The organism is Polynucleobacter parvulilacunae, assembly GCF_018881715.1.
Classification (GTDB): domain Bacteria; phylum Pseudomonadota; class Gammaproteobacteria; order Burkholderiales; family Burkholderiaceae; genus Polynucleobacter; species Polynucleobacter parvulilacunae.
In genome coordinates, this window is the sequence record NZ_JACVPW010000001.1 from 566,072 (window position 1) to 620,219 (window position 54,148).

A 54,148-nucleotide genomic window follows, 5' to 3' on the forward strand; every position below is an offset into this window, starting at 1 on the left:
GCGACACATTGGGTCGTGGTGCAGAAGCTCAAGTTTCTGCACAAGCTGCCGAACCAGCTGCCGAAGAAAAGAAAACTCGTCGTGCTCCAAGCAAGACAGCTGCTCGTAAACCAGCTGCTGGCACAGACAAGCCATTAGTTGCTGCTAAACCAGCAGTAAAGCGTGTGCGTAAGGTTGAAACACCAGCCGCAGATACGCAGAAGTCAGGAGAGTAAGCATGCTACAACCAAAGCGTCGCAAGTATCGTAAGGAACAAAAAGGCCGTAACACTGGCGTGGCAACACGTGGTAGTTCTGTAGCCTTTGGTGACTTTGGATTGAAGGCCGTTGGCCGTGGTCGTTTGACTGCGCGTCAAATTGAGTCTGCACGTCGTGCAATGACTCGTCACATTAAACGTGGTGGCCGTATTTGGATTCGCATTTTCCCAGATAAGCCAATTTCACAAAAACCTGCTGAAGTACGTATGGGTAACGGTAAAGGTAATCCAGAGTACTACGTAGCTGAAATTCAACCAGGCAAGGTGCTCTACGAGATGGACGGTGTTGACGAGCAATTGGCGCGCGAAGCTTTCAAGCTTGCTGCTGCTAAGTTGCCTTTACAGACCACTTTCGTGATTCGCCACTTAGGTTGATCGGGATAGAGATTATGAAAAATACAGAATTAGCTTCAAAAGATCTGAATGCTTTAAATGCAGAGTTAACCGAGTTGCTTAAGACCGGTTTCAAGCTTCGCATGCAAAAAGGCACTCAGCAACTCACAAATACCAGCCAATTGGGTAAAAATAAGCGCGACATCGCTCGTGTGAAGACTTTTATCGCCCAAAAGACTGCACAGAAATAAGGAAAAAGGGATATGACAGAATTATCTAAACCCTTGCGCCGTACCCTTGTGGGACGCGTTGTTAGCGACAAAATGCAAAAAACTGTGACGGTTTTGGTTGAGCGTCAAGTTAAGCATCCAGTGATTGGTAAGTACGTTGGCCAATCCAAAAAGTACCATGCTCATGACGAAGCTGGCACATACAAGATGGGTGATACCGTTGAAATTGCTGAATCTAAGCCAATTTCACGTACTAAATCTTGGGTTGTGACCCGTTTAGTTGAAGCTTCAAAGGGTATTTAAAGAAATATTAGGGATTTTGGCGAAATTTCTTGCCAAATCCCTGTTTTACGTAGTAGAATAGAAGGCTTCTCTGGTTTTATTAGAGAAGCAGTGTTTTTCATTAATTCCGGGTTTTAACTTTCGTTAAAGCCCATAGACGGAACCAAGACTGTTTGCCTTTGGCCAATAAGTTGGGGATTAGAAATGATACAAACCGAAAGTAGATTACAGGTTGCCGATAACACAGGCGCCAGTGAAGTATTGTGCATCAAGGTATTGGGCGGGTCTAAGCGTCGTTACGCCAGTATCGGTGATGTCATTAAAGTGACTGTAAAGTCCGCTGCTCCACGTGGCCGTGTAAAAAAAGGTGATATTTATAACGCCGTAGTAGTGAGAACTGCTAAGGGTGTTCGCCGTCCAGATGGTTCATTGATTAAGTTCGATGGCAACGCTGCGGTATTGCTCAACGCTAAGTTAGAGCCAATTGGCACACGCATCTTCGGACCAGTTACACGCGAATTGCGTACTGAGAAGTTCATGAAGATCGTTTCTCTCGCCCCCGAAGTTATTTAAGAGGCTGATATGAAAAAGATTCGTAAAGGTGATTCCGTAGTTCTGTTGACTGGCCGCGATAAGGGCAAGCAAGGAACTGTTACAGCCGTTCTCGAGAACAAATTAGTAATCGAAGGCGTAAATATTTATAAAAAGAGCGTTAAGCCAAATCCTGCAGCCGGTGTTACTGGCGGCATGATTGACAAGACGATGCCTGTTCACATTTCTAATGTGGCTGTGGTTGACGGTAACGGCAAACCATCACGTGTTGGTATCAAACTCGTGGACGGTAAAAAGCAACGTTTCCTCAAAACCACTGGCGCAACTTTAAGCGCATAAGGGGCACGGAGAAATTATGAGCACACGTTTTCAAGAACACTATCAAGCTAAAGTTGTTGCTGATTTGATCGCCAAATTTGGTTACAAGTCAGTAATGGAAGTTCCACGCATCACTAAGGTAACCCTGAACATGGGCTTGGGCGATGCAGTCAACGACAAGAAAATTATCGAAAATGCAGTTGGCGATTTAACTAAAGTTGCAGGCCAAAAGCCAGTTGTAACTAAAGCTAAAAAAGCGATTGCAGGTTTCAAGATTCGTCAAGGCTACCCAATCGGTGCCATGGTGACATTGCGTGGTGCACGCATGTACGAATTCTTGGATCGTTTCGTTACTGTTGCATTGCCACGCGTACGTGACTTCCGCGGTATTTCTGGGAAAGCATTTGACGGCCGTGGTAACTACAACATCGGCGTTAAAGAACAGATCATTTTCCCTGAAATCGAATACGACAAAATTGATGCCCTCCGCGGTCTCAATATCAGTATTACGACGACTGCTAAAACCGACGAAGAAGCAAAAGCTTTGTTGGCAGCATTCAAATTCCCTTTCCGCAATTAAGAGGCTAACGTGGCAAAACTATCCCTAATTGAGCGCGAGAATAAGCGCGCAAAAACTGTAGAGAAGTACGCTGCCAAGCGTGCTGAACTCAAAGCGATCATTGCTGATCAATCACGCAGCGATGAAGAGCGCTATGAAGCTCGCTTGAAGCTACAGGCACTTCCACGTAACGCAAGCCCGATTCGTCAAAGAAATCGTTGTTCATTAACCGGTCGCCCACGTGGCACATTCCGTAAATTCGGTTTGGCTCGTAGCAAGATTCGTGAAATCGCCTTCCGTGGCGAAATCCCCGGTTTAACCAAGGCCAGCTGGTAAGCGGCGAAAGAATTAGGAGAACTCATGAGTATCAGCGATCCAATCGCCGACATGTTGACAAGGATCCGCAATGCGCAAGCAGTGCAGAAACCCGTAGTCTTGATGCCGTCGTCAAAAGTTAAAGTAGCCATCGCAAAAGTTTTGCAAGATGAAGGCTATATCGAAAGTTTCGAAATCAAAGGTGAAGCAGCTAAGCCAGTGCTCCACATAGATCTCAAATACTATGCAGGCCGTCCTGTTATTGAGCGTATTGACCGTGTATCTACACCAAGTCTGCGTATCTATAAAGGCCGTCATGACATTCCAGAAGTAATGAATGGCTTGGGCATTGCAATTATTTCAACCCCTCAAGGCGTAATGACAGACCGTAAAGCACGTGCAACAGGCGTGGGCGGCGAAGTTATTTGCTACGTAGCTTAAGGAGCGAAATATGTCCCGCGTAGGTAAATCACCAATTACAGTTCCTAAAGGCGCTGAAATCAGCATCAATGGTGCAAACATTACTGTTAAAGGCCCACTGGGCACCTTGACACATAACTTGCATCCGTCTGTTGGTTTGAAACAAGAAGATGGCGTATTGACAGTTGTTTTAAATAACGACTCACCAGAAGCTGGTGCACAGTCAGGTACAGCACGTGCTTTAGTTAACAACATGGTTGTTGGCGTAACTGCTGGCTTTGAGCGCAAGCTCAGCTTGGTAGGCGTTGGTTACCGTGCTGCTGCCCAAGGCGAAACATTGAAATTACAGTTGGGTTTCTCACACGACATTATTTACAACCTGCCAAAGGGTGTAAAGGCTGAGACTCCGACTCAAACTGAAATCATTATCAAAGGTTCCAACAAGCAGCAAGTTGGCCAGGTCGCTGCTGAAGTTCGCGCATACCGTTCACCAGAGCCATATAAAGGCAAGGGTGTTCGCTACGTGGATGAGGTTGTGCATCTGAAAGAAACTAAGAAGAAGTAAGCGAGATTAGAAAATGAATAAAGACGAATCCAGACAAAGACGCGCTAGGCAGACTCGTATTCGCATTGCCGAAGCTTTGGCAAATCGCTTAACAGTTATCCGTAGCAATACTCATATTTCTGCTCAGGTTTATAGCCCATGCGGAACCAAAGTTGTAGCAGCTGCTTCAACAATGGAAAAAGATTTGCGCCAAGCGATCAAAAACGGCGGCAACGCTGAAGCGGCAAAACAAATCGGCAAATTAGTTGCTGAGCGTGCTGTTAAGGCAGGCGTTGTTGATGTTGCGTTTGATCGTTCCGGTCATCGTTACCACGGCCGTATTAAGGCCTTAGCTGAAGCTGCGCGTGAAGCCGGCCTGAAGTTCTAATAGGGTTTAGGAAAAAACATGGCAAAAATGCAAACTAAGATGCAAAACGAAGAGCGTGATGATGGTCTTCGCGAGAAGATGATCGCTGTTAATCGTGTAACTAAAGTGGTTAAGGGTGGTCGTATTCTCGGCTTCGCTGCACTCACTGTAGTTGGCGATGGCGATGGCCGCATCGGCATGGGTAAAGGCAAATCAAAAGAAGTTCCAGTTGCTGTTCAAAAAGCAATGGACGAAGCTCGTCGCAAGATGATCAAAGTAACTTTGCGTAAAGGTACTTTGCAGCACACTGTTACTGGTCAACATGGCGCGTCACGCGTTTTGATTTCTCCAGCTAAAGACGGTACTGGAATTATTGCTGGCGGCCCAATGCGCGCAATTTTCGACGTAATGGGTGTAACTAACGTGGTTGCTAAGTCACTTGGCTCTACAAACCCGTACAACTTGGTTCGTGCAACCATTGATGGTTTGAGCAAGATGAGTACTCCTGCTGAGATTGCTGCTAAGCGCGGTAAGTCAGTTGAAGAGATTCTCGGCTAAGACCAAAAGATTAGGAATCTACAAATGACAACATCTAACTCCAAAGTCAAACTGCAATTAGTACGCAGCTTGATCGGTACACGCGAAAGCCACCGTGCAACTGTACGAGGCTTAGGCCTTCGTCGCATCAATTCAGTATCTGAATTGGAAGACACTCCAGCTGTTCGCGGCATGATTAATAAAGTTTCTTATCTAGTTAAAGTCGTTGGCTAATAACTAGCAAGTAAATAGGCGAAGAATATGCAACTCAACACAATTAAACCTGCAGAAGGCTCCAAGAAAAACCGTCGTCGCGTTGGTCGCGGTATTGGTTCTGGTCTTGGTAAAACTGCTGGCCGTGGTCACAAAGGTCAAAAATCCCGTTCTGGTGGTTTCCATAAGGTCGGATTTGAAGGCGGTCAGATGCCTATGTATCGTCGTTTGCCAAAACGCGGTTTCGTGTCTTTGACGCGTCGTCACGTTGGTCAAATTACTTTGAACGACTTAGCAAAAATCAATTTGCCAGAAGTAGACTTATTGGTATTGAGAGCTCATGGCTTTGCTGGTGAGCAAATCAATGCAGTTAAGGTTATCAAGACTGGTGAACTCAAGATTGCTGTAACCCTCAAGGGCATCACAGCAACTGCTGGCGCTAAAGCAGCTATTGAAGCTGCTGGCGGCAAATTGGTTGAATTGGTTTAATAGGTCTTTTAGTAGATATGGCATTAGCACCTACCAATAACGCAAACACTGCAGCATCAGGCGGCAAGTTTGGCGAACTACGCCAACGCTTAGTCTTCCTGGTGTTGGCTTTGCTCGTGTTCCGTTTAGGTGCTCATATTCCAGTTCCTGGAATTGATCCAGACCAATTGGCAAAGTTATTTTCTGGCCAAAAAGACGGTATCTTGGGAATGTTTAACTTGTTCTCAGGTGGCGCCCTATCTCGCTTCACTGTATTTGCTTTAGGCATCATGCCTTACATCTCTGCGTCGATCATCATGCAGTTGATGACGATTGTTGTTCCTTCTTTGGAGTCTTTGAAAAAAGAAGGTCAAGCTGGTCAACGTAAGATTACTCAGTACACACGCTATGGTACTGTGCTCTTGGCAACATTCCAAGCATTGGGTATTTCTGTTGCCTTGCAGGCTCAGCCAGGTTTGGTTATCAACCCAGGTTTGATGTTTGAATTGAACACTGTAGTAACTTTGGTTACCGGCACGATGTTCTTGATGTGGCTTGGCGAGCAAATTACTGAGCGTGGTCTTGGTAACGGTATTTCGATCATTATTTTCGGTGGCATTGTTTCTGGCTTACCAAATGCATTGGCTAGCTTGTTAGAGTTAGTTCGTACTGGCTCAATGAATATTATTTCTGCGCTTTTGATTGTTGTGATCGTTGCAGCAGTAACTTATTTTGTGGTGTTTGTAGAGCGCGGTCAGCGCCGTATCTTGGTGAACTACGCTAAGCGTCAAGTTGGCAACAAGATTTACGGTGGTCAGTCCTCTTACTTCCCATTGAAGTTGAACATGGCAGGCGTTATTCCTCCAATTTTTGCTTCTTCAATTATTTTGTTCCCTGCAACGATTGCTGGCTGGTTTACATCAGGCGAGCCAACCAATATGTTCAGCAGAATTATTAAAGACTTGGCAGCTACTTTGGCTCCAGGCCAGCCTGTGTATACAATTTTGTACGCAGCAGCGATTATTTTCTTCTGTTTCTTCTATACCGCTTTGGTATTTAACAGCCGTGAGACTGCTGAGAACTTGAAGAAGAGCGGCGCCTTTGTTCCTGGTATTCGTCCAGGTGATCAAACAGCGCGTTACATCGATAAGATTTTGGTGCGCTTAACTTTGGCTGGTGCAATTTATATGGTTCTGGTTTGCTTGTTGCCAGAATTCTTGGTGCTGAAGTACAACGTGCCGTTCTATTTCGGCGGTACTTCATTATTAATTATTGTTGTTGTTGCAATGGATTTCATGGCTCAAGTTCAGTCATTCGTCATGCAACAGCAGTACGGCTCTTTAATGAAGAAAGCCAACTTTAAGATGGGCGCTTAACTGAATGTCTAAAGACGATGTAATTCAGATGGCGGGAGAAGTAGTGGAGAATTTGCCGAACGCGATGTTTCGCGTGAAGCTAGAAAACGGACATGTGGTTCTAGGGCACATTTCCGGAAAAATGCGGATGCACTATATCCGTATTTTGCCGGGAGATAAGGTGACGGTGGAGATGACTCCTTACGACCTGACGCGCGCAAGAATCATTTTCCGCGCGAAGTAAAGATTAAGTAGTACCTATTTTTAAGAGGTGAGTTATGAAAGTTTTAGCATCCGTTAAGTGTATTTGCAGAAATTGCAAGATCATTAAGCGCAAACGCGTTGTGCGCGTGATCTGTTCTTCAGACGCACGTCATAAGCAGCGTCAAGGCTGATCTGGTTAATTAAGAGGAAATCTCATGGCACGTATCGCTGGGGTAAATATCCCAAATCATCAACATACTGTTATCGGTTTAACAGCAATTTTTGGCATTGGCACAACTCGTGCACGCAAAATTTGTGAAACCACAGGTGTTGCAATCGACAAAAAAGTTAAAGACCTTACTGACGGTGACTTGGAAAAGTTGCGTGATGAAGTAGGTAAATTCATTACTGAAGGTGACCTTCGTCGTGAAGTAACTATGAGCATCAAGCGTTTGATGGACTTAGGTTGCTACCGCGGTGTGCGTCATCGTAAGGGCTTGCCTGTACGTGGTCAACGTACTAAGACTAACGCGCGTACCCGTAAGGGCCCACGTAAGTCTGGCGTGCAACTGAAGAAATAATCAAGAAAGTTTATTGACATGGCAAAACAACAATCCGCTTCCGCCGCTTCACAGCGCGCTCGTAAGAAGGTTAAAAAGAACGTTGCTGACGGTATTGCGCACGTTCACGCTTCTTTTAACAACACCATTATTACGATCACTGATCGTCAAGGAAATGCGCTTTCATGGGCAACTTCTGGCGGACAGGGCTTCAAAGGCTCACGTAAATCAACACCTTTTGCTGCTCAGGTAGCTGCAGAAGTTGCTGGTAAGACTGCCATTGAATGCGGTATCAAGAACTTAGAAGTTCAGATCAAAGGCCCAGGCCCAGGTCGTGAATCAGCAGTTCGTGCATTGAACTCATTGGGCATCAAGATTACTGAGATTCAAGACGTAACTCCAGTTCCACACAATGGTTGCCGTCCTCCTAAGCGTCGTCGTATCTAAGCTTGGAAGTTGGCAGTACAACAGTTTCAGTAGTTTTTTATTAAAGCCCACTGTTCGCCTGATTTAAAGGGCGAACTCACCGCCGGTCGTAAGACTGCGGCAAAGAAAGGAAAGCATCGTGGCACGTTACTTAGGGCCTAAGGCCAAATTAGCACGTCGGGAAGGTACCGACTTATTTTTAAAGAGCGCACGTCGCGCCCTGTCAGACAAGTGCAAGTTAGATACTAAGCCTGGTCAACATGGCCGTACATCTGGCTCAAGAACATCTGATTACGGTAATCAATTGCGTGAAAAGCAAAAGGTTAAGCGTATCTATGGCGTATTAGAGCGTCAATTCCGTCGTTACTTCGCAGAAGCTGAGCGTCGTAAGGGCAACACTGGTGAAACATTGCTCCAGTTGCTTGAGTCACGTTTAGATAACGTGGTTTATCGCATGGGCTTTGGTTCAACACGCGCTGAAGCACGTCAGTTGGTTTCTCATTGCGCAATTTTGCTCAATGGTAGCCCTGTAAATATTCCATCAATTCAGGTTAAGCCTGGTGATGTAGTTGCAATTCGTGAAAAAGCGAAGAAGCAAGCGCGTATTACAGAATCACTCAATTTGGTTGGGCAAATGGCAGCTGTTACTTGGGTTTCAGTTGACGCAGCCAAGCTCGAGGGAACATTTAAGCAAGTGCCTGACCGTGAAGACATTAGCGGTGAAATTAATGAAAGTTTGATCGTTGAATTGTATTCACGCTAATTAGGCACTCTCAAGGAAAAAATATGCAAACAAATTTGCTCAAGCCAAAGATTATTTCTGTTGAAGCGCTTACCGCCAACCAAGCTAAGGTTGTTATGGAGCCGTTCGAGCGTGGCTATGGCCACACACTCGGAAATGCATTACGTCGTGTACTGTTGTCCTCGATGGTTGGTTATGCGCCAACTGAAGTAGCTATTGCTGGTGTTGTTCATGAGTACTCCACATTGGATGGAGTTCAAGAGGATGTAGTAAACCTCTTGTTGAACCTCAAAGGTATCGTATTTAAATTGCAGTCACGTGACGAAGTTACTATCAATTTGCGTAAAGAAGGCCCAGGCGTTGTTACAGCAAAAGATATCGACTTGCCACATGATGTAGAAATCATGAACCCTGATCATGTGATCGCTCACTTGTCAGCTGGTGGTAAGTTGGACATGCAGATCAAGGTTGAAAAAGGCCGTGGTTATGTACCAGGTAACGTTCGTCAGTACAGCGACGAAACTACTAAGATCATTGGCCGTATCGTTTTAGATGCATCATTTAGCCCGGTTAGCCGTGTTAGCTATGCTGTTGAGTCTGCTCGTGTTGAGCAACGTACCGACCTCGATCGTTTAGTGATGACTATCGAAACTAACGGTGTGTTGTCTCCTGAAGAAGCAATTCGTCAAGCAGCTAGCATCTTGGTTGATCAGTTAGTTGTATTCGCAGCCCTCGAAAGCAGCGAAGTTTCTGGTGATTTGGCACCAAGCCGCTCTTCAATGGTTGATCCAATGTTGATGCGTCCGGTTGATGATCTCGAGCTCACAGTTCGCTCTGCAAACTGCTTGAAGGCTGAGAACATTTACTACATCGGTGACTTGATTCAACGTACAGAGAATGAATTGTTGAAGACGCCTAATCTAGGTCGCAAATCTTTGAATGAAATTAAAGATGTTTTGGCGGCTCGTGGCTTAAGTCTTGGCATGAAACTCGAAAGCTGGCCTCCAGCTAACCTCGAGAAATAATTAGAAAGGAAGCATCATGCGTCACGGAAACGGCTTACGCAAACTAAACAGAACATCATCACATCGCCTAGCGATGCTGCGCAACATGTCCAATTCACTTTTGGAGCACGAAGTCATTAAAACGACTTTGCCAAAAGCAAAAGAATTGCGCATGGTTGTTGAGCCTTTAATTACCTTAGGTAAAAAAGACAACTTAGCAAACCGTCGCTTAGCATTCAATCGCACACGTGATCGCGATATCGTAACCAAGCTCTTTACAGAGCTCGGCCCACGCTACGCAACACGTCCAGGTGGCTACCTTCGTATTTTGAAGTTTGGCTTCCGTCATGGCGACAATGCACCAATGGCTTTGGTTGAGTTGGTAGATCGCCCAGAAGTTGAAGAAACAGCAGTAGTAGCTGAAGAGGCTTAAGTCTCCCGGTTACGGTAAAAAGCCAGGCTTCGGTCTGGCTTTTTTCATTTAACAGGTTATAAATACAGAATGTCTGAAAACCTCCAGGTCAATCCCATAAAGCTTTTGGTGGTGCTCACTAGCCTTCCTGATATGGAGGCCGCCAAGGGCTTAGCAAGGTCCTTGGTTGAGCAGAATTTAGCTGCTTGTGTGCAAATTACTGAAGGAGTTCACTCAATATATCGTTGGGAGGGTAAGGTTCGTGAAGAACGCGAAGTTTTGCTTTCAGCGAAGACAACTAATGCAAAGTGGCTTGTGATCTCCACCTTTATTAAAAATGCACATCCATACGATCTTCCCGAGATATTGGCTTTTTCTCCTGAGCAATATGAAGAGCAATACGGCAAGTGGGTAGAGTCTGAGGTAAATTCGAAGTCATGAAATTACATTCTTTCATCGTGAGAATTTTTGCGCTCTTGTTGCTTTTCTCTGCGCAAGTATTTGCTGCGCAAGATTTCCTGCCGCCAGAAAAAGCATTTCGTGTGGAAGCTACCTGGGTGGAGAATTCGAATCAAATTGAGTTGGAATTTCTACCTGCTAAAGGCTATTACATCTACCAGGAATCTCTTAAATTTCAAGCAGGGAATCAGGCCGGGAACCTAGGTAATATAAGGCCCTCATTGCCATCTGGCGTAGTGAAGTTTGATGAAACTTTTCAGAAAAAACTGCAGGTATATAAAGAGCCATTCCTAGTTTTATTGGATACAAAACCAGTTGCTGGTAAACCACTCCACCTTGAAGTAACGCTTCAAGGTTGCGCGGAGGCGGGTATTTGCTATCCACCGATGACTCTCAAATTTTTACTTGCAGCACCTGGCGTGAAGGCGGCTCCGATTCCAGATATTTTGGATGGCGCCACCGCAGTGAATACTCAAGCAAGTGGAGAAAGTGGTCAATTCAGCTTGGCGGATTTATGGCGTGAACGCGATGACGTGAATGCCATTGGTCGTTTTTTAGAAAGCACTTCTACTGCTTATTTATTTTTAGCCTTCTTTGTCTTAGGTCTTGCTTTGGCATTTACGCCTTGCGTACTACCGATGCTTCCTATTTTGTCGAGTGTCATCTTTGGTACTCAGGGTGGCAAAGCTATCTCTAAAGGCCGTGCCAGCGTTCTAGCGCTTGCCTATGTCTTGGGTATGGCTTTGGTATATGCCTTTGCTGGCGTGCTCATGGCAGCCCTTGGTGGGAGTGTGCAACGTGCCCTGCAAAGCCCATTTGCTCTCGCTACTTTTGCTTTGTTGCTCTTAGTGCTCTCAGGCAGCTTATTTGGCTTATATGACCTACGTCTGCCCTCGTCTTGGCATCACCATGTGGACAAGCTGGCAGGTCGCCAAAAGGGCGGCAGTGTATTTGGGGCTTTTGCTTTGGGGGGTATTTCAACGCTGGTAGCTAGTCCCTGTATTACCGCTCCTTTAGCGGGTGTTCTAGCCTTTATTGCGCAAACGGGGTCAATGAGTCTGGGCGCAGGTTTGCTTTTTGTCATGGCCCTTGGCATGGGCTTGCCGCTGCTATTTATCGCCATTGAAGCTCGTATTTTGATTCCGTCTACTGGTATTTGGATGGTTTATTTACAGCGCACATTGGGCGTTCTTCTGGTGGCTACAGCTGCCTGGATTGCCTCACCATTACTGCAAAAAAATGATGTTGCGGGAAGCGCAAAAATAGTCAATGGCCAGAACATTCATCAGGTCGGTGATTTAGTTTTTGTGGTGATTCATTCACCTGCAGAACTAGATACGCAGTTAAGTAAAGCCAAAGGAGAAAAGAAATTAGTTCTTTTGGATTTTTATGCTGATTGGTGCATTAGTTGTAAAGAGATGGAAGTGAATACCTTTACCAATCCGGAAGTGAGTAAAGAGCTCAAGCAAATGGTTTTATTACAAGCAGATGTGACTGCAAATAGCCCTGAGAACCAGGCATTACTTAAGCGTTTTGGATTATTTGGCCCGCCAGGAATTTTGATCTTTAATCAAAACTCGGAAGAGCTAAAAGATCAACGCGTGATTGGCTATATGCCGCCGCAACGCTTTATTGAGCGCTTAAAGCAGGCAATCGGTCAAAAGTAATTTGGGTTTATTTGCCGATTGCGTTTGCTTTGAGTAAGCGCGCAGCTTCAAGTGCGAAGTAGGTTAGAACTCCATCTGCACCAGCACGCTTAAATGCAAGCAATGATTCCATCATGACGGCATCATGATCGAGCCAACCATTTTGTGCAGCGGCTTTAAGCATAGCGTATTCACCGCTCACTTGGTATACATATGTTGGGTAATCAAACGCTTCTCTTACGCGACGCACAATATCTAAATAGGGCATGCCAGGCTTGACCATCACCATATCGGCACCTTCACTGATATCGAGTGCAACCTCCCGCAAAGCCTCGTCGCCATTGGCACAATCCATTTGGTAAGTCTTTTTATCAGCCTTACCAAGGTTTTTTGCAGAGCCGACCGCGTCTCTAAATGGACCATAAAAAGCGGAGGCGTATTTTGCTGAATAAGCCATGATGCGCGTATGAATCAATTGCTTTTGTTCAAGTGCGGCGCGAATTTTTCCGATACGACCATCCATCATGTCTGAAGGTGCAACGATATCAACACCTGCTTCTGCTTGGGCAATAGCTTGTTGTACCAAGATTGCAGTAGTTTCATCATTGAGAATGCGACCTTGTTCATCGAGCACGCCATCTTGGCCATGACTTGTGTAAGGATCAAGTGCGACATCGGTCATGATGCCTAAATTAGGGAAGCGTTTTTTAAGTTCGCGAACCGCTGAAGGGATGAGACCCTTTGGATTAAAGGCTTCTTTGCCATCGGGTGTCTTTAGCGCCGAATCAATTACCGGAAAGAGCGCTAGAACCGGAATGCCCAAATCAACGCACTCTTGCGCAACTGGAATGAGTAGATCCAAAGACATGCGATTGACACCAGGCATCGAGGCAACTGCTTCGGATTTGCCCTGGCCGTCAAGCAAAAAGACTGGGTAGATCAGGTCATTTGCAGAAACATTATTTTCTTGCATGAGGCGACGTGACCAATCATCGCGACGCATACGACGAGGACGATGTCCTGGAAAGTTAAGCAATGATTTAGCTGGTGATCTCATCTTCTTTTGTCTCTACTTCAAATAACCATTTAATAACAATATTGTCTGCTTCTTCAAGACCTATACGTTTGGTGCTTGAAAATAATTGTGCCGTAAGTTGTTTGGACTCGCCATTGCCATCGGGTAGGGCGGGGTCATATTGTTGCAGTTGTTTGCGCACCGCTTCCAGGACATGCTTGCATTCGCTATTGTTCAGTTTGTCGCATTTGCTGAGCAAAACATGAATTGGCTTACCAGTAGGCACAAACCACTGAATCATTTGCTCATCTAGCTCGGTGATACCGCGCCTGGAGTCCACGATAAGGATCATGCCTACCAGCTGCTCTCGCTCCTGTAGATAGTCGCTTAGGAGGGCATTCCAGTGGTATTTGGTCTCATGATTAACGGCAGCATAGCCATAGCCGGGCAAATCCACCAAATAGCCCAATAAGTCATCTTTTGCAAAAATCCCAAAATAGTTGATATGTTGGGTGCGCCCAGGGGTTTTACTTGCAAAAGCGAGCCTTTTTTGGTTGCAAAGGACGTTAAGGGCGCTAGATTTACCCGCATTTGAGCGCCCAGCAAAGGCCACCTCACGTAGGGGTGTGGCAGGCAGGCAATGGGTGTCATTGACTGTGGTGGCGAATCGGGCTTGAAAGAGTTTAGACATGTCCAGAAGCTATTGTAAAATCACGCAAAATCATGAAATATCTCATGGTGTTGGGTAAAAGGTTATAAATGCAGGGCCCAAACACTTTTAGGAATTTTTGCCAAGGTAAACATAATGCGTCAAACCTCCCAAATCTCCAAATTAACTAGCTTACGTGCTGGTTTTGCGGCTTTCTCTATTTTCACTCTGATCGGCATTTCTGGTGCAGCTTTTGCATCTGATGCTGCTCCTATGGCTCCAGCTGCAGAAGCTAAGGCTGCTGTTCCAGGCAAGCCAAAGGTTGATGCTGCCGCTGGTGAAACTCTGTATTCAAATGGCGATGCATCACGTGGTGTAACAGCCTGTATCACTTGCCATGGCCCTAAAGGCCAAAGTGCAGTAGGCACATGGCCTAAGTTATCCGCTCAGCATGCAGCTTACCTTGCTAAGCAATTGAAAAACTTTAAAGAAGGCACTCGCGCCAATCCTGTCATGATGGGTATGGCGGCTACTTTGACTGAACAAGATATGCAGAACATTTCCGCATTCTTGGCTAAGCAGCCAATCTCTCAAGGTGTTGCGCAAGACAAAAACACTATTGAATTAGGTCAAAGCATCTATCGCGGTGGTATTGCAGCTAAGGGCGTTCCAGCTTGCGCCGCATGTCACAGCCCAACTGGCGCTGGCATTCCTGCGCAGTACCCTTTGTTAGGTGGTCAGTGGGCTGACTATACAAACGCTCAATTGCTCGCGTTCCGTGAAGGTATCCGTAAAAATAGTAGCCAGATGACTGCGATTGCTACTAAGCTTTCTGATCAAGAAATGAAAGCAGTTTCTGATTACATCGCTGGCTTGCATTAATTAGTAAAAGAAATAAAAGAAAACCCCGCTCATGCAGCGGGGTTTTTTATTACCTAAAACTTAAAAGACTTCACTCAGTTTTTGAAAAAATTATTTTGGCAAAACAGTTTCACCTGCAAATAAGTCTGCAGTTTTTTCACGGGCGCGAATGACGTAAGCATTTTTGCCGTCAACCATAATCTCCGCGGGTTTTGGGCGTGTGTTGTAGTTAGATGCCATTACAAAACCATAAGCACCAGCAGACAGAATAGCGAGAAGATCCCCCTCTTCAACCGCAAGATCGCGATCTCGGCCTAGCCAGTCACCAGATTCACAGACGGGGCCAACGACATCGTAGGTAAGGGATTTTGCTGCCTTCTTTTGTGCTGGCACTATGCCGTGATGTGCTTCATATAAGGCTGGGCGCATCAGTTCAGTCATGGCTGCATCAACGATACAGAAGTTCTTTTCGGCGCCAGGCTTTAAATATTCAATAGTGGTTAGCAAGACGCCAGCATTACCTACAAGTGATCTGCCTGGCTCAAGAACAATATCCAAATGACCAAAGCCACGCTCAGCAACTCGATTTAAGAGGGTATTCGTAAACTCGGTAATGTCTGGAGGTGTTTCATCGCTGTAAGAGATTCCGAGTCCGCCGCCCAGATCTAGGTGATGAATCACAATGCCTTCTTTTTTCAGTTGTGCGACGAGATCCAATACTTTATCTAAGGCATCCAAATAAGGTGCAGTAGTAGTAATCTGCGAACCAATATGGCAATCAATGCCCACAACATCGATTTGAGAAAGTTGTGATGCTTCACGATAAGTTTTTAAAACCTCGTGGTATGCGATACCAAATTTATTGCCTTTTAAGCCAGTAGAAATATACGGGTGGGTTTGTGCATCTACGTCCGGGTTAACGCGCAAGGAAATTGGGGCGCGGCAGTTGAGCTTAGTTGCAACGCGATTGATCTGATGTAGCTCCGCAATGGATTCAACGTTGATGCATTTAACGCCGGCTTGCAAGGCAGTGGCGATCTCAGTAGCAGATTTACCTACGCCAGCAAACACTAAACTTTTTGGGTCAGCTCCAATTGCTAATGCACGAGCCAACTCACCACCGCTGACCAAATCAAAGCCAGCACCAAGATTTTTGAAGCAATCAATCACCGCTAAATTGCTATTGGCTTTCATTGCATAGTGCACACGTGCACGACGTTTACCTTGCGAGTCAACACAAGCTTTGTCATATGCTTGATAAGCCTCGGTGAGCGCCTTTTTGCTATAGATATACAGCGGCGTACCAAATTCTTTTGCTAAATCTGCGAGTGGAATATCTTCGGCATACCAATTGCCGTTGCGATCGGTAAATCCGGATAACTTAGGAAGGGGAATTGCTTTGCTTGTCATTACTTGGCCGATGAAGAATTGCTTGGGCTAGCAGGAGTTTGTGGTGGGTACAGCTTGCCTTTGGGTTCTGGCTCTGTAGGGGCAGGCGGAACAGGTGGCACATTTGGCAAATATAGCGGACCCCTTACCCCACACCCTGCAAGGGATATTAAAAGGCTAAGGTAGAGGGCTTTATTAAGAGTCGCTATCATGAATGTCTCTAAAACGAATGATTGAATATAGCATGCAGGACTCCAGTATGAATCCAAACAACTCAGGCGTAGAAAGCATAGATGACAAGCAGTTTTATCAACTGGGAAGTAATTTATTGCAATCTATCGAAGTGGCATTAGAGTCTGCTGATGATGAGCTTGATCTCGATTTAGACGTTGAGCGTCAAGGTGGAAATGTCATCAATATTCGTTTTAAGGATAAAAGCGTTATTGTGGTGAATACTCAGCCACCCTTACATGAGATTTGGGTTGCCGCCAAGTCTGGCGGATATCACTATCGTTGGGCTGGCACGATGGCAAAGCCACTGTGGCTGGATACCAAAACAGGAAAAGAGCTATTGAGCGATCTCACTGAGTTTGCGAGTGCTCAGGCCGGTCAAACCGTCAAGATTGGTTTGATTTAAGCGGCGCCAGTAGCGCTTAAAGTTTCGATCACTTGGGCATCGGGCACGCTTTTAATCTGAGCTTTGCCAATCTTTTCTAAAACGACGTAGCGGATTTGTCCGCCCTCAGTTTTTTTATCCACCTGCATCAGTTCCATATAGCGATCAGCTCCAAACTTCGGTGGTGTGATCGGTAAATTCATGGATTGGATGATTTTGGTAAGACGCTGAACATCGGCTTCGCTAATGTAGTTGAGGCGACGTGAAAGATCTGCCCCTAGCACCATGCCACAACCAACGGCCTCACCATGCAGCCATTCACCATAGCCCATGCCAGCCTCAATAGCGTGACCAAAGGTGTGACCAAAGTTTAGGGTTGCGCGAATGCCGCCTTCTCTTTCGTCCGCAGAAACCACAGCAGATTTAATTTCACATGAGCGTAGAACAGCGTGGCCCATAGCTTCTGTATTGCAAGCTAGTAGGGCTGTTGCATTAGCTTCGATCCAATCTAAAAATTGAGCATCAGCAATGGCGCCGTGTTTGACCACTTCTGCAAGTCCAGCAGAAAGCTCTCTTGGAGGGAGAGTCTTTAAAGTGTTGAGATCGGCAATGACGGCAGCTGGTTGATGAAAGGCGCCGATCATGTTTTTGCCGAGCGGGTGATTGATGCCGGTCTTACCACCAACCGATGAGTCGACTTGAGCAAGCAATGTAGTAGGCACCTGAATAAACCGAATGCCACGCATAAAGCTAGCCGCAGCAAATCCAGTCATATCGCCAATAACCCCACCACCCAAGGCAACAAGCATGGTTTGGCGATCAGCACCAAACTTTAAAAGATCATCAAAAATTAACTGAAGATTTTTCCAGTCCTTATAAGACTCACCATCAGGCAGAACGATTGTTCTAACGGGTTTGCCAAAGGTATTCAGTGTTTTGGTTAGGCGCTCGGCATACAGCGGGGCAACTGTAGTATTGCTAACGATGTAGATGGAGGTGGCTTTTTCACAGGCACTAAATAGGCTTGCTTGCTCAATCAAATCGGTGCCAATGTAAATTGGATAACTGCGATTACCGAGATCAACTTCAAGTATTTTCATCATATTGCCAATGTATTTAAGCAGAAAGTTCAAGCTGCATGATTAAGGTGTTGACCAATTGATTGACGCTGGGCTTTCCAGTCTCAATCACATGGTCTGCGATTTCACGATAGAGCGGATCGCGAATCGCGTACAAATTTTCTAAAATCTTTTTTGCGTCACCGTTCTTAAGAAGAGGTCTGCCCTCTCCACCTTTAGTGCGATGCCAAAGCTCAATAGGATTTGCATGCAAATAAATAACGGTGCCATGTTCAGTTAATGCCTGGCGATTTTCTGGCAACAAAATAGCGCCCCCGCCGGTCGCCAAAATAATATCTTGCTCAGCAGTGATTTCACGAATGGCTTGTGCCTCTCTTTTGCGAAAACCTTCTTCACCTTCCATCTCAAAGATGACGGGAATTTTTACGCCGCAACGCTCTTCGATTACATGGTCAGCATCTAGAAAACGACGCCCCAATTTTTTTGCTAAGACTTTTCCGACGGTCGACTTCCCGGCGCCCATTAGGCCGATTAGAAAGATATTGTTTGTCGGAGAGTTCACCCTTCGATTTTATTAGGGTTTGTCGAGAACGGTCGGGGTTAAGAAGACCAATAGCTCAGTTTTGTCCTGCAACTTCGATTTATGGCGAAAAAAATGGCCAATGAGGGGTATGTCCCCCAATAAAGGAATTTTGACTTCGTCCTCACGTTCAGTTGTTTGGAATATGCCCCCAATGATGGCTGTTCCGCCGTTTTCAACAGTCACCTCTGAACTTAGGCTTTTGGTATCAATTGCATAACCTTGCTCCGTTTTCATGCCTACAGTGTCTTTGTTGATGCCGACTAGCATTGAAATCTTTCCATCTGGATGAATTTTTGGAAGAACCTCAAGGCGCAGGTTTGCCTTCCTAAATTGCAATTTGCTGCCATTTTGATTCGAGGTCTGATATGGCAGCTCTGTTCCCTGCTCAATCGTGGCCTTGACTTGGTCGCCAGTCATGATTCGAGGATTTGAAAGAATTTTTCCCTGACCTTCGGATTCAAGTGCAGAAAGTTCTGCCTGAAGGATCCGGCTAGCATTTTTAGAGACTAGGGTTGCAGCCATGGACGCCGGATTAAACCCGCTTAATCCAGCGCCGCCCAAATCGATATTCCCGATCAGTTTTTGATCTGCATTACCGCCAATGCCATTGGCCTGATAGCCCAGCTTGACACCGAGCTCGCGGGCAAAGCGCTCATCTGCTTCGACAATGCGTGCCTCTATCAGAATTTGTCTTGGGCTATTTATGTGATCCCCGCCAAAAGGCAGGGCAGCATCCTCGCGCCTGAATTTTTGAAAGGCCAAAATCTCTGCATGCGGTCCAATCCAGTAGATTTCGCCATTGCGGACGAGTCGCAATCCACGACTTGCCAGGATGGAGTGAAGGGCGGTTTGCCATGGGGTATTTCTAAGATCAATTGAAACTCTCCCCTTAATTGACTCGCTTAATAAAAAATTGGTATTACCCAATTTCGCCATGGCTTCTAAAAGTTCGGTTATTTCAATATCAGTAAATTGCAGGCTAATAGGGTTCAGAAAATGATTTTGTGAGGTTGGATTTCCTGCTGCATTGCTGGTCGACAAAAGCATCAGCATTGCCAACCAAATCCAGAATGGTTTTAAGTATTTTTGGATGTATTTTGCGATAAGCTTCATTCGCTTTTGGATGCTTTCAGGACAAGAGATTTGCCATGGGGGTGGGTGAAGGTGGCGAGCCCCTTTTCGATATTGCTTAGGCGCCAATCTCCCAGAACCTGCGCCCCCTTTTCAAAGACAAGATGGTTTTTGCCAGAATGGAAATAGGCTTTGTGAGAGGAGCCCATTTGAGATGTTCCTAGGTAGCGCCAGCGGCGCAACTCAGATTCATGATTGGGCGCTTGCGGCTTGTTAAATGCGCGGATTTCGGGCTTTTTATCCTTTAAAGAGTGAATACTCACTTCTATTTCATCTATTGCCAAATATAGGGCATCTTGATCTTGATAAATTTCATCGCGCATAACAGCTATTTCCTTTTTCAGCTCAGAAATCTGTTTTTGAGATGTCTCGAGCGCGGTTTTAGATTCGTTGAGTAGGGTGTTATGGGCAATGAAAAAAGCAATGGCTGCGCCAATACAGACCACAATAAGGATGAGCGGTGCTACAAATCCTTGTAGGGAATTTTTGATTTGGATGTGGCTAAAGGGCTCAGCAAAGGGCTTGCCTTTGTTGGGAATTGGGGGTGTAGGCGAGGCGCCATGTTGGGGAGGTGGCTTACGAATTCCATGAGGATCGGGGATGGCGGGATCATCGCCCAGGTCGCTCAAAATTTCATCAAAGGATTGGCTGGAAATGTGGCGTGCAGGCATGCCCCCATTCTTCCGTTTTGAGAGGTGAAAATCCATCAGCCTAAATTGAAGCCTGTGTCAGAAATAGCGATCGCACTAGCCGTAAAACAAGGGTTTTTATCTTTTGGGAAAATTACTTAAAGAGACTACTAAGCACCCTATAATTTGGACATATGGCCTTACCTCCAAAAGACAAGCCGCCGCTCAATCAGCGTCCCATTCGCCCTTCCGATAGACGCCCTCGGCAGACACGGGCCCAGCCTGGCTTGCCACGCAAGAATTCAAGCAATCCATTAGTCAAAGCTTTGCTAATTATTGGCGTTGTTTTTGCATTGGTGATTACTTTGTTAATGGGCTATGCATTTTTAGTAGCAAAGCCTAACCTTCCTAAGATCTCCGCTTTAACGGATTACAACCCAAAGACTCCGTTAAGAATTTACACGGCAGATAAGGTTTTGATTGGCGAGTTTGGTGAAGAGCGCCGCAAGGTAATCCCTCTAAATGAAATTCCGCAAAGCATGCGTAATGCTGTTTTAGCAATTGAGGATGACCGCTTCTACTCTCACGGTGGCGTTGACTACGTCGGCATATTGCGTGCAGCGGTAACCAATTTACGCGGCCACTTGTCACAGGGCGCCTCTACTATCACGATGCAGGTGGCGCGCAACTTCTTCCTTAGCAATGAGAAAACCTTTAGTAGAAAAATTTATGAAGTACTGCTTGCATGGGAAATTGAATCTCAATTAACTAAAGATAAGATTCTGGAAATCTACATGAACCAGATTTTCTTGGGACAGCGGGCTTATGGCTTTTCAAGCGCGGCCCAGATTTACTTTGGCATTGAATTAAAGGATATCAGCATTGCCCAGTCTGCAATGCTGGCCGGTCTACCAAAGGCACCGTCAGCCTATAACCCAGTTAGTAATTTCCGTCGCGCCAAGATTCGCCAAGAGTATATTCTTCAACGAATGCGCGATCTGGGCTACATCACGCCAGAGGAGTACCAAAAGGCGATGATTGAAGAATTGCATATTCGCGGCTTAGGCAATGAGTTTGCTGTTCGAGCCGACTTCCCGGCCGAGATGGTTCGTCAATTGCTCTTTACTCAATATGGCGAGGCTATTTATTCTCAGGGTATCGATGTTTACACCACCATCTTGAAGGCTGATCAAGACGCTGCATATAAAGCAGTCCGCCGTGGAATTTTTGAATACGACTTACGTCATGCTTATCGTGGCCCAGAAGGCTTTATTGACCTTCCAGAAGACTCTGTGAAGCGCCAGCGCGCGATTGACGAGGCCTTACTTGCTTACCCACAGTTAGATGATCTGCAGTCCGGTGTTGTTCTTGATGTAAAGCCAAAAGAAATGCAGGTCATGATTTCCACTGGTGACACTATCACTATTAAAGGTGATGGTATGAAGTTGGCGGCCGCATCTATTACTGATAGCACTCAACCTAAGAAGCGCTTGCGTCCTGGCGCAGTTGTGCGTTTGTTATCAGACGGAGGTGTTTGGAAGCTTGCTCAGTTGCCACAAGTTGAGGCTGCCTTTGTGTCCATGAACGCAGAGACGGGTGCAATCCTATCTCTAGTAGGCGGCTTTGATTTCCGTCGCAATCAATTCAACCACGTCACACAAGCTTTGCGTCAACCAGGCTCCTCGTTTAAGCCATTCATTTATGCGGCAGCTATTGAAAAAGGCTTTACACCGAGCACGATGGTGAACGATGCTCCTTTATCCATTGGTAGCATGGAAACAGGAAGCCAAGCTTGGGAGCCAAAAAACTACGATGGTAAATATGACGGCATGATGCGTTTGCGTAATGCATTAGCAAAATCTAAGAACTTAGTTTCTGTTCGGATCATTCGCGCCATCGGCCCTTCATATGCACAAGAATATATTCAGCGTTTTGGCTTTGAGCCTGAGAAACATCCTCCTTACTTAACAATGGCACTGGGTGCAGGCTCTGTAACCCCACTACAGATGGCTTCTGCATATAGCGTATTTGCAAATGGCGGCTATCGTGTAGATCCATTCTTAATTGACAAGATGGTTGACTCTAAAGGTACCGTGATGTTTGAGGCGAAGCCAACTCGTGTAGGCGAGGATGCGCCTCGCGTATTGGATGCTCGCACTGCATTTGTAATGGACAGTATGTTGCAAGAAGTTACCAAGACCGGTACCGCAGCCTCAGCGCGAGCTAAGTTGGGGCGCAGTGACATTGCGGGTAAAACGGGTACCACTAACGATTCTCACGATGCTTGGTTTGCGGGCTACAACCCCAAAGTAGTTGCGATTGCGTGGATTGGTTTTGATAAACCTGCCAGCTTGGGTGATCGCGAGACTGGCGGCGGACTTGCTTTACCCATGTGGATTTCTTATATGTCGACTGCATTAAAAGATAGTCCACAGATCTCGCGTGAAGTACCAAGCGGCGTAACCCAAGTCGATGGCGACTGGTTTATTCCAGACTTCTCAAATAATGGCGGTGTGCGCGAACTGCAATAGTTCGTTTTTAGCATGGCACGGCAAGCGCGCACAGTAATACCTGGTCAAGCAATGCATGTGATGGTTCGTGGCAATAATCGCGAAACCATTTTTTTTACCGATGAAGATCGCCGTACTTATTTAGAGTGGTTGCGTGAGGCAGCAAGGCAGTTTGGTTGTGCGGTTCACGCATTTGCGCTCATGCCCAATCATGTGCATTTATTGCTAACCCCCCAAAATGAAGATTCGCTTGCTAAAACTATGCAGTCTCTTGGACGTCGTTATGCGCAATATTTCAATCAGCAGCAACGTCGTTCTGGAACCATTTGGGAAGGCAGATACCGCTCGTCACTCATTGATCCTGATTATTTTCTGCGTTGCCAACGTTATATAGAACTCAATCCAGTCAGGGCTGGATATGAATCTAACCCCCAAAGCTCGACTTGGACTAGTTTTGCAACACATATTGGCGGCAATGCTGAGCCTTGGTTGGTAGACCACCAGCACTTTTGGAAGTTAGGTAATACCCCTTTTGAAAGGCAGATGAGCTGGTCTAACTTTGTAAAAGAGGGCGCCCCTCACTGGGAGGATCGCCAAATTACAGAATCCCTCATACGATCCAAGCCCTGGGTCAGCGATATTTATGCCAAAAAGCTCTTTAAGGATGCTCCTGAGTTAGCGCTTATTCGTCACCGCGGCCGCCCTAGAAAAATAAATACAGTAAATTCAAGAACTTAGATAGATTTAAGCTCCCCTGAAGTTTAAAAGGGGTATTGAATCTAGCGACTCTGTCCCCATATATAGAATTCATATTGGTGCGACATCTAAATAAATGGGACAGACTCATTTTATTTCTATTGCATCGGTGTGGGTATTCACCTATATTGGATCCTCCAAAAGTAATCAGGCCTTTGTCGCCCCTCGGAAATACTATGACTACACAATTAAATTCAAATCTTCGCCCAATCGCTCAAGGTTTATATGACCCTAGTAATGAGCATGACGCTTGCGGCGTTGGATTCGTTGCACATATCAAGGGTAAGAAATCCCACGAGATCGTTTCTCAGGGTTTACAGATTCTGGAGAACCTAGATCACCGGGGAGCAGTTGGTGCTGATCCGTTAATGGGTGATGGCGCTGGTATTTTGATTCAGATTCCAGATACTTTGTATCGCGAAGAAATGGCTAAGCAAGGCGTAACTTTGCCACCATTAGGTGAGTATGGCGTTGGTATGATTTTCTTACCAAAAGAACATGCTTCCCGATTGGCATGCGAACAAGAATTAGAGCGCACTGTACGTTTAGAAGGGCAAGTTGTTTTAGGTTGGAGAGATGTTCCGGTAGATGTGAAATTACCGATGTCGCCAACTGTGCAACTGACTGAGCCATTCATACGTCAAATTTTTATTGGTCGTGGTCGCGACATCATGACAACCGATGCACTTGAGCGTAAGTTGTATGTCATTCGCAAGACAGCTAGTCATGCAATTCAAGATTTGCATCTTAAGCATGGTAAAGAATATTTCGTTACTTCGATGTCTGCTAGAACCATTGTTTATAAGGGTTTGCTGTTGGCTAACCAAGTGGGCGCGTACTATCAAGACTTGCAAGACAAGCGTACTGTTTCTGCATTGGCTTTAGTGCATCAGCGCTTCTCCACCAATACTTTCCCGGCATGGGAATTAGCACATCCGTATCGCATGATTGCGCACAACGGTGAAATCAATACCGTTAAAGGAAACGTCAATTGGGTTAATGCACGCGAGGGCGCGATTAGCTCCCCGGTACTTGGCGATGACTTACAAAAACTCTGGCCACTAATTTATCCAGGTCAATCAGACACAGCTTGCTTTGATAACTGTCTAGAGTTGTTGGTAATGTCAGGTTATCCATTGGCTCAAGCCATGATGATGATGATTCCTGAGGCATGGGAACAGCATGCATTGATGGATGACAATCGCCGCGCTTTCTATGAATACCATGCTGCAATGATGGAGCCATGGGATGGTCCTGCAGCAATGGCGTTTACCGATGGTCGTCAAATAGGCGCAACTTTAGATCGCAATGGTTTGCGTCCAGCACGTTATTACGTAACTGACGATGATTTAGTCATCATGGGTTCTGAGGCTGGTGTATTACCGATTCCTGAGAGCAAGATCGTTCAAAAATGGCGTTTGCAGCCAGGCAAGATGTTCATGATCGATATGGAACAAGGCCGCATTATTGATGACGTTGAGCTCAAGAATGCTGTTTCTAAGGCTAAGCCATATAAGAGCTGGATTGATGCGGTTCGCGTCAAGTTGGATGAAGTTGATGCCAGCAAGGCAGACTTGGTCGATGAGAAAACCACTATTCGTCCGGCAGCTAAATTATTAGATCGCCAGCAGGCTTTTGGTTATACCCAGGAAGACATTAAGTTCTTGATGGCTCCAATGGCCATGAATGGTGAAGAGGCAATTGGTTCGATGGGTAACGATAGCCCGTTGGCAGTTCTCTCTAATAAGAACAAGCCACTCTATAACTACTTCAAGCAATTATTTGCACAGGTTACCAATCCTCCGATCGATCCGATTCGCGAGAATATGGTGATGTCATTGGTGTCATTCATCGGACCAAAACCGAATTTGTTAGACACTAACAACATCAACCCGCCAATGCGCTTAGAAGTCAGTCAGCCGATTTTAGATTTTGATGACATTACTAAGATTCGTCATATTGGCCACTACACCAACGGCAAGTTCCGCTCTTATGAGTTGGACATCTGCTACCCAGCTTCATGGGGCAAGGCTGGCATTGAAGCGCGCTTAGCATCTTTGTGTGCTGAAGCTGCCGATGCGGTACGTTCTGGTTACAACATTTTGATCGTGAGCGATCGTCAAGTAGACGAGAAGCACGTTGCAATTCCTGCATTGTTGGCAACTTCTGCAATTCATCAGCATTTGGTGCAAAAAGGTTTGCGTACTAGCGTTGGTCTGGTAGTTGAGACTGGCAGCGCACGCGAGACTCATCACTTTGCTCTTCTTGCTGGTTATGGTGCTGAAGCAGTTCATCCATACCTGGCCATGGAAACCTTGGCTGAAATGGCTAAAGGTTTGTCAGGTGACTTATCTGCTGAAAAAGCAGTGAAGAACTTTGTCAAAGCGGTTGGTAAGGGCTTGCAAAAAGTGATGTCCAAAATGGGTATCTCTACTTACATGTCCTATACCGGCTCACAGATTTTTGAGGCGATTGGTTTAAATCACGACATCATTGATCAATACTTCAAAGGCACTCCATCAAACGTTGGTGGTATCGGCGTATTTGAGGTGGCTGAAGAAGCGCTGCGCATGCATACTGCCGCGTTTAGTAATGACCCAGTTCTAACTAATATGCTCGATGCTGGTGGTGAATATGCTTTCCGTATTCGTGGCGAGAACCATATGTGGACTCCTGACACGATTGCGAAGTTGCAGCACTCCACACGTATTGGTGCTGAGAAGGGCTATCAGACTTACAAAGAGTACGCCAACATCATTAACGACCAAACTAAGCGTCAAATGACTTTGCGCGGTTTGTTTGAATTCAAGATCGACCCAGTAAAAGCGATTCCATTGGACGAAGTGGAATCTGCAAAAGAAATCGTTAAACGTTTTGCAACAGGCGCGATGTCTTTGGGATCAATCTCAACTGAAGCGCACGCTACATTAGCAATTGCAATGAATCGTATCGGCGGCAAGTCCAATACTGGTGAAGGCGGCGAAGATCCAAACCGTTATGTGAATGAACTCAAGGGCATTCCAATCAAGAAGGGCGAGACTTTAGCCAGTGTTCTGGGTAGCGATGTGGTTGAGGCCAATATTCCATTGTTGGATGGCGACTCATTACGCTCCAAGATTAAGCAGGTTGCCTCTGGTCGCTTTGGTGTGACTACTGAGTATTTGCGTTCTGCTGATCAGATTCAGATCAAGATGGCGCAAGGCGCTAAGCCTGGTGAAGGCGGTCAATTGCCTGGTGGCAAGGTTTCTGACTACATTGGTAAGTTGCGTTTCTCAGTGCCAGGCGTAGGATTGATTTCTCCTCCTCCGCACCATGATATTTACTCGATTGAAGATATCGCTCAGTTGATTCATGACTTGAAGAACGTCAATCCAAAGGCTGACGTTTCTGTGAAGTTGGTATCCGAAGTGGGTGTTGGTACTGTTGCTGCTGGCGTTGCGAAAGCAAAAGCAGACCACGTTGTGATCGCTGGTCACGATGGTGGTACTGGTGCATCCCCATTGTCTTCAATCAAGCACGCCGGCTCCCCATGGGAACTTGGCTTGGCTGAAACACAGCAAACATTGGTTCTCAATGGTTTACGTAGTCGTATTCGTGTTCAGGCTGACGGTCAAATGAAGACTGGTCGCGACGTAGTAATCGGCGCTTTGTTGGGCGCTGATGAGTTTGGTTTTGCGACCGCTCCATTGGTGGTTGAGGGTTGCATCATGATGCGTAAGTGTCACTTGAATACTTGCCCAGTAGGCGTTGCTACACAAGATCCAGAATTGCGTAAGAAATTCTCTGGCAAGCCAGAGCACGTTGTGAACTTCTTCTTCTTTATTGCTGAAGAAGCACGCGAGATCATGGCACAACTCGGTATTCGTAAGTTTGATGACTTAATTGGTCGTGTAGATTTGTTGGATACCCGCAAAGGTATTGAGAACTGGAAAGTGCATGGCTTGGATTTCAGTAAGATTTTTGCTGAACCACAAGTAGCAAGCGAAGTTCCACGTTATCAAGTGCTGACACAAGACCATGGTTTAGCTAGTGCGCTCGACAATATCTTGATCGAGAAGAGTGAGCCTGCATTAGAGCGTGGCGAGAAGGTTTCCTTCATTGTTCCAGTGAAGAACGTAAACCGCACCGTCGGCGCAATGCTTTCAGGTGAAGTTGCTCAGCGTTATGGTCATGCAGGATTGCCAGATGACACTATCCACATTCAGTTGAATGGCACTGCCGGCCAAAGCTTTGCAGCCTTCTTGGCACGTGGCATTACTTTGGATTTAGTTGGCGATGGCAATGACTACGTTGGTAAAGGCTTATCCGGTGGACGCGTGATCGTTCGCGCTCCTCATGAGTTCCGTGGCGATACCGCTAAGAACATCATTGTTGGCAACACCGTTCTTTACGGTGCGATTGCTGGCGAAGCATTCTTCAATGGCGTAGCTGGCGAGCGTTTTGCAGTGCGTAACTCTGGTGCCACTACTGTTGTTGAAGGCACTGGCGACCATGGTTGCGAGTACATGACCGGTGGCACCGTGGTGGTCTTGGGTGCCACAGGCCGTAACTTTGCTGCAGGTATGAGTGGTGGTATTGCTTACGTTTACGACGAAGATGGCTTGTTTGATAAGCGCTGCAACACCAGCATGGCGACTTTGGAAAAAGTATTGCCTTCTGCTGAGCAGATTGCCAAGATGCCGAAGTCTGAGTGGCATGCCCCTGTTGATGTGAAAGATGGCGGCGAGCGTTTGACTGACGAGCAAATACTCAAGGGCTTGGTTGAGCGTCATTTCCGTCACACTGGCTCTGAGCGCGCTAAAGCAATCTTGGCTGATTGGGACAATGCCCGCGCACGTTTTGTGAAAGTTCTCCCAACTGAGTACAAACGTGCTCTTGGAGAGCTGTGGGAAAAAGCGCAGAAAAAAACAGTTGCAGCTTAAATCACTTAATCAATATAGATAGACATTAAGAAAAGATACTGAGGATTCGATATGGGTAAGGTCACTGGATTTATGGAGTTTGAGCGCGTTGGTGAAACGTACGAAGCGCCGGTTAAACGTCTACATCACTACAAAGAGTTTGTTGCCGCTTTAACTGACGAAGAAGCGAAGGTTCAGGGTGCACGTTGTATGGATTGCGGCATTCCGTTTTGTAATAACGGCTGCCCAGTGAACAACATCATTCCTGACTTTAATGACTTGGTCTTTCATGATGATTGGAAGAATGCATTGGATGTTTTGCAATCGACTAATAACTTCCCGGAGTTTACTGGCCGTATTTGCCCAGCGCCTTGTGAAGCTGCTTGCACTCTTGGTATCAACAGCACTGCGGTTGGCATCAAATCTATTGAGCATGCCATCATTGATAAGGGTTGGGAGAGTGGTTGGGTGAAGCCGCAACCACCTAAGACTAAGACTGGCAAGAAAGTAGCGGTTGTTGGTGGCGGTCCAGCAGGTATGGCGGCTGCACAGCAATTGGCTCGTGTTGGTCATGACGTAACTGTGTTTGAAAAGAACGATCGCGTTGGTGGCTTGCTTCGTTACGGTATTCCTGATTTCAAAATGGAAAAGTGGTTAATTGATCGTCGCGTTGAGCAGATGCAAGCTGAAGGCGTGAAGTTTGAGACAGGCGTTTTTGTTGGTAAAGAGGCGATTGGTGCTGAAGTAAAAAATTACTCCACTAAGACAGTTTCTCCTGAACAGTTGATGAAAGATTTTGATGCTGTTGTTATCACTGGTGGTGCAGAGCAGCCACGTGATTTGCCAGTTCCTGGCCGTGAATTGGCTGGCGTACATTACGCATTGGAATTCTTGATTCCGCAGAACAAAGAAAATGCAGGCGACTTTAAAAATGAAATTCGTGCAACCGATAAGCATGTAGTCGTTATTGGTGGTGGTGATACTGGTTCTGATTGCGTTGGTACTTCAAACCGTCACGGCGCCACCAAAATTACTCAGTTTGAATTACTCCCACAGCCTCCAGAAGTAGAGAACAAGCCTTTGGTATGGCCTTACTGGCCAACTAAGTTGCGCACCTCTTCATCTCATGAAGAAGGTTGTGATCGTGACTGGTCTGTTGGAACTAAGCGTTTTGAAGGCAAAAACGGCAAAGTTGAGAAACTGATTGGTGTTCGCTTGGAGTGGAAGGACGGCAAGATGGCAGAAGTGCCAAACTCTGAGTTTGAGATCAAGGCAGATTTAGTACTTTTAGCAATGGGCTTTGTTTCACCAGTTCAGCAAGTACTCAATGCATTTGGTGTTGAGAAAGATGCTCGCGGTAATGCAAAAGCGACTGTAGACGGTCAAAATGCCTATCAAACGAACGTTCCTAAGGTATTTGCTGCGGGCGATATGCGCCGTGGACAGTCTTTGGTTGTTTGGGCGATTCGCGAAGGTCGTCAATGCGCCCGTTCAGTAGACGAGTATTTAATGGGGTCTTCTGTTTTACCTCGATAATGTCGGGGATATGAACAGTGGTCAGCCAAATTCCTTGGATGTAAGCAAGCAAGCTGCGGGTGAAGTTGTCGTCTCGATCAAAGACGTCAACTTTTCCTACGCTCCAGGCGAGCGGCAGATTTTGTCGGGACTCAATATGGAGTTTCGACGCGGTCAAGTAGTTGCTGTAATGGGCGGCTCGGGTTGCGGTAAGACCACCATTCTTCGTTTGATTGGCGGTCAATACAACGCACAGTCAGGACAAGTTCTTTTTGAAGGCCAGGACATTGGCAAGATGAGTGGCGCTGAGTTAATGGCTGCTCGTCGTCGCATGGGGATGCTTTTTCAGTTTGGCGCTTTATTCACTGATCTTAGTGTTTTTGAAAACGTTGCCTTTCCATTGCGTGAACACACTGACCTTAGCGAAGAATTATTGCGTTCACTTGTATTAATGAAACTCAATGCGGTAGGTTTGCGTGGGGCACGTGACTTGATGCCTTCACAAATTTCTGGTGGCATGGCAAGGCGTGTTGCGCTTGCAAGAGCAATTGCTTTAGATCCGCCGCTTATCATGTATGACGAGCCATTTGCTGGTCTTGATCCTATTTCTTTGGGCATTACCGCGCGCTTAATTCGCGATCTCAATAATGCCCTGGGAGCCACGAGTTTATTGGTTACACACGATGTGGAAGAGACTTTTGCGATTGCAGATTACGTCTATTTTATTGCAAATGGTCGCATTGGTGCAGAAGGAACTCCTGAGGAATTGAGTCGCTCCACAGATCCTTTCGTTAGACAGTTTTTAGATGCTGCGCCTGATGGTCCTGTGCCTTTCCATTACCCAGGAATAAGTTTGGCAGAAGATTTTGGAGTGGGTAATTGATGACTAAGCTTCTAAATCTATTAGGGGATCTTGGATTTTTTGTACGGCGCAACTTGAGCAGCCTTGGTTTAGCTGCTCGCATGTTTGCTGCAGTGATTGTTCGTTCAGGATTTTTGCTTAAAAGACCGCGCTTGGTGATTGATCAAATTCTATTTGTTGGTAATCACTCATTTGTGATCATTGCGGTTTCAGGATTGTTTGTTGGTTTTGTTTTGGGATTACAGGGTTACTACACCTTGAATCGTTATGGATCAGAGCAGGCACTTGGCCTGTTAGTTGCCCTCTCTTTAACTCGCGAACTTGGCCCCGTCATTACCGCTTTATTGTTTGCCGGAAGAGCCGGTACTTCATTGACAGCAGAAATCGGTTTGATGAAAGCTGGCGAACAGCTGACTGCCATGGAGATGATGGCAGTTGATCCATTGGGCCGTGTGATTGCGCCTCGTCTTTGGGCCGGCATTATTTCTATGCCTATTCTGGCCACTATCTTTACGGCAGTAGGTGTTCTGGGAGGCTATTTGGTTGGCGTACCGCTTATTGGGGTCGATTCTGGCGCATTCTGGTCCCAAATGCAGGGTGGGGTCGACCTATTCTCTGATATTGGCAATGGCCTAATTAAAAGCATGGTGTTTGGTGTAGCGGTAACGTTTATTGCCCTTTATCAGGGCTATGAATCTAGGCCCACTCCAGAAGGCGTTTCGCAAGCAACCACCCGTACGGTGGTGATCTCTTCTTTATCGGTTTTAGCGTTAGATTTCTTGCTAACCGCAATGATGTTCTCAAATTAGAAAGAATAAACTGGGGCTCTTATGAGAAAAAGTGCAATTGACGTCTGGGTAGGAATTTTTGTTGCCATGGGTTTGTTGGCAGCATTATTCCTTGCACTCAAGGTTGGCAATATGAATGCAGTGTCATTCGCACCAACATACAAAATTTCTGCGCGCTTTGACAACATTGGTGGCTTGAAACCTCGCGCGCCTGTGAAAAGCGCTGGTGTAGTGGTTGGACGGATTGCCAACATCTCTTTTGATGACAAGACTTACCAAGCAACTGTTGTAATGACCATTGAAGATTCTTATAAGTTTCCGAAAGATTCTTCGGCAAAGATTTTGACATCGGGTTTATTGGGCGAGCAATATATTGGTCTTGAAGCAGGCGGCTCAGATGATATGTTGACGAATGGCGAGAAGATTTCTCAAACTCAGTCAGCCATTGTTTTAGAAAATTTGATTAGCCAATTTCTCTATAACAAGGCAGCAGATAGCGGCCAAGATAAGGGCACGGCAAAATGATGTTGATCATTCTGCGCAAAATCAAGCAGGCAGTTTTGCTGAGTTTGGTTTTTAGCATGGTCGGCTGTGCATCGATTCCTGCTGGCGCAGAGCGCTCTCCACAAGACCCTTGGGAGCCGTTTAACCGCTCGGTATTTGAATTTAACGAAGGCCTAGATGCTTATCTTTTAAAGCCAGTAGTTGCTGGTTATCGTTTTGTATTGCCTGAATTTGTGCGCGATGGAATTTACAACTTCTTTAGTAACTACAACGATATCTATACTGCGCTCTTTAATTTGTTACAGGGCAAGCCAGACTTTGCCTTTAATGATTTAATGCGAGTAGCGGTAAATACAACCATGGGATTGGGCGGACTGATTGATCTGGCAACTCCTGGCGGCCTCGAAAAGCACAAAGAAGACTGGGGACAAACTTTAGGTGTTTGGGGTGTGCCTTCAGGTCCTTATGTTGTTCTCCCTTTCTTTGGTCCAAGTAACGTACGCGATACCGTTGGTACCGTGGGAGATCTAGAGTCAGATTATCTATTTAGCTTTGTGAAGAATATCGGGCTTCGCAACAGTATTACTGGCTTGCGTGTAGTCAATGCACGTAATACTTATTACGAAGCGGGTGATTTGTTGGATGGTGCCGCAATTGATAAGTACAGCTTTGTGCGTGATGCTTATATTCAGAGACGAGCCTATCAAATAAATGAGGGTCGCGATGATGAAGAGCCTCAAATGCCGGTTTATGAGAATCCATACCAATAAGTTATAAAAAACAAGCAATAAGCAACAAGCAATGTAGTTTGAAGTGACTAAAATGACTCTCAATTTAGATAAAGATGGTGGGCGGGAAAATGAAAAGCTTTAAGCAAATCTTCGGTTTTATCTGTGCAGGCCTATTGCTCGCATCTGGAACTGTTTTGGCGCAAGTTCCCGATCAATCAACACCCCCCGATGCTTTAATTAAGATGGTGGTTACTGAGGTCATGGCAACCGTTAAGGCTGATCCAGATATTCAAAAGGGCAATATTCCTAAGATTGTGGATTTGGTTGATAAGAAGATTGTCCCGTATACCGATATGCGTCGCACAACAGAAATGGCGATGGGCCCTAATTGGAAAAAGGCAACGCCTGAGCAGCAAGCCCAATTAACTTCTGAGTTTAAAAATTTATTGATTCGAACCTACTCTGGTGCTTTGAGCCAATTGCGTGATCAGACTGTGCAATTTAAGGCTCTGCGAGCTGCCCCGGATGATAAAGAGGTGGTGGTTAAAACGGTTGTACTTGGCCGTGGAGATCCTGTACCTTTGGACTATCGTCTTGAGAAAACAGCGAATGGTTGGAAGGTCTATGACATGAACATCATGGGTGTTTGGTTAGTTGAAGCTTATCGCAATCAATTCTCAAACCAAATTAGTCAAAATGGAATTGAAGGTTTAGTGAAGTTTTTGCAAGACCGCAATAAGCAATTAGCTAGCGCTAAACCGGCCAATTAATTGCTAAGTACACAGATCATGCCTTTTCTTTTGCCAAAAAAAGTAACGCAAGAAAATGCCTTGCAATTGCAAAAAGAGGGCTTGTTAAGTAGCCCAAGCTTACGCTTGATTGATTGTTCTGAATTAAAAGACTTTGACTCCACCGTATTAACCGTTTTGCTGGCTTGGCAAAAAAAGCTTGTGGCTGAGGGGCAATCAATTTCGATTGAGCATGCCCCAGAAAAGCTAAAAGTCCTGGCTGGTGTTTATGGTGTTGCTGCACTGTTGGGTATGTGATGGCGATGCACCCTGCAATATCTATTCAAAATATATCTAAGCAGTATGGGGCTCTTCAAGCATTAGATGATGTGTCACTGACTATTGAGCCGGGCGAGTTCTTTGGCCTATTGGGTCCGAACGGCGCAGGTAAAACAACATTAATTTCTATTTTGGCTGGCTTAGTAACGCCTAGCCATGGTCATGCGGCGATTATGGGTGCTGATGTGCAGAAGGGTTTTCGTGAAGCGCGTCGTATGCTTGGCGTAGTCCCACAAGAGCTGGTCTTTGATCCATTTTTTACTGTGCGTGAGACTTTACGATTTCAATCCGGTTATTTTGGAATTAAAAATAACGATGCTTGGATTGACGAGATCATGGCCAATCTTGATCTCACCTCTAAGGCGGATAGCAATATGCGCTCTTTGTCTGGCGGCATGAAGCGTCGAGTGCTTGTAGCTCAGGCTTTAGTGCATAGACCACCAGTCATTATTTTGGATGAGCCTACTGCTGGAGTGGACGTTGAGTTACGTCAATCCCTATGGCAATTTATTAGTCGTCTCAATCAAGACGGCCACACGATTGTTTTGACTACACATTACTTGGAAGAGGCGGAAGCTTTGTGCCAACGCATTGCCATGCTCAAGCAAGGCAGAATTGTGGCCTTAGATACCACTGCTAATTTGTTAAGTCGTTATGGATCCGTCAAAAAAGATGGTGAAGGTAAAACAGATCTAGAAGAAGTCTTTGTCAATATTATGTCCGGAGGCGCTCTATGAAACACGGACTCAATAGGCCTGCATTGGAATATGGCAGCGGCTTCCCAACGCTATTATTTAAAGAGGTCAAGCGCTTTTATAAAGTTGCTTTCCAGACAGTAGCTGCCCCAGTTCTGACGGCTGTGCTGTATCTCATGATCTTTGGGCACGTGCTTGAAGGCAGGGAAGTTTATGGCCGCCTAAGTTACACCGCCTTTTTAATCCCGGGCCTAGTGATGATGAGTGTTTTGCAAAATGCTTTTGCAAATACATCTTCTTCTTTAATTCAGTCAAAAGTTACAGGCAACTTAGTCTTTGTTTTATTAGCCCCATTGAGTCACTTGGAGTTTTATGCTGCCTATATCTTGGCTGCAGTATTTCGTGGCATTGTGGTGGGGCTGGGTGTGTTGTTAATTACCATCTGGTTTGCAACACCTACCCTGGAATATCCATTGTGGATTTTGACCTTTGCCTTCTTGGGCGCAGCAATCTTAGGAAGTCTTGGTTTGATAGCTGGTATCTGGGCTGATAAATATGACCAGTTAGCCGCCTTTCAGAACTTCATCATCATGCCGGCAACCATGTTGTCAGGCGTTTTTTATTCGATTCATTCTTTACCTCCGGCATGGCAAGTGGTATCTCATTTCAATCCATTCTTTTATATGATTGACGGCTTCCGGTATGGCTTTTTTGGAGTTTCGGATAACTCTCCTTGGAGCAGCCTAGCGATTGTGTTCTGCTTCTTTGTGGTGGTATCGGCAATTGCTTTGCGTCTGCTACAAAAGGGCTATAAGCTCCGTTATTAATTATTGACATCCTGGTTTTAGGAAAAGAAATGCTACCCACACCCGAACAGATTGAAGGCTATATCAAGCAAGGTATTCAGTGCACCCATATACAAGTAGAGGGTGATGGCCAGCATTTTTTTGCAACCATTGTGAGCCCTGATTTTGAGGGTAAGCGTTTAGTGCAGCGTCATCAATTAGTTTATGGCGCAATGGGTGATCGCATGAAAGCAGAAGTGCATGCTTTATCTATCAAGGCGTTTACACCTGAAGAGTTTGCGCAAAATTCAGCGGCATAAAAATTACATCATTGCGCATTACGAATTGAATATTAATAAATAAGTTTTTACTGGAATCGTTTCATGGATAAATTACGAATGGTTGGCGGAACACCTCTCAAGGGAGAGGTAGTGATTGCTGGCGCTAAAAATGCCGCATTGCCGATTTTGTGTGCCTGTCTATTGACCGATCAACCGGTTGTTTTACGCAATGTTCCTGACTTGCAGGATGTGCGCACCATGCTCAAGCTTTTGCAAGAGATTGGTGTAACGGTAGATTTTCCAAATGCTGGCAATCGTAGCCACATGATTTTGAATGCAGCAGTCATTAAAAGTTCTGAAGCTACCTATGAAATGGTGAAGACCATGCGTGCTTCTATTTTGGTGCTTGGCCCCCTCTTGGCAAGAATGCATAGTGCCAAAGTGTCATTACCAGGTGGCTGCGCTATTGGCGCACGCCCAGTAGATCAGCATATCAAGGGTCTTAAGGCGATGGGTGCAAGTATCAAGATCAAGAGCGGCTATATCCAAGCTGAAACAAAGCCGCAGTCAGATCGCTTAAAAGGCGCCTCGATATTGACCGACATGATTACTGTGACTGGTACCGAAAATTTATTAATGGCCGCAACTTTAGCGTCGGGTACAACGGTTTTAGAAAATGCAGCACGCGAGCCTGAGGTTGGCGACTTGGCTGAGTTATTAGTAAAGATGGGCGCGAAGATTTCAGGGATTGGCAGTGACCGTTTGGTTATTGAGGGTGTTGAAAAACTTCACGGCGCAGAGCATTCAGTGATTCCAGATCGTATTGAGGCAGGTACATTCTTGTGTGCCGTAGCGGCAACTGGTGGTGAAATTACAGTCAAACACTGTCGCCCTGACACTTTAGACGCAGTGATCGTGAAACTAAAAGAAGCCGGTCTACAAATGGAGATTGGCCCCGATTGGATTAAGGCTTCGATGCATGGTCGTCCTAAAGCCGTCAATTTCCGCACTTCTGAATACCCGGCTTTCCCGACCGACATGCAAGCGCAGTTGATGACGGTGAATACAGTTGCATCAGGTACCTCCACTATTACGGAAACGATTTTTGAGAATCGCTTCATGCACGTACAAGAGCTCAATCGTTTAGGTGCTGATATAGCCATTGAAGGCAACACTGCAATTTCCCAGGGAGTAGAAAAGCTTTCGGGCGCAATTGTGATGGCTACAGATCTGCGGGCTTCAGCTAGTTTGGTAATTGCTGGGTTGGCTGCCCAGGGTGAAACCCAGGTAGACCGCATTTATCACTTGGATCGTGGCTATGACCGCATGGAGCATAAGTTAACCCTCTTGGGTGCCAATATTGAGCGCGTTAAGTAAGGCTGATGGATAATTAGTCCATGAAATTGACTTTAGCGCTCTCCAAAGGGCGCATCTTCGAAGAAACAGCAGAGATCTTATCTAAGGTCGGCATTGTGCCGCTGGAGGATCCTGAGAAGTCGCGCAAGCTCATTATTGAGACTACCAATCCAGATGTTCGTTTAATTATTGTTCGCGCTTCAGATGTGCCAACGTATGTGCAATTTGGCGGCGCAGACTTTGGTGTAGCTGGATTAGATGTTCTGATGGAAAAAGGCGCCGATGGTTTGTATGTGCCTTATGACTTAGATATTGCTAAGTGTCGTATGTCTGTTGCTGTGCGCGAGGGATTTGATTACGCTGCGGCGGTGAAGCAAGGCTCTCGATTAAAAGTAGCCACCAAGTATGTCAATTGCGCACGCGAGCACTTTGCGAATAAAGGCGTACATATCGATACGATTCAGCTCTACGGATCGATGGAGCTTGCCCCTTTAGTGGGTTTAGCTGACGCTATTGTGGATTTGGTTTCTACTGGCAACACTTTGAAAGCCAATGGTTTGGTCGAAGTTGAACCAATTGCCGATATCAGTGCACGTTTGGTAGTCAACCAAGCTTCGTACAAGCGCAAGCGTGCACAGTTGCAACCCATTTTTGAACTACTGAAGTAATCAGTAGCCACCAAGAGGTCGCATACATGCCTTCAACAATCAACGTTAAACGCCTTAATAGCAAGGATGCAGGCTTTAGAGAAATCCTGCTGTCTAGTCTTTCCTTGCCGTCGGCTGATGATGAGGCGATAGATGCTGCGGTAGTCAAGATTCTGGCGGCCGTTAAAGATCAGGGTGATGAAGCGGTTTTGGGTTTTACAAAACAGTTCGATCGTTTAAATGTTGCTAGCGTTTCTGAATTAGAAGTACCTCGCAAAGACTTAGAGCGGGCTTATCAATCTTTATCTGCTGAGCAAAAAAATGCTTTGGATGTTGCTGCGCAAAGAGTGCGCGCCTATCACGAGCATCAAAAGATTGAGGCGGGCTGTCATTCTTGGGAATATGAAGAAAAAGATGGCACACGCTTAGGTCAAAAAGTTACTCCATTAGATCGTGTTGGTATTTATGTGCCCGGAGGTAAGGCGGCTTACCCATCTTCAGTATTGATGAATGCGATTCCTGCAAAAGTAGCGGGTGTTGCCGAGGTTGTTATGGTGGTTCCTACTCCCGACGGTGCGCGCAACCCTTTAGTGCTAGCAGCAGCTTACCTTGCTGGTGTTGATCGTGTCTTTACGATCGGCGGTGCCCAGGCTGTTGGCGCTTTAGCTTACGGTACCAAAACCATTCCTTCGGTCGACAAAATTGTTGGACCAGGCAATGCTTATGTAGCCGCGGCTAAGCGAAGAGTATTTGGCATTGTGGGTATCGATATGATCGCAGGCCCATCTGAAATCCTGGTGCTCTGTGATGGATCTACAAACCCTGATTGGGTCGCAATGGATTTGTTCTCTCAGGCTGAGCATGATGAGCAAGCGCAATCGATCTTGTTGTGTCCAGATGCTGCATACATCGAGCAAGTCCAAGCAAGCATTAATAAGCTTCTCCCGGAAATGCCAAGAGCTAAAGTGATTGAAGCTTCCCTCACCAATCGCGCCTTGTTGATTCAGGTTAAGGATATGGCAGAGGCTTGTGCAATTGCCAATGCGATCGCTGCTGAGCACTTAGAGATTTGCACTGTGGATCCCCGTAAATGGGCAGAGCAAATTCGTCATGCGGGTGCTATCTTCATGGGCAACTACACCAGTGAATCCCTAGGCGACTATTGCGCTGGACCCAATCATGTATTGCCTACTGCACGTACAGCACGCTTCTCTTCACCTTTGGGCGTGTATGACTTCATTAAGCGTTCCAGCATGATTGAAGTTAGTGAGGCGGGCGCCCAAACCTTAGGTGCTGTGGCCAGTACCTTGGCTCATGGTGAGGGTTTGCAAGCTCATGCTCGTGCAGCTGAGATGCGACTCAAAAAGTAAGCGCGAAATAAACCTGCGCTTATTGATTTAAAAACTTAACTCAGTATTTCTTTTAAAGCGACGACGAGTTCGTCGCTTTGTTCATCTGTGCCAATCGTAATGCGTAAGAATTCATCTATTCGCGCAGATTTAAAGTGGCGCACGATGATGCCTCTGTCACGCAAGGCTTGATACAGCTTCACGCCTGCATGCTTAGGGTGACGGGTGAAAATAAAGTTTGCAGTTGACGGTAGCGTTTCAAATCCCAGGGCATTGAGTTGCTCAACTAACTTGCTTCGTGTTTGGATGACCTTGGCACAAGTTTCCTCAAGATGTGCTTGATCTTCAATGGCCGCAATGGCACCCGCTTGAGCAAGGCGGCCTAGTGGATAAGAGTTAAAGCTATTTTTGACTCGCTCTAATCCTTCAATTAAATCTGGATGACCAACCGCAAAGCCAACGCGCAGACCCGCTAGGGCGCGAGATTTGGAGAGTGTGTGAACAACTAGAAGATTTTCTGGGCAGCCCTTGCCACTTAATAACGGAATGCAAGATTCAGTTCCGTAATCGACGTAGGCTTCATCAATAACTAATACTGAATCTTTGTTGCGCGATAGTAAGACTTCGATTTCTGAACGAGGTATAGATCTGCCGGTTGGAGCATTCGGGTTGGGAAAAATAATTCCGCCGTTCGGAGTTTTGTAATCAGCAGTGTTGATCTCAAACTTTTCACCCAAGGGAATCGTTTGGTAATCAATGCCAAAAAGTTTGCAATAAACAGGATAGAAGCTGTAAGTAATGTCCGGAAAATGAACCGGCTTGCTTTGTTTGAGGAGTCCAGCAAATACGTGAGCCAAAACTTCATCTGAGCCGTTGCCCAAGAAGACTTGTTTTGGATCTAGGCCATGCAATTTGGCAATCGCTTTTTTGAGGGCCGCACCTTCTGGATCGGGATAAAGACGCAAATCTGCCGTATTTTGACTTTCGATTGCTGTGAGTGCCTTTGGCGATGGACCATAAGGGCTCTCATTGGTATTGAGTTTGACCAGCCGCTCCATTTGCGGTTGCTCCCCTGGAACGTAAGGGGTTAAGGCTTGGACAACAGGGCTCCAAAAACGGCTCATGAGGGTTCTCAGGTCAAAAATCACGATGAAAGTGCTGCACTAACGGTATTTAATTCTCTACTAGGAATGATATTATGAGGCTTCAATCAACACTTCGCCTCGCGGCGCAATGAAGCATGCGGCAAGCCGACGTTACCCGAAACACTTCGGAAACCAAAATTCAGATTTCCATCAATTTAGATGGTACCGGTAAGGCTGAACTAGCCTCCGGCGTTCCTTTTCTCGACCATATGTTGGATCAAATTGCGCGTCACGGCATGATTGACCTCAAAGTGGTTGCCAATGGCGATACCCATATTGATGACCATCACACTGTTGAGGATGTGGGCATTACTCTTGGGCAGGCATTTGCTAAGGCGGTAGGTGATAAGGCTGGCATTACTCGTTATGGCCATTCTTATGTCCCACTCGATGAGACTCTCTCTCGTGTTGTGATCGATTTCTCCGGCCGTCCAGGTTTGGAATTTAATGTTCCATTTACCCGTGCTCGTGTGGGTGACTTTGATGTGGACCTCAGCATCGAATTCTTCCGTGGTTTTGTGAACCATGCTGGAGTGACTTTGCACATTGATAACTTACGCGGTATTAATGCGCATCATCAGATTGAAACTGTCTTCAAGGCTTTTGGACGTGCTTTGCGTATGGCTTTGACGGTCGATCCACGTGCTTCTGGCGCCATTCCTTCAACCAAAGGCAGCCTCTAATCTAGATCTTCTAGTTGCCCGTTAGATAACAGCAAAGATAGGCTCAATTTTGGCGCAAACCATTGCGATCGTTGATTATGGAATGGGCAATCTCCGTTCTGTGTATCAGGCATTTCATCATGTCGCACCCACCGATAACGTATTGATTGCACATCAGCCAGAAGAAATTCGTTCGGCTGATCGTGTGGTGTTGCCTGGTCAAGGTGCAATGCCTGATTGCATGAAGCATCTAGAAGAATCCGGTTTATTGGAGGCCTTATTAGAGGCATCTAAAACTAAGCCGCTTCTGGGTGTGTGTGTGGGCGAACAAATGCTATTTGATAGAAGCGCAGAGGTCCGCGTGAATGAGCAATGGACGCCATGCTTGGGTTTGATTCCCGGGGAGGTTCGTCGCTTTGATTTGGTTGGCAAAAAGCAGCCAGATGGATCTGCTTATAAAGTCCCGCATATGGGTTGGAATCAAGTGCGTCAGGATCAAAAGCACCCCTTATGGAGTGGAATACCAGATTTAACGAGCTTTTATTTCGTGCATAGCTACTATGTTGTGCCGCAGCGCAATGAAGATATCGCTGGCTCTACTGAATATGGCGATTGGTTTACTTCTGCAGTGGCGCGAGATAATATTTTTGCAACTCAATTCCATCCAGAAAAAAGTGCAGAATACGGATTAAAGCTTTACCAAAATTTTGTTTCTTGGCAACCTTAATATTTATTAATCTTTTCTATGCTGCTGATTCCCGCAATTGATCTGAAAGACGGCCACTGTGTTCGACTCGAACAGGGTGATATGGATAAAGCCACGGTTTTTTCTGAAGACCCTGGCGCAATGGCGGCGCATTGGATTAGTAAAGGTGCGCGACGTCTGCATTTAGTTGATCTCAATGGCGCATTTGCTGGCAAGCTCAAGAATGAGTCAGCGATTAAATCGATTCTCAAAGCAGTTGGCAATGAGATTCCTGTGCAATTGGGTGGTGGCATTCGTGATCTTGAAACGATTGAACGTTTATTAGATGACGGTATCAGTACAGTCATCATTGGCACAGCTGCTGTTAAAAATCCAGGCTTTGTACAGGATGCCTGCACAGCATTCCCAGGGCATGTGATGGTTGGCCTAGATGCGCGAGATGGCAAAGTGGCAACCGATGGTTGGAGCAAGATTACCGGTCACGAAGTGATCGACCTTGCCAAGAAATTTGAGGATTGGGGCGTAGAGGCCATTATCTATACCGATATCGGACGGGATGGCATGCTCAAAGGTGTAAATATTGATGCCACGGTAAAGTTGGCCCAAGCTATTCGAATCCCTGTTATCGCTAGTGGGGGCTTATCGAATAATCAAGATATTGATGCACTCTGCAAGGCAGAGGAAGAGGGAGTGATGGGCGTGATTGCCGGCCGCTCTATTTATGCCGGTGATCTGGATCTGGCTGCCGCTCAAAAATATGCTGATGAGTTGACGCTTAAATATCAAAAGAAAATTATCTAGTGTTAACCAAGCGAATTATTCCTTGCCTAGATGTCACTGCAGGGCGCGTAGTTAAAGGTGTGAACTTTGTTGGTCTGCGCGACGCAGGCGATCCCGTTGAAATTGCAAAACGGTATGACACTCAAGGTGCGGACGAGCTAACCTTTTTGGATATTACTGCCACGTCTGATGGGCGTGATCTCATTTTGCACATCATTGAAGATGTGGCATCACAAGTATTCATCCCTTTGACTGTTGGCGGTGGTGTGCGCGCTGTTGCCGATGTGCGACGTTTGCTCAATGCTGGCGCAGATAAGGTGAGTATGAATTCTTCTGCAGTAGCAAATCCAGATTTAGTGTCTGATGCGGCTGCCTATTACGGCTCTCAATGTATTGTTGTGGCGATTGATGCCAAACAAACAGAGGCTGGCAATTGGGAAGTGTTTACGCATGGCGGCAGAACGGCTACAGGCATGGATGTAGTTGAATGGGCCAAGGAGGTTGCCAAGCGTGGTGCTGGTGAAATCTTATTAACCAGCATGAATCGTGATGGCAGTAAGGATGGCTTTGACTTGTCTTTAACCGCAGCAGTAAGTGATGCTGTTTCTGTACCGGTTATTGCATCCGGGGGTGTTGGTAATTTGCAGCATTTGGTGGATGGCATTACCAAGGGTCATGCGGATGCTGTATTAGCTGCCAGTATTTTTCACTATGGTGAGTACACCGTTGGTCAGGCAAAAGAATATATGGCCGCCCAAGGAATCCCTGTCCGAATATAGTTAATGTGTTTAAGCACTAATCGCCATGTGAGCGATAAATGCAGAGCGATTTTCACCGGCAGATTTAGCTTTAGCATCTAATCTTGCCAATACCCTTTTTGGCAAAGAGATATTTACTCTTTCGATATCGTCTGACAGCAACGCTGGATCAATCTCAGCAATCGCCCAGATATATCCCTTGAACTCTTTCTTTTTTTGTAGATCGGTAATAGAGCTGGGCCTGGGTATATCTTCACCTGCGTCTAATGCAGCTTCAATCCAAAGTTCAATAGCTTCTTTAGCATTCTCAATAGCCTCATCGATGCCGCTGTCAGCGGCAGAAAAGCAGCCTGGCATATCGGGGACAATCACGCCCCATGCGAACTTATCCCCACCCGGTTCAATAGCAATTGGATATTTCATGATTAGCCTTTATTTTAATTTAATACACACCATACACACAAATTGGGATAGTGTCCACAAGGAGTGTCGGGTCATTACCCCAATCGTGCGCAATCGCTGATTTACTTGGCCCATAACAATTCTGTCAAAATTAGACAAATGTCAGATACAAATAAAAACTCAAAAGACCAAGTCTTGTTAGAGGCGATAGCTTGGAATGATCAAGGCTTGGTGCCTGTCATCGCGCAGGAGGTCGGCAGTAAAGATATCCTGATGATGGCCTGGATGAATCGCGATGCTTTGTTAGAAACGTTGCGTTTGGGCGAGGCAGTGTATTGGACCCGCTCCAGACAGAAGTTATGGCACAAAGGTGAAGAGTCTGGCCACACTCAAAAAGTAAAAGAAATTCGCTTGGATTGTGATGGCGATACGATTTTGCTGCTCGTTGAGCAAAAAGATGGCATTGCTTGTCATACAGGCGAGCACAGCTGCTTCTTTATGCGTTTGGACTCAGCAAAGAATGCTTGGGTTGACGAGTCTATTTCTAAAAAATAGAGAACCTTAAGTCTTTAGCCTAAAAGACATAAAATGACCAAATGACTAGCTCTGCAAAAAAACCTTCTAATTTAGATTCTGCATTCGCCCATTTGGCTGATGTAGTGGATCAACGTCGTGATGCATTTAAGGCGGGTCAAGCAGATCCTAAAACTTCTTACACGGCTTTGCTCTTTTCTAAAGGTGACGATGGCATCTTGAAAAAGATTGGCGAGGAAGCAACTGAAGCGGTAATGGCTGCAAAAGATGCGCGTAATGCTAACTTGGCTCCCGAGCAGCAAAAGCTGCTGGTTGGTGAAATGGCTGACCTCTGGTTCCACTGCCTGATTGCCCTGTCTCAATTTAACTTGCGTCCAGAAGATGTGATTGCTGAGTTGGATCGTCGTTTGGGTACCTCGGGCATCGAGGAAAAGGCAGCTAGAAAAGCTGCTGGAAAAGAATAAACGCAGAGTAAGCGCGTAATAAAGACGAGATAAAGCATGTCACACGACCCTAATTGCCTGTTTTGTAAGATTTCTCAAGGCTTGATTCCATCCCAGAAGGTCTATGAGGATGAGGAAATCTATGCTTTTAAAGATATTAATCCGGCGGCGCCAATCCACTTTTTGATGATTCCCAAAAAACATATACCCATGTTGGAGTCAGCAGAAAGCGTAGATGCGCCTTTGCTGGGTAGAATGATGGAATTAGCACCCCGTCTTGCCAAAGATCAGGGCTGTCGTCCGGGTAAGGATGGCGGCTTTAGGTTGATGGTGAATAATGGTGCGGATGGTGGGCAGGAGGTTTATCACTTGCACTTGCACGTGATGGGCGGTCCCCGCCCCTGGAAAAAATAATCCAAGGAGATTAAAGATGGGCTCATTTAGCATTTGGCATTGGTTAATTGTTTTAGTGATCGTGATGTTGGTATTTGGCACTAAAAAATTGCGCAATATCGGTCAAGATTTAGGTGGTGCGGTTAAGGGTTTTAAAGATGGCATGAAAGCTGCCGACGAGCCTAAGGAGCAAATTCAACAAAGTTCTGCAACAGCAGAGAAGACTGTTGATGTTCAGGCAAAAGACGTTAATAAATAAATAATTGAGCGTAATAGAAACTCATGCAGCTTTTAAACGACTGGTTAAATGATTGATCTCGGAGTTTCAAAACTTGCGCTGATCGCTGTAGTTGCTTTGGTGGTGGTTGGACCAGAGCGCTTGCCAAAAGTAGCGCGTATGGCAGGAAATTTGTTTGGGCGTGCACAGCGCTATATGGCTGACGTCAAGTCTGAAGTTAATCGCCAGATGGAAGTTGAAGAATTTAAAAAGTTTCGAGAAGAGACTGCGGCTACCTTAAAAGAAGTTGAAAATAGTATTGGCTCAACAGTACAAGAGGCTGGCGCCAACTTAAGCGATCAGGCGGACATCTTTGAGACAAGCTTTGATAAGCCTCCGCTCGATGAAAAGGAAGTGCTTCGCAAAACTAAGCGCCAAGGACGAAATAGCTGGGGCGTACGTCGTGCTGCAAGGCCGATTTGGTTCAAGCGCTCGATGGGCTTGCGTACTCGTGTGCAATCTGGCGCTGCCAGAATGAAACGCTTTCATCACAGTGCTAGCAAATAACAGTAACAAGTAAAAAAATAAAAATAGCTCGGCATGACTGACCATAATTCAACTGAAGACCCTGGATTACAGGAAACTTTTCTTTCCCATTTATTTGAATTACGTGATCGCGTAATTAAAGCAGCGCTCGCCATCATTGTTGTCTTCGTTTGCTTGGTCTATTGGGCGCCTGATATTTTTCATTTGTTTGCTCAGCCTTTATTAGAGGCATTACCTGCTGGTGGCAAGATGATTGTGACTGATGTCACAGGATCATTTTTTGTGCCGATGAAAGTCACTATGTTGGTGGCGTTTCTGATTGCCTTGCCGGTGGTGATGTATCAGCTTTGGGCTTTTGTTGCGCCAGGTTTATATCTGCATGAGAGAAGGTTGATTCTTCCTTTGGTGGTTAGTAGCTATGCCTTATTCATCATCGGCATGGCGTTTGCTTACTTCTTGGTGTTCCCGACAGTCTTTAAGTTCATGGCGAGCTATAACGCCCCCTTGGGTGCGGAGATGTCTACTGACATTGATAACTATTTGAGTTTTGCCATGACAACCTTCTTGGCATTTGGTATTACCTTTGAGGTGCCTGTAGTGGTTGTTGTCTTGGTGCGTATGGGCATGGTGCCTCTAGCTAAGCTCAAGGAAATTCGTCCTTATGTGATTGTGGGAGCATTTGTGATCTCAGCAGTCGTTACCCCACCAGACGTGTTATCTCAGTTGCTTCTTGCGGTGCCGATGACGCTGCTTTATGAATTGGGACTACTCATTGCTCGCTTCTACGTGCCCAAGCCATCTGAAGATGAGCCTGCGGCAGATCAATCAAGCTCTGCTTCTACCTGATTCTTAGAGAAGGTACTGGTTAACCAATTTGTGACGCGGTCAAAGCGATAGCGTCTTTGGCGTAAGTTACCTTCAATATCTATTTCAGACCCAGCAAAAGCTTTGCCTGCAGCTAAAAGAGCGCGCCGCTGTTGAATCGTTTCAATCTGAATGAGTCTAGGCAATATCTTGGGTAACTCCCAGCGGATATCAACCACTACGCAATGTTCATGCTGCAACTGACCAACTTCACAAAGTAATAACTCTGCTTTAGTGAAGTTGAATTGATTGGCAATGATGATGCGATGACAAAGTAGTAACCAATCTTCATCTAGCTTGTGTTCAGCATGGTGATTAATTGCTTCTTCAGCGCACTGTGCTAATTCAAACCATTCGTTTGATTTGGGATCGGGGCAGCTTTCCAAAATCTTGCCGAGCAAATCTTTTGCTTCTGGGACGCCTTGCTGGTGAGCATGCCATACCCAATAAGAGGCCTGTAGTCCGCGAACCTTCTCCTCACTCTTTTCACGCTTACGCCAAAGGTTTGCACCTTTGCGTAGTTGCGCTTGTGCGTGACCTAAGTCAGCAGCACGATCAAAGCAACGATCACTCTCGGCAGCGTTGTATCCAGAAAATTGTGGGCGACGATAAATCTCACCAAGCGCGTACCAAGCATCTCGATCACCATCTTTGGCGGCAAGCTCTAACCAGTGAGCTGCTTTTTTAAGAGACGCATTCGATTTATTCTTTTCGGAGGCTAGATTCTCATCCAACTGAGCAAGTCGTAACCCCAGGGTGAGTTTAGCGATCGTTAGACCTAGCTCTGCTGCCTGGATTAATGCATCTTCATTTTGTTCATCCAGCCAAACTTTCCATAGGGAAGAGAGTGCCTCGTTCTTCGGTTGGAGCTTAATGAGTAACTCTTTCGCGTTGCTTGCAAAAGTAGAGTCGCCATCTGCAAGTTCATGTAGATATTGTTTGGCGATCTTTTGAAGACCAGCAAAATCTAGGGAAGAAATCTTTTCTAACGGCGGTGGCAAAGTTTTCTTTTTTAGCCAATCCACTAATTGAGATTGAATTTCTTCATTAGCAGGATTAATCAACAAGCTGATGAGCTGCCATTTGGCTGCTATTTGAGATTCGAGGCTACTTCCATTCTCAGCCAGGGTCCAAAAAGAGTTCCAGCCAAACTCAAAAGCAGGGGAGCTAAAGGTTTCTGCAAGTGGAATGCTGGCTACTTGACCCAAGAGATCCAAAATTTGAGCGTTACTTGAGCTTTTATCTACAAGCCCTTGATTTGCAATGGAAAAATAGGATTTTTCTAACCAAATCAAGGCATTAGCAGGTTGAATAGGGGTTTTAAAAGCCCCCGTCAGGTAGGCAGATGCTAGTTTTTGTTGCGCAGAAACATCACCTAAACGGGCTGAACTAAGGATTTTTAAGAATTCGCGACTTGCCATATGACAATTTTGGCATCTAAGGCTCATAAAAGACAGAAAACAGGGGTCTTGTTGCCGAGATACAACGAAGAAAACCAAAAAACTACCTTTTGACAAGCAAAAAGAGCTCCTAAATACCCTGACCCCCAGTCTAGCGGGGCAAAACAAGCAAAATTCATAGGTCCCAGTTTTATTTGGGCATTACTTTTAATTTTTGGAGATTTAAAGAATGAAAAAATCGCTATTAGCAGTTGCAGCTATGACAGCTTTCGCTGGCGCAGCTCAAGCTCAGTCCAGCGTAACCGTTTACGGCATCATGGACCTTGGTTATGTTGGTGGAAATTCACGTGTTGCTAACGGAGACAAAAATACAGTTTCTAAAGGCACATCAAACCAGTTTTCTGGTAGCTCTGAGTCTACAAGCCGTTTAGGTTTCAAAGGCACTGAAGATTTAGGTGGTGGTACTTCTGCATTCTTCACAGTTGAATTAGGCTTGGCTCCTGCTGACTCTACATCTGGTTTCAAGAACTCAGCTACTACTGAAAACCGTCAATCTTTTGCTGGTTTGAAGAAAAACGGCCTTGGTGATTTCGCTATTGGTACACAGTACACAACAGTTCATAACTCAGTTGCTGCAACTGACGCTGGCGGTACAAACAACATCCTCGGCGACATGATCTATACCTCTGCTACTGGTACAGGCGCAACTGTTGCGGATAACAACTTTGCAGTTAACAACGGCTTTGCTGCTGGCAACTCATACACTATCCGTGCACAAAACACTTTGACAGTTAACACAGCAACTTTTGCTGGTTTCACTGGTCACGGTGCTGTGATCATGAACAACACCAACCAGAATCAAACACAAATTGCTAACGGTACTAATGGTTACACTGGTGGTACAAACAACCAAAACGGTTGGGGCTTGGGCGTTGACTATGCATGGCAGAAGTTGTTCATTACTGCAGCTATGCAACAGTTGAATGCTAAAGAAGCGTATGACTTGTCAAACACTTATGCAGCAAGCGCTACAGCTACTGGTGTTACATCTAAAGCTACTGCTGGCACACCTGGCTATGCTATTTTCGGTGCAGGCCAAGCTTCAACATTGGGTAACAACGTTAAAGATAACCAGTACTATGTTGGCGGTACTTATGACTTCGGTATCTTGAAGGCATACGCTCAGTACATCAGCCGTAAAGTAACTTCACAATTAGACACTGGCTACTACGCTAAGCGTACTGGTGAGCAAATTGGTGTTCGTAGCTATATCACTCCAACTATCGAAGCTTGGGCACAAGGCGGTTTGGGTAAAGTTACAGCTTTCGGTTCAAGCAACCCAGCTGCTAACATGACTTCATGGCAGATCGGTTCTAACTACTACCTCAGCAAGCGCACAAACTTGTACGCTATCTATGGTCAAGTTGGAACATCAAACGTTTCAATCGTGAACAACACAAACCCATCTAGCTTCAATGCAAGCAACTATGCGGTTGGCGTACGTCACACTTTCTAATTTAACGCTAGCGTAAGCTAGTTAAGAATTAGTTAGGTATTAAATTAACCCACTGTGGTAACACAGTGGGTTTTTTCTTTAGTAAATATCAAAAATTTCTTAGTTGATCTTGCTTAAGGATATCGATAAAGATGAAGTATCTGAGTGTTATTGGTCGGCTTGCAATTGTTGCTATGGTCTTGGGATATTCTGAGCAGAAGTCTTGTATTGTCAGAGTCTAGAATGAGGGCTTGTAACTAAAAAAGCATCAAAACCTTATACAACATGCAAAAAGATAGCCTGGAAAATTTCTTAAGCTTAGCTCAGCGGCACTTTCAGGCGAAAGACTATCAGGCATGTAAATTGGCTCTTGGATCAGCTCTAGCGCTTGACCCAGGCCATGCGGGGGCAAATGAGTTATTGGCTTATGTTGCAGCCATTACTGGCGATATGGAGGGCTTTCATAATCTCCTGTTAAAAGCCAGTCAGCAGTCCGATTGCTCGCCTAAGGCGCTTTATTACCTGGGATCCTCCCTCCTAGAGAGGGGCCAGTTTCAGCAAGCAATTCTCTATCTGGACCGAGCCTTAAAAATTGAGGGTGAATTCTTTGAGGCACTACATGATTTGGCTACTGCCCAGGCCCAGCTTGGCGATACAAAATTAGCGCTTCAAAACTATACAAAAGCACTTCAGTTAAAAAAAGACTCTCCTGAGTTGCATTACAACGTAGCTAGGCTATACGATGAAATAAATCAGCTAGATCTTGCTTTAGTGCACTACAAAAATGCTGTTGAAATCGATCCTGGCTATGCTGAGGCTTGGTGCAATCTTGGGGTTGATCTTGCGCGACTAAGGCGCTATGACGAGGCTCTTCAATCGTACGACAGAGCCTTACATCTGCGTCCCGATGATGCGACGACTTGGTCTAACAAAGGCATTGTGCTGTATGCACTCAAGAGACTCAATGATGCGTTGGCAGCATATGATCAGGCAATTCAATTAAGCCCGAAATATGCTCAAGCCTGGGCGAATAAGGCTGCGTTTCTACATGATCAAAAAAAATATCCTGAAGCTATTGCCGCATATGAAGAGGCGCTGAGACTGGATCCGAATATTCATTATGTGGCTGGAGAAATGCTGCACGCAAAGATGAAGATCTGTGACTGGAGGAATATTGAAGTTGAGATTGCGAATCTTGAGAGGGTTATTCTCAACAATCAATTTGCCTCATCACCATTTCCAGTAGTAGTAGCTTCATCATCAGAGGAAATCAATTTTCAGGTTGCACAACTCTACGCAAAAGATCAGTTTGCCGCTTATGCGAAACCCAAATTTCATGTAAAGAACAGCGCGCAGAAAATTCGAATTGCTTACTTTTCCAATGATTTTTTTAATCATGCGACAGCCTATTTAATGGCTGAACTCTTTGAGTTGCATGATAGAGGGCGGTTTGAGGTTATCGCATTTTCATTTAGCCCCGATACTCAAGATGAAATGCAAGCGAGGCTGAAGAAAAATTTCGACCAATTTATTGACGTCAGCAACATGTCAGATCAAGATGTTGCTGCATTGTCGCGACATATGGAAACCGATATCGCCATTGATCTTAAGGGCTATACCACTAACTCAAGACCTCAAATTTTTGCACTGGGTGCTGCACCTCTTCAGCTTAATTACTTGGGCTATCCCGGCACCATGGGCGCTGATTTTATGGATTACATCATTGCCGATGAGGTATTAATTCCTGAAAATAATCAAAAATATTTTTCAGAAAAAATTATCTATTTAAAAAATAGTTACCAGGTGAACGATTCAAAGCGAAAGATTTCCGATAGAAAATTTTCTCGAGCAGAATTGAATCTACCAGAACATCAATTTGTATTTTGTTGCTTTAACAATAATTTTAAAATTTTGCCGATGATGTTTGATGTATGGGCGCGAATTTTGGCGAGAGTGCCTAATAGTGTTCTTTGGTTACTTGAGGATAATGTGCTGGCTAAAGAGAACCTCATCATGCAGGCCCAAGCCAGGGGAATTACAAAAGACCGTTTGATATTTTCGGAGCGAATGGATCTCCCGGAGCATTTAGCGCGACATCAATTGGCAGATCTATTTCTGGATACGCTGCCGTGTAATGCGCATACAACCGCCAGCGATGCCCTTTGGGCCGGTTTGCCGGTGTTAACTCAGCTGGGTAAAACCTTGGCGGGCAGGGTTGCCGGTAGTCTTTTAACAGCCATCGATTTGCCGGAACTGATTGCTTTTAGTCAAAAGGAATATGAGGATTTAGCTGTTGAGCTAGCAACGAACCCAGCAAAACTAAGGGCTATTAAAGAAAAGTTGACGAAAAATAGGATGGACTCCCCCTTGTTTAATGCAAAAACTTTTACAGGGGTGTTGGAGGAAGCGCTTACGAAAATTTATCAGCGCTACCAAGGCGGCTTGCCTCCTGAGCATCTCGACCTTTAACTTTCAAATTTCTAGTGAATTCAAAGCTGTATTGGTAGAAACCCTAATTTCTGCACTCATAAAGGGATTTAGTTAACCGTCTTTGATATATAGTCTGTTAAAAATAGAGTATTAATGCTGTCCCATTCAAAAATGAACCAATAGTGAGACCTTCAATGAAAAACAATAAATTCCCCATGATTTTTGCAGCAACCGCTTTAGTCGCGGGACTGCTTGTTCCTGCCGCTTCTCAGGCTGCTAGTGCAACTATGGATAAGATTAAATCCTCTGGTGCCGTAACCATGGGTGTGCGCGAGTCATCGATTCCGATGTCTTACACCACTGGGGATAGCCGCTTTGATGGTTACCACGTTGAAATTTGCCGCATGATCTTGGCTGACATTAAAGATAAGTTAGGTGTGAATACTTTACGCATTAACTATCAGCCAGTGACATCACAAAATCGTGTTCCTTTGGTGCAAAACGGCACCGTTGATATTGAGTGCGGCACTACTACAAATAATGTCAACCGTGCAAAAGATGTTGGTTTTGCTGACACTTTATACGTAGAAGAAGTACGTATTGCTGTAAAAGCAAATTCTGGAATTAAATCTATTGCTGATTTGAATGGCAAAAAGGTAGCAACAACAACAGGAACAACATCCGTACAACTCTTGCGTAAGCATGAAAAAGCGAATGGCGTAAATTTTGATGAAGTATTTGGTAAAGATCATGCCGACAGCTTCTTATTGCTTGAGTCTGGCCGTGCAGATGCTTTTGTGATGGACGGCTCTATCTTGGCCGGTAATATTGCCAACTCAAAAAATCCAAAAGATTACAAAATTGTTGGCGAAGTTCTCAGTACTGAACCAATCGCAATCATGGTTCGTAAGGATGATCCAGAATTTAAAGCCGCTGTGAATGCTGCGATTGCCAAGATTGTTGCCAACGGCAAAATGCCTGGACTTTGGAACAAGTGGTTCTTATCACCAATTCCACCGAAAAATATTGTAGTTGGTCTCGAATTATCCCCGGCAACTAAATATGCTTGGGCTCATTTGAATGACAAGCCTGCAGAAGATTACAACAAGAAGTAATTCAATTAAATAAGTTCTTAATATGGCATTAGATTTAGGTGTTTTTTGTAAAAGCACCTTAGATGGAGAAGTGGTTGAACACTGCTTCTCCTCTATTTTTGGGCTTGGCCAAAATGCAGACCCTAGCTACCTAGACTGGCTGATGAAGGCTTGGGGCTGGACCTTAGCGGTTGCAGCTCTTGGCCTTGCCATCGCCTTGATTTTGGGTGCCGTAATGGGTACGCTCAGAACACTACCTGACAATGGCAGATTGAGCAGAGTGTTGGTGAGACTCTCAACTGCTTGGGTAGAGTTATTTAGAAATATTCCGGTGTTGGTTCAGGTATTTCTTTGGTACCACGTCATTCCTGCTTTTGTTTTGCCTTTAAAGGCGCTCCCATCTTATTGGTTGGTTAGTATCGCTTTAGGCTTTTTTACCTCTGCTCGTATTGCTGAGCAAGTACGTGCCGGTATTCAGTCTTTGCCAAGTGGGCAACGGGCTGCTGCAACTGCATTGGGTTTAACGACCCCACAGACTTATCGTTATGTCATATTGCCTATGGCGTTGCGTATCGTCATTCCGCCTCTGACCTCTGAGAGCATGAATGTCATTAAAAACTCTTCAGTAGCTTTTGCCGTTTCTGTACCCGAGCTCACACTATTTGCCATGCAGGCTCAAGAAGAAACATCTCATGGTGTAGAGATTTATTTAGCAGTTACAGCGCTCTATGCTTTATCTGCGTTTGCTGTAAATCGCGTAATGGCTTTGATAGAAAAAAGAAGTCGAATTCCTGGTTTTATTGCCGCATCTAATGATGCAAGTCTGGCTCATTAAGGGGTGATGATATGTTGAGCTTAGACTTAAGTTTTTATAACTGGGAACTCTTCACAAATTACATTTTGAAGGGGCTGCTGTTTAGTGTGCAGCTCACGGTTATTGCTACAGTTGGCGGTATTGTGGTTGGCACCTTTCTGGCCTTGATGCGACTATCCGGTAAGCCTGCTTTGGTTTATCCCGCAACGTTTTACATCAACACCATGCGATCTATTCCATTGGTTATGGTGATTCTCTGGTTCTTCTTGCTGATACCGATGCTCATTGGCAGGCCTATAGGGGCAGACTTATCCGCCACCATCACCTTTATCGCTTTTGAAGCTGCTTTCTTCTCGGAGATTGTGCGGGCAGGTATTCAGTCAGTTCCAAAAGGTCAGATTTATGCAGGTGAGGCCTTGGGAATGACTTATGGACAAAACATGCGTTTAGTAGTTTTGCCACAAGCCTTTAGAAATATGATTCCAGTCTTCATGACGCAGACCATCATCTTGTTCCAAGATACTTCTTTGGTCTATGCAATTGGAGCCTATGATTTATTAAAAG

General features: G+C 45.5%; 67 protein-coding genes and 2 pseudogenes (2 of these 69 cut by a window edge). 58 read left to right on the forward strand and 11 right to left on the reverse strand.

The features are described 5' to 3' along the window. The 24 genes from rpsC to dsbD form a co-directional block, all read left to right on the forward strand. A protein-coding gene (gene rpsC / locus ICN18_RS02960) for a 30S ribosomal protein S3 (RefSeq protein ID WP_216189019.1) crosses the window boundary here: on the forward strand, positions 1-215 show its 3' end. 613 nt of this gene lie to the left of the window's left edge; 215 of the gene's 828 nt are visible here — the last part of the coding sequence; its start codon lies off the left edge, out of view; it ends in the stop codon at positions 213-215. Between the two features lie 2 nt (positions 216-217). Beyond that, the gene (gene rplP / locus ICN18_RS02965; protein WP_011901907.1) at positions 218-631 is read left to right on the forward strand and encodes a 50S ribosomal protein L16; all 414 of its coding nucleotides are present in this window, start codon (positions 218-220) and stop codon (positions 629-631) included. A 14-nt stretch (positions 632-645) separates the two neighbouring features. Beyond that, positions 646-840, forward strand: a complete 195-nt coding sequence (gene rpmC, locus ICN18_RS02970; protein WP_068320118.1) for a 50S ribosomal protein L29 — start codon at positions 646-648, stop codon at positions 838-840. A gap of 12 nt (positions 841-852) precedes the next feature. Next, a complete protein-coding gene (gene rpsQ / locus ICN18_RS02975; protein ID WP_011901909.1) occupies positions 853-1,122 on the forward strand; it encodes a 30S ribosomal protein S17 in 270 nt (89 codons plus the stop codon). 183 nt (positions 1,123-1,305) lie between these two features. Next, on the forward strand, positions 1,306-1,674 hold the full coding sequence (gene rplN / locus ICN18_RS02980; RefSeq protein ID WP_015420241.1) for a 50S ribosomal protein L14: 369 nt from the start codon (positions 1,306-1,308) through the stop codon (positions 1,672-1,674). 9 nt (positions 1,675-1,683) lie between these two features. Further along, on the forward strand, positions 1,684-1,992 hold the full coding sequence (gene rplX, locus ICN18_RS02985; protein WP_011901911.1) for a 50S ribosomal protein L24: 309 nt from the start codon (positions 1,684-1,686) through the stop codon (positions 1,990-1,992). Between the two features lie 16 nt (positions 1,993-2,008). Then, positions 2,009-2,551 carry a 50S ribosomal protein L5 gene (gene rplE / locus ICN18_RS02990; RefSeq protein WP_046329383.1) on the forward strand — a complete coding sequence of 181 codons (543 nt, stop codon included), beginning with the start codon at positions 2,009-2,011 and terminating at the stop codon, positions 2,549-2,551. A 9-nt stretch (positions 2,552-2,560) separates the two neighbouring features. Further along, a complete protein-coding gene (rpsN, locus tag ICN18_RS02995; protein WP_071464445.1) occupies positions 2,561-2,866 on the forward strand; it encodes a 30S ribosomal protein S14 in 306 nt (101 codons plus the stop codon). 24 nt (positions 2,867-2,890) lie between these two features. Further along, positions 2,891-3,286, forward strand: coding sequence for a 30S ribosomal protein S8 (gene rpsH, locus ICN18_RS03000; protein WP_011901914.1), 396 nt, complete (start codon positions 2,891-2,893; stop codon positions 3,284-3,286). Positions 3,287-3,296: 10 nt separating this feature from the next. Then, complete coding sequence (gene rplF / locus ICN18_RS03005) at positions 3,297-3,830, forward strand: 50S ribosomal protein L6 (protein ID WP_215360614.1); 534 nt, start codon at positions 3,297-3,299, stop codon at positions 3,828-3,830. A gap of 13 nt (positions 3,831-3,843) precedes the next feature. Beyond that, positions 3,844-4,197: a 50S ribosomal protein L18 gene (rplR, locus tag ICN18_RS03010; protein WP_215360615.1), complete on the forward strand. Its 354-nt coding sequence runs from the start codon at positions 3,844-3,846 to the stop codon at positions 4,195-4,197. A gap of 18 nt (positions 4,198-4,215) precedes the next feature. Next, a complete protein-coding gene (gene rpsE, locus ICN18_RS03015) occupies positions 4,216-4,734 on the forward strand; it encodes a 30S ribosomal protein S5 (RefSeq protein WP_011901917.1) in 519 nt (172 codons plus the stop codon). 24 nt (positions 4,735-4,758) lie between these two features. Further along, complete coding sequence (gene rpmD / locus ICN18_RS03020) at positions 4,759-4,947, forward strand: 50S ribosomal protein L30 (RefSeq protein WP_215358833.1); 189 nt, start codon at positions 4,759-4,761, stop codon at positions 4,945-4,947. Positions 4,948-4,974: 27 nt separating this feature from the next. Further along, positions 4,975-5,415 (forward strand): 50S ribosomal protein L15, encoded by a 441-nt coding sequence (gene rplO / locus ICN18_RS03025; RefSeq protein ID WP_215360616.1) that lies wholly within the window; start codon positions 4,975-4,977, stop codon positions 5,413-5,415. A 17-nt stretch (positions 5,416-5,432) separates the two neighbouring features. Continuing rightward, positions 5,433-6,770: a preprotein translocase subunit SecY gene (gene secY / locus ICN18_RS03030; RefSeq protein ID WP_216189020.1), complete on the forward strand. Its 1,338-nt coding sequence runs from the start codon at positions 5,433-5,435 to the stop codon at positions 6,768-6,770. Positions 6,771-6,774: 4 nt separating this feature from the next. Then, the gene (infA, locus tag ICN18_RS03035) at positions 6,775-6,993 is read left to right on the forward strand and encodes a translation initiation factor IF-1 (RefSeq protein ID WP_068320132.1); all 219 of its coding nucleotides are present in this window, start codon (positions 6,775-6,777) and stop codon (positions 6,991-6,993) included. 34 nt (positions 6,994-7,027) lie between these two features. Further along, a complete protein-coding gene (gene rpmJ / locus ICN18_RS03040; protein WP_012357167.1) occupies positions 7,028-7,144 on the forward strand; it encodes a 50S ribosomal protein L36 in 117 nt (38 codons plus the stop codon). 24 nt (positions 7,145-7,168) lie between these two features. Further along, positions 7,169-7,534 carry a 30S ribosomal protein S13 gene (gene rpsM, locus ICN18_RS03045; protein ID WP_015420253.1) on the forward strand — a complete coding sequence of 122 codons (366 nt, stop codon included), beginning with the start codon at positions 7,169-7,171 and terminating at the stop codon, positions 7,532-7,534. Positions 7,535-7,552: 18 nt separating this feature from the next. Continuing rightward, positions 7,553-7,960, forward strand: a complete 408-nt coding sequence (rpsK, locus tag ICN18_RS03050; protein ID WP_015420254.1) for a 30S ribosomal protein S11 — start codon at positions 7,553-7,555, stop codon at positions 7,958-7,960. Positions 7,961-8,078: 118 nt separating this feature from the next. Beyond that, positions 8,079-8,702, forward strand: coding sequence for a 30S ribosomal protein S4 (gene rpsD / locus ICN18_RS03055; RefSeq protein ID WP_011901924.1), 624 nt, complete (start codon positions 8,079-8,081; stop codon positions 8,700-8,702). A gap of 23 nt (positions 8,703-8,725) precedes the next feature. Beyond that, complete coding sequence (locus tag ICN18_RS03060; protein ID WP_216189021.1) at positions 8,726-9,706, forward strand: DNA-directed RNA polymerase subunit alpha; 981 nt, start codon at positions 8,726-8,728, stop codon at positions 9,704-9,706. A 16-nt stretch (positions 9,707-9,722) separates the two neighbouring features. Continuing rightward, positions 9,723-10,118: a 50S ribosomal protein L17 gene (rplQ, locus tag ICN18_RS03065; RefSeq protein ID WP_114637458.1), complete on the forward strand. Its 396-nt coding sequence runs from the start codon at positions 9,723-9,725 to the stop codon at positions 10,116-10,118. A 69-nt stretch (positions 10,119-10,187) separates the two neighbouring features. Further along, on the forward strand, positions 10,188-10,538 hold the full coding sequence (cutA, locus tag ICN18_RS03070; RefSeq protein ID WP_216189022.1) for a divalent-cation tolerance protein CutA: 351 nt from the start codon (positions 10,188-10,190) through the stop codon (positions 10,536-10,538). Continuing rightward, entirely contained in the window at positions 10,535-12,223 is a 1,689-nt protein-coding gene (gene dsbD / locus ICN18_RS03075) for a protein-disulfide reductase DsbD (protein ID WP_216189023.1), read from the forward strand. Before cutA ends, dsbD begins: the two co-directional genes overlap by 4 nt. Before the next feature lie 7 nt (positions 12,224-12,230). Here the strand turns inward: dsbD and hemB are convergent, their stop codons facing one another. Further along, entirely contained in the window at positions 12,231-13,259 is a 1,029-nt protein-coding gene (gene hemB / locus ICN18_RS03080) for a porphobilinogen synthase (protein ID WP_216189024.1), read from the reverse strand. Beyond that, entirely contained in the window at positions 13,243-13,908 is a 666-nt protein-coding gene (yihA, locus tag ICN18_RS03085; RefSeq protein WP_216189025.1) for a ribosome biogenesis GTP-binding protein YihA/YsxC, read from the reverse strand. The genes hemB and yihA overlap by 17 nt, the downstream gene beginning before the upstream one ends. Positions 13,909-14,022: 114 nt before the next feature. Between yihA and ICN18_RS03090 the strand changes: the two genes are divergently transcribed. Next, positions 14,023-14,748, forward strand: coding sequence for a c-type cytochrome (locus tag ICN18_RS03090; protein ID WP_216189026.1), 726 nt, complete (start codon positions 14,023-14,025; stop codon positions 14,746-14,748). A gap of 90 nt (positions 14,749-14,838) precedes the next feature. On the opposite strand, the gene lysA is transcribed toward ICN18_RS03090, so the two are convergent. Together lysA and lptM are read right to left on the reverse strand one after the other, a co-directional pair. Then, positions 14,839-16,137, reverse strand: coding sequence for a diaminopimelate decarboxylase (gene lysA, locus ICN18_RS03095; RefSeq protein ID WP_216189027.1), 1,299 nt, complete (start codon positions 16,135-16,137; stop codon positions 14,839-14,841). Next, entirely contained in the window at positions 16,137-16,328 is a 192-nt protein-coding gene (gene lptM, locus ICN18_RS10500; protein WP_216189028.1) for an LPS translocon maturation chaperone LptM, read from the reverse strand. Before lptM ends, lysA begins: the two co-directional genes overlap by 1 nt. Positions 16,329-16,330: 2 nt before the next feature. On the opposite strand from lptM, the gene cyaY reads away from it, so the two are divergent. Next, a complete protein-coding gene (gene cyaY / locus ICN18_RS03105; RefSeq protein ID WP_255532050.1) occupies positions 16,331-16,753 on the forward strand; it encodes an iron donor protein CyaY in 423 nt (140 codons plus the stop codon). Here the strand turns inward: cyaY and aroB are convergent. The 4 genes from aroB to ICN18_RS03125 are packed head-to-tail and all read right to left on the reverse strand — an operon-like array spanning position 16,750 to position 20,196. After that, positions 16,750-17,832 carry a 3-dehydroquinate synthase gene (gene aroB / locus ICN18_RS03110; RefSeq protein ID WP_255532096.1) on the reverse strand — a complete coding sequence of 361 codons (1,083 nt, stop codon included), beginning with the start codon at positions 17,830-17,832 and terminating at the stop codon, positions 16,750-16,752. The two genes, cyaY and aroB, sit on opposite strands and share 4 nt — an antisense overlap. A gap of 16 nt (positions 17,833-17,848) precedes the next feature. Further along, positions 17,849-18,373 carry a shikimate kinase gene (locus ICN18_RS03115; protein WP_216189030.1) on the reverse strand — a complete coding sequence of 175 codons (525 nt, stop codon included), beginning with the start codon at positions 18,371-18,373 and terminating at the stop codon, positions 17,849-17,851. A 12-nt stretch (positions 18,374-18,385) separates the two neighbouring features. Further along, positions 18,386-19,507: a secretin GspD/PilQ domain-containing protein gene (locus ICN18_RS03120; RefSeq protein WP_255532051.1), complete on the reverse strand. Its 1,122-nt coding sequence runs from the start codon at positions 19,505-19,507 to the stop codon at positions 18,386-18,388. Beyond that, positions 19,504-20,196 carry a PilN family protein gene (locus ICN18_RS03125; protein WP_216189031.1) on the reverse strand — a complete coding sequence of 231 codons (693 nt, stop codon included), beginning with the start codon at positions 20,194-20,196 and terminating at the stop codon, positions 19,504-19,506. Before ICN18_RS03125 ends, ICN18_RS03120 begins: the two co-directional genes overlap by 4 nt. A 152-nt stretch (positions 20,197-20,348) precedes the next feature. On the opposite strand from ICN18_RS03125, the gene ICN18_RS03130 reads away from it, so the two are divergent. The 16 genes and pseudogenes from ICN18_RS03130 to hisD all read left to right on the forward strand — a co-directional run bounded on the left by ICN18_RS03130 (position 20,349) and on the right by hisD (position 38,922). Further along, positions 20,349-22,685, forward strand: a complete 2,337-nt coding sequence (locus ICN18_RS03130; protein ID WP_216189032.1) for a penicillin-binding protein 1A — start codon at positions 20,349-20,351, stop codon at positions 22,683-22,685. A gap of 12 nt (positions 22,686-22,697) precedes the next feature. Further along, positions 22,698-23,402: a transposase gene (locus ICN18_RS03135; protein WP_216189033.1), complete on the forward strand. Its 705-nt coding sequence runs from the start codon at positions 22,698-22,700 to the stop codon at positions 23,400-23,402. A 194-nt stretch (positions 23,403-23,596) separates the two neighbouring features. Beyond that, the gene (locus ICN18_RS03140) at positions 23,597-28,342 is read left to right on the forward strand and encodes a glutamate synthase-related protein (protein WP_216189034.1); all 4,746 of its coding nucleotides are present in this window, start codon (positions 23,597-23,599) and stop codon (positions 28,340-28,342) included. Between the two features lie 51 nt (positions 28,343-28,393). Continuing rightward, entirely contained in the window at positions 28,394-29,857 is a 1,464-nt protein-coding gene (locus tag ICN18_RS03145) for a glutamate synthase subunit beta (protein WP_216189035.1), read from the forward strand. A 10-nt stretch (positions 29,858-29,867) separates the two neighbouring features. After that, positions 29,868-30,719, forward strand: coding sequence for an ABC transporter ATP-binding protein (locus ICN18_RS03150; RefSeq protein WP_216189036.1), 852 nt, complete (start codon positions 29,868-29,870; stop codon positions 30,717-30,719). After that, positions 30,719-31,507, forward strand: a complete 789-nt coding sequence (gene mlaE, locus ICN18_RS03155; RefSeq protein ID WP_216189037.1) for a lipid asymmetry maintenance ABC transporter permease subunit MlaE — start codon at positions 30,719-30,721, stop codon at positions 31,505-31,507. The genes ICN18_RS03150 and mlaE overlap by 1 nt, the downstream gene beginning before the upstream one ends. Positions 31,508-31,528: 21 nt before the next feature. Further along, complete coding sequence (gene mlaD / locus ICN18_RS03160; RefSeq protein WP_216189038.1) at positions 31,529-32,011, forward strand: outer membrane lipid asymmetry maintenance protein MlaD; 483 nt, start codon at positions 31,529-31,531, stop codon at positions 32,009-32,011. Next, the gene (locus ICN18_RS03165) at positions 32,008-32,760 is read left to right on the forward strand and encodes an MlaA family lipoprotein (RefSeq protein ID WP_255532052.1); all 753 of its coding nucleotides are present in this window, start codon (positions 32,008-32,010) and stop codon (positions 32,758-32,760) included. Before mlaD ends, ICN18_RS03165 begins: the two co-directional genes overlap by 4 nt. Before the next feature lie 89 nt (positions 32,761-32,849). After that, a complete protein-coding gene (locus tag ICN18_RS03170; protein WP_216189039.1) occupies positions 32,850-33,491 on the forward strand; it encodes an MlaC/ttg2D family ABC transporter substrate-binding protein in 642 nt (213 codons plus the stop codon). Between the two features lie 18 nt (positions 33,492-33,509). Beyond that, positions 33,510-33,767 carry an STAS domain-containing protein gene (locus ICN18_RS03175; RefSeq protein WP_216189040.1) on the forward strand — a complete coding sequence of 86 codons (258 nt, stop codon included), beginning with the start codon at positions 33,510-33,512 and terminating at the stop codon, positions 33,765-33,767. A gap of 5 nt (positions 33,768-33,772) precedes the next feature. After that, a pseudogene (locus tag ICN18_RS03180) lies at positions 33,773-34,456 on the forward strand (ABC transporter ATP-binding protein); the annotation flags it as partial. 65 nt (positions 34,457-34,521) lie between these two features. Then, positions 34,522-35,310, forward strand: a complete 789-nt coding sequence (locus ICN18_RS03185; protein ID WP_216189041.1) for an ABC transporter permease — start codon at positions 34,522-34,524, stop codon at positions 35,308-35,310. A 29-nt stretch (positions 35,311-35,339) separates the two neighbouring features. Continuing rightward, complete coding sequence (locus ICN18_RS03190) at positions 35,340-35,588, forward strand: BolA family protein (RefSeq protein WP_216189042.1); 249 nt, start codon at positions 35,340-35,342, stop codon at positions 35,586-35,588. 63 nt (positions 35,589-35,651) lie between these two features. Further along, entirely contained in the window at positions 35,652-36,926 is a 1,275-nt protein-coding gene (murA, locus tag ICN18_RS03195) for a UDP-N-acetylglucosamine 1-carboxyvinyltransferase (protein ID WP_216189043.1), read from the forward strand. Between the two features lie 20 nt (positions 36,927-36,946). After that, a complete protein-coding gene (gene hisG / locus ICN18_RS03200; RefSeq protein WP_216189044.1) occupies positions 36,947-37,573 on the forward strand; it encodes an ATP phosphoribosyltransferase in 627 nt (208 codons plus the stop codon). A 26-nt stretch (positions 37,574-37,599) separates the two neighbouring features. Beyond that, the gene (hisD, locus tag ICN18_RS03205) at positions 37,600-38,922 is read left to right on the forward strand and encodes a histidinol dehydrogenase (RefSeq protein ID WP_216189045.1); all 1,323 of its coding nucleotides are present in this window, start codon (positions 37,600-37,602) and stop codon (positions 38,920-38,922) included. Between the two features lie 35 nt (positions 38,923-38,957). Here the strand turns inward: hisD and hisC are convergent, their stop codons facing one another. Continuing rightward, entirely contained in the window at positions 38,958-40,025 is a 1,068-nt protein-coding gene (gene hisC, locus ICN18_RS03210) for a histidinol-phosphate transaminase (protein WP_216189046.1), read from the reverse strand. Positions 40,026-40,141: 116 nt separating this feature from the next. On the opposite strand from hisC, the gene hisB reads away from it, so the two are divergent. From hisB to hisF, 4 genes are read left to right on the forward strand one after another with little or no spacing between them, the layout of a single operon-like run. Continuing rightward, entirely contained in the window at positions 40,142-40,729 is a 588-nt protein-coding gene (gene hisB / locus ICN18_RS03215) for an imidazoleglycerol-phosphate dehydratase HisB (RefSeq protein WP_216189047.1), read from the forward strand. Between the two features lie 49 nt (positions 40,730-40,778). After that, positions 40,779-41,435 (forward strand): imidazole glycerol phosphate synthase subunit HisH, encoded by a 657-nt coding sequence (gene hisH / locus ICN18_RS03220; protein ID WP_216189048.1) that lies wholly within the window; start codon positions 40,779-40,781, stop codon positions 41,433-41,435. An 18-nt stretch (positions 41,436-41,453) separates the two neighbouring features. Continuing rightward, positions 41,454-42,215: a 1-(5-phosphoribosyl)-5-[(5-phosphoribosylamino)methylideneamino]imidazole-4-carboxamide isomerase gene (gene hisA / locus ICN18_RS03225; protein WP_216189049.1), complete on the forward strand. Its 762-nt coding sequence runs from the start codon at positions 41,454-41,456 to the stop codon at positions 42,213-42,215. Then, positions 42,215-42,973, forward strand: a complete 759-nt coding sequence (gene hisF, locus ICN18_RS03230) for an imidazole glycerol phosphate synthase subunit HisF (protein WP_216189050.1) — start codon at positions 42,215-42,217, stop codon at positions 42,971-42,973. Before hisA ends, hisF begins: the two co-directional genes overlap by 1 nt. Positions 42,974-42,982: 9 nt before the next feature. Here hisF and ICN18_RS03235 read toward each other — a convergent pair whose 3' ends face one another. Beyond that, positions 42,983-43,375, reverse strand: a complete 393-nt coding sequence (locus tag ICN18_RS03235; RefSeq protein ID WP_216189051.1) for a type II toxin-antitoxin system HicB family antitoxin — start codon at positions 43,373-43,375, stop codon at positions 42,983-42,985. Between the two features lie 138 nt (positions 43,376-43,513). Here ICN18_RS03235 and hisI point away from each other — a divergent pair, with 138 nt between their 5' ends. Genes hisI through tatC form a run of 6 tightly spaced genes read left to right on the forward strand, consistent with a single transcriptional unit; the run spans position 43,514 to position 46,333 of the window. Then, positions 43,514-43,909 carry a phosphoribosyl-AMP cyclohydrolase gene (gene hisI / locus ICN18_RS03240; RefSeq protein WP_216189052.1) on the forward strand — a complete coding sequence of 132 codons (396 nt, stop codon included), beginning with the start codon at positions 43,514-43,516 and terminating at the stop codon, positions 43,907-43,909. A 41-nt stretch (positions 43,910-43,950) separates the two neighbouring features. Then, complete coding sequence (locus ICN18_RS03245) at positions 43,951-44,352, forward strand: phosphoribosyl-ATP diphosphatase (protein WP_216189053.1); 402 nt, start codon at positions 43,951-43,953, stop codon at positions 44,350-44,352. Between the two features lie 36 nt (positions 44,353-44,388). Continuing rightward, positions 44,389-44,745, forward strand: a complete 357-nt coding sequence (locus ICN18_RS03250; RefSeq protein ID WP_216189054.1) for a histidine triad nucleotide-binding protein — start codon at positions 44,389-44,391, stop codon at positions 44,743-44,745. 16 nt (positions 44,746-44,761) lie between these two features. Further along, positions 44,762-44,983, forward strand: coding sequence for a Sec-independent protein translocase subunit TatA (tatA, locus tag ICN18_RS03255; protein WP_216189055.1), 222 nt, complete (start codon positions 44,762-44,764; stop codon positions 44,981-44,983). Positions 44,984-45,031: 48 nt separating this feature from the next. Next, on the forward strand, positions 45,032-45,508 hold the full coding sequence (gene tatB, locus ICN18_RS03260; RefSeq protein ID WP_216189056.1) for a Sec-independent protein translocase protein TatB: 477 nt from the start codon (positions 45,032-45,034) through the stop codon (positions 45,506-45,508). A gap of 33 nt (positions 45,509-45,541) precedes the next feature. Beyond that, positions 45,542-46,333 carry a twin-arginine translocase subunit TatC gene (gene tatC / locus ICN18_RS03265; RefSeq protein ID WP_216189057.1) on the forward strand — a complete coding sequence of 264 codons (792 nt, stop codon included), beginning with the start codon at positions 45,542-45,544 and terminating at the stop codon, positions 46,331-46,333. Here the strand turns inward: tatC and ICN18_RS03270 are convergent. Beyond that, positions 46,309-47,772, reverse strand: coding sequence for a tetratricopeptide repeat protein (locus ICN18_RS03270; protein WP_216189058.1), 1,464 nt, complete (start codon positions 47,770-47,772; stop codon positions 46,309-46,311). The genes tatC and ICN18_RS03270 overlap by 25 nt on opposite strands. Positions 47,773-47,980: 208 nt before the next feature. Here ICN18_RS03270 and ICN18_RS03275 point away from each other — a divergent pair, with 208 nt between their 5' ends. The 6 genes and pseudogenes from ICN18_RS03275 to ICN18_RS03295 form a co-directional block, all read left to right on the forward strand. After that, complete coding sequence (locus tag ICN18_RS03275) at positions 47,981-49,267, forward strand: porin (protein ID WP_216189059.1); 1,287 nt, start codon at positions 47,981-47,983, stop codon at positions 49,265-49,267. Between the two features lie 429 nt (positions 49,268-49,696). After that, positions 49,697-49,831, forward strand: a pseudogene (locus ICN18_RS10540) (hypothetical protein); the annotation flags it as partial. A gap of 39 nt (positions 49,832-49,870) precedes the next feature. Beyond that, entirely contained in the window at positions 49,871-51,715 is a 1,845-nt protein-coding gene (locus ICN18_RS03280) for an O-linked N-acetylglucosamine transferase, SPINDLY family protein (protein WP_216189060.1), read from the forward strand. Between the two features lie 176 nt (positions 51,716-51,891). Continuing rightward, on the forward strand, positions 51,892-52,791 hold the full coding sequence (locus tag ICN18_RS03285; RefSeq protein WP_216189457.1) for an amino acid ABC transporter substrate-binding protein: 900 nt from the start codon (positions 51,892-51,894) through the stop codon (positions 52,789-52,791). Between the two features lie 22 nt (positions 52,792-52,813). Then, positions 52,814-53,605, forward strand: coding sequence for an amino acid ABC transporter permease (locus ICN18_RS03290; protein WP_216189061.1), 792 nt, complete (start codon positions 52,814-52,816; stop codon positions 53,603-53,605). 11 nt (positions 53,606-53,616) lie between these two features. Next, positions 53,617-54,148: the 5' portion of an amino acid ABC transporter permease gene (locus ICN18_RS03295; protein ID WP_216189062.1), read on the forward strand. 137 nt of this gene lie beyond the right edge of the window; 532 of the gene's 669 nt are visible here — the first part of the coding sequence; the start codon lies at positions 53,617-53,619; the stop codon falls past the right edge of the window.

Excerpts from the sequence above, each read along its gene's own strand:
- rplP (WP_011901907.1), top strand. The coding sequence starts at position 218 with ATGCTACAACCAAAGCGTCGCAAGTATCGTAAGGAACAAAAAGGCCGT.
- rpmC (WP_068320118.1), top strand. The coding sequence starts at position 646 with ATGAAAAATACAGAATTAGCTTCAAAAGATCTGAATGCTTTAAATGCA.
- rpsQ (WP_011901909.1), top strand. The coding sequence starts at position 853 with ATGACAGAATTATCTAAACCCTTGCGCCGTACCCTTGTGGGACGCGTT.
- rplN (WP_015420241.1), top strand. The coding sequence starts at position 1,306 with ATGATACAAACCGAAAGTAGATTACAGGTTGCCGATAACACAGGCGCC.
- rplX (WP_011901911.1), top strand. The coding sequence starts at position 1,684 with ATGAAAAAGATTCGTAAAGGTGATTCCGTAGTTCTGTTGACTGGCCGC.
- rplE (WP_046329383.1), top strand. The coding sequence starts at position 2,009 with ATGAGCACACGTTTTCAAGAACACTATCAAGCTAAAGTTGTTGCTGAT.
- rpsH (WP_011901914.1), top strand. The coding sequence starts at position 2,891 with ATGAGTATCAGCGATCCAATCGCCGACATGTTGACAAGGATCCGCAAT.
- rplF (WP_215360614.1), top strand. The coding sequence starts at position 3,297 with ATGTCCCGCGTAGGTAAATCACCAATTACAGTTCCTAAAGGCGCTGAA.
- rplR (WP_215360615.1), top strand. The coding sequence starts at position 3,844 with ATGAATAAAGACGAATCCAGACAAAGACGCGCTAGGCAGACTCGTATT.
- rpsE (WP_011901917.1), top strand. The coding sequence starts at position 4,216 with ATGGCAAAAATGCAAACTAAGATGCAAAACGAAGAGCGTGATGATGGT.
- rpmD (WP_215358833.1), top strand. The coding sequence starts at position 4,759 with ATGACAACATCTAACTCCAAAGTCAAACTGCAATTAGTACGCAGCTTG.
- rplO (WP_215360616.1), top strand. The coding sequence starts at position 4,975 with ATGCAACTCAACACAATTAAACCTGCAGAAGGCTCCAAGAAAAACCGT.
- secY (WP_216189020.1), top strand. The coding sequence starts at position 5,433 with ATGGCATTAGCACCTACCAATAACGCAAACACTGCAGCATCAGGCGGC.
- infA (WP_068320132.1), top strand. The coding sequence starts at position 6,775 with ATGTCTAAAGACGATGTAATTCAGATGGCGGGAGAAGTAGTGGAGAAT.
- rpmJ (WP_012357167.1), top strand. The coding sequence starts at position 7,028 with ATGAAAGTTTTAGCATCCGTTAAGTGTATTTGCAGAAATTGCAAGATC.
- rpsM (WP_015420253.1), top strand. The coding sequence starts at position 7,169 with ATGGCACGTATCGCTGGGGTAAATATCCCAAATCATCAACATACTGTT.
- rpsK (WP_015420254.1), top strand. The coding sequence starts at position 7,553 with ATGGCAAAACAACAATCCGCTTCCGCCGCTTCACAGCGCGCTCGTAAG.
- ICN18_RS03060 (WP_216189021.1), top strand. The coding sequence starts at position 8,726 with ATGCAAACAAATTTGCTCAAGCCAAAGATTATTTCTGTTGAAGCGCTT.
- rplQ (WP_114637458.1), top strand. The coding sequence starts at position 9,723 with ATGCGTCACGGAAACGGCTTACGCAAACTAAACAGAACATCATCACAT.
- cutA (WP_216189022.1), top strand. The coding sequence starts at position 10,188 with ATGTCTGAAAACCTCCAGGTCAATCCCATAAAGCTTTTGGTGGTGCTC.
- dsbD (WP_216189023.1), top strand. The coding sequence starts at position 10,535 with ATGAAATTACATTCTTTCATCGTGAGAATTTTTGCGCTCTTGTTGCTT.
- hemB (WP_216189024.1), bottom strand. The coding sequence starts at position 13,259 with ATGAGATCACCAGCTAAATCATTGCTTAACTTTCCAGGACATCGTCCT.
- yihA (WP_216189025.1), bottom strand. The coding sequence starts at position 13,908 with ATGTCTAAACTCTTTCAAGCCCGATTCGCCACCACAGTCAATGACACC.
- ICN18_RS03090 (WP_216189026.1), top strand. The coding sequence starts at position 14,023 with ATGCGTCAAACCTCCCAAATCTCCAAATTAACTAGCTTACGTGCTGGT.
- lysA (WP_216189027.1), bottom strand. The coding sequence starts at position 16,137 with ATGACAAGCAAAGCAATTCCCCTTCCTAAGTTATCCGGATTTACCGAT.
- lptM (WP_216189028.1), bottom strand. The coding sequence starts at position 16,328 with ATGATAGCGACTCTTAATAAAGCCCTCTACCTTAGCCTTTTAATATCC.
- cyaY (WP_255532050.1), top strand. The coding sequence starts at position 16,331 with ATGTCTCTAAAACGAATGATTGAATATAGCATGCAGGACTCCAGTATG.
- aroB (WP_255532096.1), bottom strand. The coding sequence starts at position 17,832 with ATGAAAATACTTGAAGTTGATCTCGGTAATCGCAGTTATCCAATTTAC.
- ICN18_RS03120 (WP_255532051.1), bottom strand. The coding sequence starts at position 19,507 with ATGAAGCTTATCGCAAAATACATCCAAAAATACTTAAAACCATTCTGG.
- ICN18_RS03125 (WP_216189031.1), bottom strand. The coding sequence starts at position 20,196 with ATGCCTGCACGCCACATTTCCAGCCAATCCTTTGATGAAATTTTGAGC.
- ICN18_RS03130 (WP_216189032.1), top strand. The coding sequence starts at position 20,349 with ATGGCCTTACCTCCAAAAGACAAGCCGCCGCTCAATCAGCGTCCCATT.
- ICN18_RS03135 (WP_216189033.1), top strand. The coding sequence starts at position 22,698 with ATGGCACGGCAAGCGCGCACAGTAATACCTGGTCAAGCAATGCATGTG.
- ICN18_RS03140 (WP_216189034.1), top strand. The coding sequence starts at position 23,597 with ATGACTACACAATTAAATTCAAATCTTCGCCCAATCGCTCAAGGTTTA.
- ICN18_RS03145 (WP_216189035.1), top strand. The coding sequence starts at position 28,394 with ATGGGTAAGGTCACTGGATTTATGGAGTTTGAGCGCGTTGGTGAAACG.
- ICN18_RS03150 (WP_216189036.1), top strand. The coding sequence starts at position 29,868 with ATGAACAGTGGTCAGCCAAATTCCTTGGATGTAAGCAAGCAAGCTGCG.
- mlaE (WP_216189037.1), top strand. The coding sequence starts at position 30,719 with ATGACTAAGCTTCTAAATCTATTAGGGGATCTTGGATTTTTTGTACGG.
- mlaD (WP_216189038.1), top strand. The coding sequence starts at position 31,529 with ATGAGAAAAAGTGCAATTGACGTCTGGGTAGGAATTTTTGTTGCCATG.
- ICN18_RS03165 (WP_255532052.1), top strand. The coding sequence starts at position 32,008 with ATGATGTTGATCATTCTGCGCAAAATCAAGCAGGCAGTTTTGCTGAGT.
- ICN18_RS03170 (WP_216189039.1), top strand. The coding sequence starts at position 32,850 with ATGAAAAGCTTTAAGCAAATCTTCGGTTTTATCTGTGCAGGCCTATTG.
- ICN18_RS03175 (WP_216189040.1), top strand. The coding sequence starts at position 33,510 with ATGCCTTTTCTTTTGCCAAAAAAAGTAACGCAAGAAAATGCCTTGCAA.
- ICN18_RS03185 (WP_216189041.1), top strand. The coding sequence starts at position 34,522 with ATGAAACACGGACTCAATAGGCCTGCATTGGAATATGGCAGCGGCTTC.
- ICN18_RS03190 (WP_216189042.1), top strand. The coding sequence starts at position 35,340 with ATGCTACCCACACCCGAACAGATTGAAGGCTATATCAAGCAAGGTATT.
- murA (WP_216189043.1), top strand. The coding sequence starts at position 35,652 with ATGGATAAATTACGAATGGTTGGCGGAACACCTCTCAAGGGAGAGGTA.
- hisG (WP_216189044.1), top strand. The coding sequence starts at position 36,947 with ATGAAATTGACTTTAGCGCTCTCCAAAGGGCGCATCTTCGAAGAAACA.
- hisD (WP_216189045.1), top strand. The coding sequence starts at position 37,600 with ATGCCTTCAACAATCAACGTTAAACGCCTTAATAGCAAGGATGCAGGC.
- hisC (WP_216189046.1), bottom strand. The coding sequence starts at position 40,025 with ATGAGCCGTTTTTGGAGCCCTGTTGTCCAAGCCTTAACCCCTTACGTT.
- hisB (WP_216189047.1), top strand. The coding sequence starts at position 40,142 with ATGCGGCAAGCCGACGTTACCCGAAACACTTCGGAAACCAAAATTCAG.
- hisA (WP_216189049.1), top strand. The coding sequence starts at position 41,454 with ATGCTGCTGATTCCCGCAATTGATCTGAAAGACGGCCACTGTGTTCGA.
- ICN18_RS03235 (WP_216189051.1), bottom strand. The coding sequence starts at position 43,375 with ATGAAATATCCAATTGCTATTGAACCGGGTGGGGATAAGTTCGCATGG.
- hisI (WP_216189052.1), top strand. The coding sequence starts at position 43,514 with ATGTCAGATACAAATAAAAACTCAAAAGACCAAGTCTTGTTAGAGGCG.
- ICN18_RS03245 (WP_216189053.1), top strand. The coding sequence starts at position 43,951 with ATGACTAGCTCTGCAAAAAAACCTTCTAATTTAGATTCTGCATTCGCC.
- ICN18_RS03250 (WP_216189054.1), top strand. The coding sequence starts at position 44,389 with ATGTCACACGACCCTAATTGCCTGTTTTGTAAGATTTCTCAAGGCTTG.
- tatA (WP_216189055.1), top strand. The coding sequence starts at position 44,762 with ATGGGCTCATTTAGCATTTGGCATTGGTTAATTGTTTTAGTGATCGTG.
- tatB (WP_216189056.1), top strand. The coding sequence starts at position 45,032 with ATGATTGATCTCGGAGTTTCAAAACTTGCGCTGATCGCTGTAGTTGCT.
- tatC (WP_216189057.1), top strand. The coding sequence starts at position 45,542 with ATGACTGACCATAATTCAACTGAAGACCCTGGATTACAGGAAACTTTT.
- ICN18_RS03270 (WP_216189058.1), bottom strand. The coding sequence starts at position 47,772 with ATGGCAAGTCGCGAATTCTTAAAAATCCTTAGTTCAGCCCGTTTAGGT.
- ICN18_RS03275 (WP_216189059.1), top strand. The coding sequence starts at position 47,981 with ATGAAAAAATCGCTATTAGCAGTTGCAGCTATGACAGCTTTCGCTGGC.
- ICN18_RS03285 (WP_216189457.1), top strand. The coding sequence starts at position 51,892 with ATGATTTTTGCAGCAACCGCTTTAGTCGCGGGACTGCTTGTTCCTGCC.
- ICN18_RS03290 (WP_216189061.1), top strand. The coding sequence starts at position 52,814 with ATGGCATTAGATTTAGGTGTTTTTTGTAAAAGCACCTTAGATGGAGAA.